43 protein-coding genes and 1 pseudogene (1 of these 44 running past the window's edge) are annotated in these 57,671 nt (G+C 71.7%); 26 read left to right on the top strand and 18 right to left on the bottom strand.

Annotated elements, in window-relative coordinates:
• A protein-coding gene (locus ABTZ17_RS13365) for a hypothetical protein (RefSeq protein ID WP_352195703.1) crosses the window boundary here: on the top strand, nucleotides 1–394 show its 3' portion. It extends 146 nt beyond the left edge of the window; 394 of the gene's 540 nt are visible here — the last part of the coding sequence; its start codon lies beyond the left edge, outside the window; its stop codon occupies nucleotides 392–394.
• Nucleotides 395–550: 156 nt separating this feature from the next.
• Here the strand turns inward: ABTZ17_RS13365 and ABTZ17_RS13360 are convergent, their stop codons facing one another.
• Both ABTZ17_RS13360 and ABTZ17_RS13355 read right to left on the bottom strand, forming a co-directional pair.
• Nucleotides 551–835, bottom strand: coding sequence for a DUF6881 domain-containing protein (locus ABTZ17_RS13360; protein WP_352195702.1), 285 nt, complete (start codon nucleotides 833–835; stop codon nucleotides 551–553).
• Nucleotide 836: 1 nt separating this feature from the next.
• Nucleotides 837–5,219, bottom strand: a complete 4,383-nt coding sequence (locus ABTZ17_RS13355; RefSeq protein ID WP_352195701.1) for an HYD1 signature containing ADP-ribosyltransferase family protein — start codon at nucleotides 5,217–5,219, stop codon at nucleotides 837–839.
• A 1,267-nt stretch (nucleotides 5,220–6,486) separates the two neighbouring features.
• On the opposite strand from ABTZ17_RS13355, the gene ABTZ17_RS13350 reads away from it, so the two are divergent.
• The 3 genes from ABTZ17_RS13350 (at nucleotide 6,487) to ABTZ17_RS13340 (ending at nucleotide 9,447) form a co-directional block, all read left to right on the top strand.
• A complete protein-coding gene (locus ABTZ17_RS13350) occupies nucleotides 6,487–7,272 on the top strand; it encodes an SCO4651 family lipoprotein (protein WP_352195700.1) in 786 nt (261 codons plus the stop codon).
• A gap of 109 nt (nucleotides 7,273–7,381) precedes the next feature.
• Nucleotides 7,382–7,651, top strand: a complete 270-nt coding sequence (locus tag ABTZ17_RS13345; protein WP_352195699.1) for a hypothetical protein — start codon at nucleotides 7,382–7,384, stop codon at nucleotides 7,649–7,651.
• A 71-nt stretch (nucleotides 7,652–7,722) separates the two neighbouring features.
• A complete protein-coding gene (locus ABTZ17_RS13340) occupies nucleotides 7,723–9,447 on the top strand; it encodes an FG-GAP repeat domain-containing protein (RefSeq protein WP_352195698.1) in 1,725 nt (574 codons plus the stop codon).
• A 315-nt stretch (nucleotides 9,448–9,762) separates the two neighbouring features.
• On the opposite strand, the gene ABTZ17_RS13335 is transcribed toward ABTZ17_RS13340, so the two are convergent.
• Nucleotides 9,763–10,989 (bottom strand): alpha/beta hydrolase family protein, encoded by a 1,227-nt coding sequence (locus ABTZ17_RS13335; RefSeq protein WP_352195697.1) that lies wholly within the window; start codon nucleotides 10,987–10,989, stop codon nucleotides 9,763–9,765.
• Between the two features lie 259 nt (nucleotides 10,990–11,248).
• Between ABTZ17_RS13335 and ABTZ17_RS13330 the strand changes: the two genes are divergently transcribed.
• Both ABTZ17_RS13330 and ABTZ17_RS13325 read left to right on the top strand, forming a co-directional pair.
• Nucleotides 11,249–12,424: a sensor histidine kinase gene (locus ABTZ17_RS13330; RefSeq protein ID WP_352195696.1), complete on the top strand. Its 1,176-nt coding sequence runs from the start codon at nucleotides 11,249–11,251 to the stop codon at nucleotides 12,422–12,424.
• A complete protein-coding gene (locus ABTZ17_RS13325) occupies nucleotides 12,421–13,116 on the top strand; it encodes a response regulator transcription factor (protein WP_352195695.1) in 696 nt (231 codons plus the stop codon). The genes ABTZ17_RS13330 and ABTZ17_RS13325 overlap by 4 nt, the downstream gene beginning before the upstream one ends.
• A gap of 152 nt (nucleotides 13,117–13,268) precedes the next feature.
• Here the strand turns inward: ABTZ17_RS13325 and ABTZ17_RS13320 are convergent, their stop codons facing one another.
• Nucleotides 13,269–14,837, bottom strand: coding sequence for a hypothetical protein (locus tag ABTZ17_RS13320; RefSeq protein WP_352195694.1), 1,569 nt, complete (start codon nucleotides 14,835–14,837; stop codon nucleotides 13,269–13,271).
• Between the two features lie 1,433 nt (nucleotides 14,838–16,270).
• On the opposite strand from ABTZ17_RS13320, the gene ABTZ17_RS13315 reads away from it, so the two are divergent.
• A complete protein-coding gene (locus ABTZ17_RS13315) occupies nucleotides 16,271–16,828 on the top strand; it encodes a hypothetical protein (RefSeq protein ID WP_352195693.1) in 558 nt (185 codons plus the stop codon).
• 58 nt (nucleotides 16,829–16,886) lie between these two features.
• Nucleotides 16,887–17,198 (top strand): hypothetical protein, encoded by a 312-nt coding sequence (locus ABTZ17_RS13310; RefSeq protein WP_352195692.1) that lies wholly within the window; start codon nucleotides 16,887–16,889, stop codon nucleotides 17,196–17,198.
• A gap of 385 nt (nucleotides 17,199–17,583) precedes the next feature.
• Here ABTZ17_RS13310 and ABTZ17_RS13305 read toward each other — a convergent pair whose 3' ends face one another.
• From ABTZ17_RS13305 to ABTZ17_RS13275, 7 genes are all read right to left on the bottom strand, one after another.
• Nucleotides 17,584–18,483, bottom strand: a complete 900-nt coding sequence (locus ABTZ17_RS13305; protein WP_352195691.1) for a hypothetical protein — start codon at nucleotides 18,481–18,483, stop codon at nucleotides 17,584–17,586.
• 93 nt (nucleotides 18,484–18,576) lie between these two features.
• Nucleotides 18,577–18,972 carry a hypothetical protein gene (locus tag ABTZ17_RS13300; protein WP_352195690.1) on the bottom strand — a complete coding sequence of 132 codons (396 nt, stop codon included), beginning with the start codon at nucleotides 18,970–18,972 and terminating at the stop codon, nucleotides 18,577–18,579.
• Between the two features lie 158 nt (nucleotides 18,973–19,130).
• A complete protein-coding gene (locus tag ABTZ17_RS13295; protein ID WP_352195689.1) occupies nucleotides 19,131–19,562 on the bottom strand; it encodes a peptidoglycan-binding domain-containing protein in 432 nt (143 codons plus the stop codon).
• Between the two features lie 154 nt (nucleotides 19,563–19,716).
• Complete coding sequence (locus ABTZ17_RS13290) at nucleotides 19,717–20,109, bottom strand: peptidoglycan-binding domain-containing protein (protein WP_352195688.1); 393 nt, start codon at nucleotides 20,107–20,109, stop codon at nucleotides 19,717–19,719.
• 188 nt (nucleotides 20,110–20,297) lie between these two features.
• Complete coding sequence (locus ABTZ17_RS13285) at nucleotides 20,298–20,702, bottom strand: peptidoglycan-binding domain-containing protein (protein WP_352195687.1); 405 nt, start codon at nucleotides 20,700–20,702, stop codon at nucleotides 20,298–20,300.
• A complete protein-coding gene (locus tag ABTZ17_RS13280; RefSeq protein WP_352195686.1) occupies nucleotides 20,699–21,163 on the bottom strand; it encodes a peptidoglycan-binding domain-containing protein in 465 nt (154 codons plus the stop codon). The genes ABTZ17_RS13285 and ABTZ17_RS13280 overlap by 4 nt, the downstream gene beginning before the upstream one ends.
• A gap of 145 nt (nucleotides 21,164–21,308) precedes the next feature.
• Entirely contained in the window at nucleotides 21,309–24,218 is a 2,910-nt protein-coding gene (locus tag ABTZ17_RS13275; protein ID WP_352195685.1) for an AfsR/SARP family transcriptional regulator, read from the bottom strand.
• Nucleotides 24,219–24,569: 351 nt separating this feature from the next.
• On the opposite strand from ABTZ17_RS13275, the gene ABTZ17_RS13270 reads away from it, so the two are divergent.
• The 6 genes and pseudogenes from ABTZ17_RS13270 (at nucleotide 24,570) to ABTZ17_RS13245 (ending at nucleotide 29,395) form a co-directional block, all read left to right on the top strand.
• Complete coding sequence (locus ABTZ17_RS13270) at nucleotides 24,570–25,643, top strand: peptidoglycan recognition protein family protein (protein WP_352195684.1); 1,074 nt, start codon at nucleotides 24,570–24,572, stop codon at nucleotides 25,641–25,643.
• A gap of 34 nt (nucleotides 25,644–25,677) precedes the next feature.
• On the top strand, nucleotides 25,678–26,682 hold the full coding sequence (locus tag ABTZ17_RS13265) for a penicillin-insensitive murein endopeptidase (protein WP_352195683.1): 1,005 nt from the start codon (nucleotides 25,678–25,680) through the stop codon (nucleotides 26,680–26,682).
• Nucleotides 26,683–26,740: 58 nt separating this feature from the next.
• Nucleotides 26,741–27,025: pseudogene (locus ABTZ17_RS36875) on the top strand (peptidoglycan-binding domain-containing protein); the annotation flags it as partial.
• Complete coding sequence (locus tag ABTZ17_RS36870) at nucleotides 27,008–27,655, top strand: peptidoglycan-binding domain-containing protein (RefSeq protein WP_502994663.1); 648 nt, start codon at nucleotides 27,008–27,010, stop codon at nucleotides 27,653–27,655. The pseudogene ABTZ17_RS36875 and the gene ABTZ17_RS36870, both read left to right, overlap by 18 nt.
• A 260-nt stretch (nucleotides 27,656–27,915) precedes the next feature.
• Nucleotides 27,916–28,641 carry a peptidylprolyl isomerase gene (locus ABTZ17_RS13250; protein WP_352195682.1) on the top strand — a complete coding sequence of 242 codons (726 nt, stop codon included), beginning with the start codon at nucleotides 27,916–27,918 and terminating at the stop codon, nucleotides 28,639–28,641.
• A 190-nt stretch (nucleotides 28,642–28,831) separates the two neighbouring features.
• Nucleotides 28,832–29,395 carry a dihydrofolate reductase family protein gene (locus ABTZ17_RS13245; RefSeq protein WP_352195681.1) on the top strand — a complete coding sequence of 188 codons (564 nt, stop codon included), beginning with the start codon at nucleotides 28,832–28,834 and terminating at the stop codon, nucleotides 29,393–29,395.
• Between the two features lie 192 nt (nucleotides 29,396–29,587).
• Here ABTZ17_RS13245 and ABTZ17_RS13240 read toward each other — a convergent pair whose 3' ends face one another.
• The 3 genes from ABTZ17_RS13240 to ABTZ17_RS13230 all read right to left on the bottom strand — a co-directional run bounded on the left by ABTZ17_RS13240 (nucleotide 29,588) and on the right by ABTZ17_RS13230 (nucleotide 31,553).
• Nucleotides 29,588–30,253, bottom strand: a complete 666-nt coding sequence (locus tag ABTZ17_RS13240; RefSeq protein WP_352195680.1) for a DedA family protein — start codon at nucleotides 30,251–30,253, stop codon at nucleotides 29,588–29,590.
• A gap of 252 nt (nucleotides 30,254–30,505) precedes the next feature.
• The gene (locus tag ABTZ17_RS13235; protein WP_352195679.1) at nucleotides 30,506–30,898 is read right to left on the bottom strand and encodes a hypothetical protein; all 393 of its coding nucleotides are present in this window, start codon (nucleotides 30,896–30,898) and stop codon (nucleotides 30,506–30,508) included.
• Nucleotides 30,899–31,190: 292 nt separating this feature from the next.
• Nucleotides 31,191–31,553, bottom strand: a complete 363-nt coding sequence (locus ABTZ17_RS13230) for a hypothetical protein (RefSeq protein ID WP_352195678.1) — start codon at nucleotides 31,551–31,553, stop codon at nucleotides 31,191–31,193.
• 173 nt (nucleotides 31,554–31,726) lie between these two features.
• On the opposite strand from ABTZ17_RS13230, the gene ABTZ17_RS13225 reads away from it, so the two are divergent.
• Nucleotides 31,727–32,455 (top strand): peptidase inhibitor family I36 protein, encoded by a 729-nt coding sequence (locus ABTZ17_RS13225; RefSeq protein WP_352195677.1) that lies wholly within the window; start codon nucleotides 31,727–31,729, stop codon nucleotides 32,453–32,455.
• The gene (locus tag ABTZ17_RS13220) at nucleotides 32,452–34,053 is read left to right on the top strand and encodes a phosphodiester glycosidase family protein (protein WP_352195676.1); all 1,602 of its coding nucleotides are present in this window, start codon (nucleotides 32,452–32,454) and stop codon (nucleotides 34,051–34,053) included. Before ABTZ17_RS13225 ends, ABTZ17_RS13220 begins: the two co-directional genes overlap by 4 nt.
• A 156-nt stretch (nucleotides 34,054–34,209) precedes the next feature.
• Here the strand turns inward: ABTZ17_RS13220 and ABTZ17_RS13215 are convergent, their stop codons facing one another.
• Nucleotides 34,210–36,144: an FHA domain-containing protein gene (locus tag ABTZ17_RS13215; RefSeq protein WP_352195675.1), complete on the bottom strand. Its 1,935-nt coding sequence runs from the start codon at nucleotides 36,142–36,144 to the stop codon at nucleotides 34,210–34,212.
• A 347-nt stretch (nucleotides 36,145–36,491) separates the two neighbouring features.
• On the opposite strand from ABTZ17_RS13215, the gene ABTZ17_RS13210 reads away from it, so the two are divergent.
• From ABTZ17_RS13210 to ABTZ17_RS13175, 8 genes are all read left to right on the top strand, one after another.
• Entirely contained in the window at nucleotides 36,492–37,961 is a 1,470-nt protein-coding gene (locus ABTZ17_RS13210; protein ID WP_502994662.1) for a serine/threonine-protein kinase, read from the top strand.
• A 68-nt stretch (nucleotides 37,962–38,029) separates the two neighbouring features.
• Nucleotides 38,030–39,199, top strand: coding sequence for an FUSC family protein (locus tag ABTZ17_RS13205; RefSeq protein WP_352195673.1), 1,170 nt, complete (start codon nucleotides 38,030–38,032; stop codon nucleotides 39,197–39,199).
• 73 nt (nucleotides 39,200–39,272) lie between these two features.
• Nucleotides 39,273–40,388: an NADAR family protein gene (locus tag ABTZ17_RS13200; RefSeq protein ID WP_352195672.1), complete on the top strand. Its 1,116-nt coding sequence runs from the start codon at nucleotides 39,273–39,275 to the stop codon at nucleotides 40,386–40,388.
• A 371-nt stretch (nucleotides 40,389–40,759) separates the two neighbouring features.
• Nucleotides 40,760–42,025, top strand: coding sequence for a hypothetical protein (locus tag ABTZ17_RS13195; protein WP_352195671.1), 1,266 nt, complete (start codon nucleotides 40,760–40,762; stop codon nucleotides 42,023–42,025).
• Nucleotides 42,026–42,207: 182 nt separating this feature from the next.
• Nucleotides 42,208–42,762 carry a hypothetical protein gene (locus ABTZ17_RS13190; protein ID WP_352195670.1) on the top strand — a complete coding sequence of 185 codons (555 nt, stop codon included), beginning with the start codon at nucleotides 42,208–42,210 and terminating at the stop codon, nucleotides 42,760–42,762.
• Nucleotides 42,763–42,884: 122 nt separating this feature from the next.
• Nucleotides 42,885–43,754 carry an AraC family transcriptional regulator gene (locus ABTZ17_RS13185; protein WP_352195669.1) on the top strand — a complete coding sequence of 290 codons (870 nt, stop codon included), beginning with the start codon at nucleotides 42,885–42,887 and terminating at the stop codon, nucleotides 43,752–43,754.
• Between the two features lie 117 nt (nucleotides 43,755–43,871).
• On the top strand, nucleotides 43,872–44,423 hold the full coding sequence (locus ABTZ17_RS13180) for a DUF4383 domain-containing protein (RefSeq protein ID WP_352195668.1): 552 nt from the start codon (nucleotides 43,872–43,874) through the stop codon (nucleotides 44,421–44,423).
• Between the two features lie 28 nt (nucleotides 44,424–44,451).
• Nucleotides 44,452–44,685, top strand: a complete 234-nt coding sequence (locus ABTZ17_RS13175) for a DUF6480 family protein (protein WP_352195705.1) — start codon at nucleotides 44,452–44,454, stop codon at nucleotides 44,683–44,685.
• Nucleotides 44,686–44,791: 106 nt separating this feature from the next.
• Here the strand turns inward: ABTZ17_RS13175 and ABTZ17_RS13170 are convergent, their stop codons facing one another.
• The 3 genes from ABTZ17_RS13170 to ABTZ17_RS13160 all read right to left on the bottom strand — a co-directional run bounded on the left by ABTZ17_RS13170 (nucleotide 44,792) and on the right by ABTZ17_RS13160 (nucleotide 48,026).
• Complete coding sequence (locus tag ABTZ17_RS13170; RefSeq protein WP_352195667.1) at nucleotides 44,792–45,283, bottom strand: SRPBCC family protein; 492 nt, start codon at nucleotides 45,281–45,283, stop codon at nucleotides 44,792–44,794.
• A gap of 82 nt (nucleotides 45,284–45,365) precedes the next feature.
• Entirely contained in the window at nucleotides 45,366–46,703 is a 1,338-nt protein-coding gene (locus ABTZ17_RS13165; RefSeq protein WP_352195666.1) for a carotenoid oxygenase family protein, read from the bottom strand.
• A 3-nt stretch (nucleotides 46,704–46,706) separates the two neighbouring features.
• Entirely contained in the window at nucleotides 46,707–48,026 is a 1,320-nt protein-coding gene (locus ABTZ17_RS13160) for an MFS transporter (protein ID WP_352195665.1), read from the bottom strand.
• A gap of 160 nt (nucleotides 48,027–48,186) precedes the next feature.
• Between ABTZ17_RS13160 and ABTZ17_RS13155 the strand changes: the two genes are divergently transcribed.
• Complete coding sequence (locus ABTZ17_RS13155) at nucleotides 48,187–50,859, top strand: ATP-binding protein (protein WP_352195664.1); 2,673 nt, start codon at nucleotides 48,187–48,189, stop codon at nucleotides 50,857–50,859.
• A gap of 563 nt (nucleotides 50,860–51,422) precedes the next feature.
• Nucleotides 51,423–57,551, top strand: coding sequence for a DNRLRE domain-containing protein (locus ABTZ17_RS13150; RefSeq protein WP_352195704.1), 6,129 nt, complete (start codon nucleotides 51,423–51,425; stop codon nucleotides 57,549–57,551).
• Nucleotides 57,552–57,671: the final 120 nt, after the last annotated feature.

Genomic DNA, 57,671 nt, shown 5'->3' with positions numbered 1-57,671 from the left:
GGCCAGGTCCAAGTCGTGCGGGACCGTCAGGCCGGTCGTCAACGGCCCCCACAACGCACGGGCATCCGCACTCACCCCTCCCGGCCCCGCGTGGGCCGGGGCGGCGGCCGGGGCCGAGCCCGCCGCCACCGGGGCCGGGGCCGGGGCGGGGGCGGGGGCCGCGTACGGGTTCACCGGCACCGCCGGGGTGACCCCGGCCGGGCCCGCCACCGCCAACACAGAGGCAACCGCGCGATCCACACCCATCACCGCCACCGTCTACGCCCACGTCCGATTCCGCCTCCAACGCGACGCCATCGACACCCTCAGCACCGCGCTCGGCAGTTCGGAGGCCATCGAGACGGTCAACAGCGACCGCAACGAACCGCCACCCTGCTCCACTCTCGTCCGCTGATGTTGCCGTCAACTACTGCCGTCACCCCACGCAGAAGCCCCGCCAGAACGCACCTGGCGGGGCTTCTAATTTGCTCACGCTAGCCAGAGCTGCGATGTGGGATTTGCGCAACGAGGCCACAAGACCGCCCCGTAGCACCCGTCATAGCGCGGCTATTCATTTCACCGAACGAGCCTTTACCCACTCCAGCTCGAATTCCTCTGGAGTTATCTCTGCAGCAGAAAACTCCGGCTGGCCAGAGATTTCTCGAAGATCGAGCGGGAAAGCGACTTCAGAAAGACCGACACTTGCCGTCTCATGCCAATCGTCTGCCCACTCGACCTTGCCGTCGCGGAAGAATTGAATCTTCCGATTCTCGTACCCGTCTTCGCCGAGCTCGCTCAGATAGAGTATCGGCTCATCTTCGAGATCATGGCTCCATGCCACCTTGACGTACCTCACGCTAGTTCCTTCCAGACCCTACGATGCGGCCAGCGAGATCAAGAGGCTCACTATTTAGTATATAGAAGACCCCTTCTCTTCCCTTACGCACATCTAGCCCGCGCACATCGATCGAAACATAGTGAGAGACCTTTCGCCCGAGCCAGGGCACTCGATAGAAGGCGGCGGATAGCTGCCCGGGCCTCTTCGTTCCAGGCTGAATGTCGGTGAGATACTGGCCATCGCCAAACTTGGCGTCATTTGGGTTCGCCGCTTGAGTGGACGGGCGAAGCTCTTGGCTCGCCAATATTCCATCATGTCCAGCTTCATTCGTGTAGTGATGAAGGACGTCAGGAATGTCGTCATTGCAGTTGTGAACCAGGATCGGCGTGGCGCCCGCCAGTACATAGTACGTGTGAAGGTCAGCGACGGCGAGGTTGTAGACTCGGGCCGTTTGGGTCCAGCGTTCGATTGCTGTGATCTGGACCAGGGTGCCTGCGCTGGTGCGGAGGTACTGGCGCGGGTTGAGGTCCTTCGCTTCGACCCATTCGTCGAGTTCGGGGACCCAGAAGGGGTGGCCGTCTGTTGCTACGACCGCGAGAAGCTTATTTCCTACTTGAAGGGTGACACGGGTCAGGGCCTTCTTTCCTTGCCCCACGATCTCGGCTGTGACCTTCTTGGCCACTGTCTTGCCGGTCTTGGGGTCGGTGGCCAGGACGAGGTCTCCGACCTTGACCTGGGATATGGGCTTCGACCGGCCGTTGGCCAAGAGGACTGGGGTGTCACCCGTGAAGCTGTTGTCTTCGCATGTGTCCTTGAGAGCGGATGCGAGTCCTCTCTTGAGGGGGCTGACGGAACGTGTGGGAATCCGCTTGACCCCACTCTTGCCCGAACCGCCCATGTCCGAGTTGTGCGCGAACGTCAGATAGCTCAGGTAGGAGCGCATCTGGCTGGAGCATGCGTCCCCCATCTCGTGGCAGGTGTTGTACGCGTCTCCGATACGGTCGAAGGCCGATACGTCGGCGTCGGGCTTCGCGAAGCGCTTCTTCAGTTCGCCGTAGTAGCGCTTGTTCCACTCTGCGAGGCTGCGCGGATCGATGTACTTTCTGGCTGCCTGGGTGATGACGACTGCGGCGATGGCCCCTTCATTGCTCCGCGCCACCCACTGGGTCTGGGTCAGTGCCCGGTGGCCGCCGCGACGGGTGGTGCCGTCGCCTTCGCCTGATCCCCCGGTGGTGCGTTCCGTGTGGCCGGTGCCGTCGTCGAGGCCCATGCCGGTCGGGTCGCTGAAGGAGATCGGGTTGTTCTGGGCGTAGCTGTAGCCGTTGAGGGTTTGGTGGCGGTCGAGTTCGAGGAGGGGGTCGACGTTGATGAACTGGCCGGTGCCGGGGTCGTACTCGCGGGCGCCGATGTGGGTCAGGCCGGTGGTGGTGTCTTCGGGGTTCCCGAGGAAGCGCTTGTCATCGGGCCAGCTGCCGACGGGGGTGCCGCGGGAGGCGCCGAAGGGGGTGGTGTAGCGCTTGCTGAGGGCCTGGGTGTCGTCTCCTTCGATGGTCAGGGTGGAGGTGCCGTGGTGGTCGCCCGCCAGGAATGAGAGCTTGGAGGTGCCGGACTCGTTGGTGCGCAGGGCGACTCGGCTGCCGGCCAGGGAGTAGTAGCGGACGGCCCACTTCTTGGTGCCCTTGAGGTGGACCTCGGTGCCCCCGGTGTACAGGATCGTTTCGCCGGTTGCGTTGCGGCGGATGAGGAGTTGGCCTTCGGCGTCGTAGACGTAGTCGGTGGCCGTGGTGCCTTCGGTGAGCTTGGCGAGCTTGCCTTCGGGGTTCCAGAGCAGGGTCTGGGCCGTCGAGCTGCCGGGCTTTTCGACCCGGTGGGTGGAGTTGCCGCTCGCGTCGTACTGGTACTGGGCGGCCACCCCGGTGCAGCTCGCGCCGGTGGTGGTGGCGGCGAGGGTGTGGGGGCGGGCCGGGTCGTAGCAGTAGGTGCGGGTGCTGGGGGTTGCGGTGTTGGTCTTTTCCGTCGCGCGCTGGCCGGCCGTGTTGTAGGTGTAGCCGGTCCAGTAGGGGGCGGCTCCGCCGAGGTTGGCGGTGGTGCGGCCGGAGACGGAGCAGTCGGCGGTCTTGGGTGTCCAGGCTTCGGTCAGGCGGCGCTGGGCGTCGTAGCTGAAGCACTGGTTGTCGGCCTGGGTGAAGGCGCTCAGGGGCGCGGCGTCGAAGATCGACGTGATGTTGCCGGCCTGGTCGTAGCGGTAGGAGAGGTCCTGTACTCGCCCGGTATGGGTCTGGTTGTTGACCGTGGACTGGAGGAGTCGGCCGGTTCCCTCTTCGTAGGTGTTGCCGATGAAGGTCTTGCGGACGCCTGCGGCGCTGGAGCGCGCGAGGGTGGTCTGGATGACCTGTCCGAGGGGTGAGTAGGCGACGTTCTGGACGTAGTCGGTGGTGCCGGTGAGGGCGTCGGGGAGTCCGGCGGCGTTGTAGTGGTGGGTGAGGACTTCCTTGGGGAGGCCTCCCGCGGCGGCGTCGGTGGTGGTGCTGACCGTGCCGTCCAGTCGGTAGTCGACCTGGGATTCGGTGGTGGCCGCGATGGCGCCCGAGGTGACGAGGGCGTCGTCGGCCGGGAGGGTGAGCTGGGACTTGATGGCGCGGCCGAGGCTGTCGTAGCCGGTGACCTGCTGGGTGTACGCCTTGCCCGCGGTGCCGCCTTCGTAGCGGATCGACGCGGTGGGGGCGCCCTTGAGGAGGGTGTCGTAGGTCCAGGCGGCGAGCTTGTTCGCGTCGGTCCGGGAGGTCTTCCACAGGCCGGTCTTGCGGCCGAGTTCGTCGTAGGAGTAGGCGAGGACGGTCTTGCGGGCGTCCTTGGTGGTGTCGACCTTGTCGAGGACGTTGTAGGTGGTGGTGGTGAGGCCCTTGTCGGGGTCGTCGGCCGTGATCTGGCGGCCGAAGAGGTCGTAGGTGTAGGACCACTGGGACTTGTCCGGGCCGGTGACGAGGCTGGGCTTGCCGTCTCGCGTGTACTTGTGGGTCACGCTCGTGTACGGGGTGCCCAGGCCGGTGCCGCCGAACTGGGTGTCGTTCGGTGTGGTGCCGCCGTAGGTCCGGGTCTCGGTGGTGCGCCCGAGGGCGTCGATGATGGTGCGGGAGGCGGTGCCGCCTTCGACGGCGGTGACGGCGACCGAGTCACCGGTGTAGCTGGTGGTGGTGGACCACTTCTCGTCGCCGTAGACCAGCAGGCTGGCCGTGACGGGGCGGCCGGCGCCGTCGAAGGTCGTCTTGGTCTGGTTCGGGGCGCCGCCGGACAGGGCCCGCTTGTATCCGCTCTGCGGTGGTGCGTCCTTGTCCCAGATGTTCGCGTACGTGGCGTAGACCAGGCCGCGGGAGTCGTAGCGGGTGTCGGTCAGGATCCTGCCGCCGGTGGGTGACTCCGTCTGGGTCTGGAGGGGGCGCATCAGGGCGTCCGCGATGGAGTACGCCGTGCGGTAGGTGCTGTCGGCCTTCAGGGTGGACACGGAGGTCCACGGCTCGGTGGTCTTGCTCACCGAGTAGGCGTAGGTGGCGTTGGGTGTGTCGCCGGCATCCTTGCTGCGGTTGGGCAGCCAGGTGGCGGTGATCCGCCCGAGGCCGTCGTAGGTGTTGGCGCGCTGCTTGAGGTTGGCGTCGAACGTCGTGGTGGTCGCGCCGCGCAGGTCGGTGTAGGTGTAGGTCTTGTGTTGTTGTCCGTCGGTGCCGATCTTCGGGGAAGTGACGACGGTGACGGTCAGGGGGCCGCCGGTGGCGGGCGTGTAGGCGGTGGTGGTGGTGTTGCCGTCGGCGTCGGTGGCGGAGATCGGGCGGCCGAGCTTGGCGGTGGCGGTGTCGTAGCCGATGGTGGTGAGGGTCTGCCAGCCGCCGTTCTCTGCCGGGTGGCGTTCCTTGTCGACGACCGTTGCCGGGTACGCCTTGGCGCGGCCGGTCCAGGTGCCCAGGCCGAGGGTCGGCTTCTGGTTGGGCTTCCAGCCGGTGACGGTGCTGTCGTCGTAGACGGTCGCGGTGTCGCTGATGACGTCGCCGCGGGTCGAGGAGGAGGCCGGGAGGTTCAGCTTGTCCTCGGTGATCGCGGCTCCGTCGGCGTCGGTGCAGGCCGAGGCGACCGTCCGGACGCGGGAAGCGAGGTTCGTGAGGCCGGTGGTGGCGTTGCGTGCGTACCAGGTGCGGGTGCACGTTTCGTCGCCCGTGACCGCGGTGTCGCCGGAGTCGGCGACTTGTACGGCGTCACCGTAGGTGTCGTCGAACTTCGTGTCGGTCTGGGTGCGGCGCCAGGTGTTGGAGGCGGGCAGGTAGATCCGCTTGGAGACTCTGTTGGTGCGGATGTAGTAGGCCTTGGTGTCGGCGTACGACTTCTGCTGGCTTGCGCGTCGGGCTCGACCCACGCACCGGCCTCGCCCCTCACCCGTACGGGGACGACGGACTGGTCCAGGCGGAAAGTCTTCCCGTCAGGATTCGCGTATGTGGAAGTGAACTCCGTCCGCTCATGGACGAGTTCGACCGGCTCACCGGTCTCGGCGGCCGACTCCAGAGCACGCTGCTCCCTCGTCACACCGGCCGACGCGGCGACGCTCGCCTCGGCCCCGGCCACCTGAACAGGCAGAACACCACCCATGAGGGCCACACCGAGCCCCGGCAACAGCGCATGCCGCAGCCGCCATCGTTTCAACAACACTGGTCTCATCCCCGAAAAAAGGGGCACTACGGCCCCTGGAAGAAGTAACGATATCTATCGCTAAAGCAAAGGTAAAGACCAGTTAACGACAAAACAAGTCCTGGCAAAATTGCGGAACTTGTCACATTTTGAGAGCGAGGGGCAATGCGCGCACACGTAACCGAAGTATGGAATTTTCGCTTTCCTTAGAAAAGTGCCATTAGGTGCGTCTCACTCACATGCTCTACGGGCGGACACCTCATGCCCGCGGGGGCTGCTGACGGAACGGATCAGGTCAGCACCGGACGACAGTGGGACCAAAAGCCGCCGGACCGGGTAGCGGTCCCGTGGCCGGCAGCACATGCGGGCGCCTCGACCGGTTTCGTGACGGATGCGAGCTCCCCGGCCACCACCCCGGCACCTCTCACGAAATGGCTGAACACAGTCGACACCTGCCACCCAGGGACGGGACTCGACAGGAGGAATCTCACGGCGGCAACACAAATATCAGCCAACGGACGCCCGTCACATCCGGCCCGAGCCGCCGGATCCGAGCCGACCGCCGCTTCACCCCGCCCCGGTCGGCCGCGTTCCGCAACGGCCTCGGGCCGCACCGACACCTCGTCAAGGACGTCGCGCCACGCCACGACGTACTGCACCACGCACCCCTCACGCAGGTGCCCCAGGGGTGGCGGACACCGAGTACTCGCTCACCCAGGGACCGATCCCGGGCGCAGCGCCACGGTCCGACCGCGCGCGTGCGGCTGACCGGCCGCGTCCGGAGATCGAGACCTCTCCTGACCACTGGGCCGTTCCGGCGCCGACGTGATCATCGTGAGGCTCACGAGCGTTCGGATGCTCGGCTTCGATGCCCGAATCCGGGCCGCCACCATGGCGGCCCGGTTCGTAGTCCGAGGCCGGTCACAGGGGGGCGAGGAAGGTCCGACCTGCACGGATGTAGGGTGCGGCGAACATGTGAACGACAGGGGTGGGGACGTATGAAGAAAATTGCCGTTTTCGCCACGGCGGCGGTGGTCGTCGGGCTGACCGGCTGCAGCGGCTCGGGTGAGCCCGAGGCAAACGTCGGGCCGGTGAAGGCGACGAAGCCGGCCGATCCGTCGGCCGCAGCCCGGACGGCCCTGGACCGGGCCTCCTCGACGGCACTCACCAGCGGATCCGCCGAGCTGGCGAGCACCTCCGTCCACGGCGGCCGGACACTTTCGGATCCGGCCCAGGCGGTCGTCTGGGAGGGCCACGGCCCCGCGGAGCAGTCCGGCACCATCGACGGCACGGCGAGCTTCGGCAAGGGGATCCACGTCATCGACTCCGACGGCCGGCTCCCCTACCGCCGAGTCGAGGAGATCCTGTACTACCAGGTGGACAAGCCGATCCCCGGACACCCCGGGAAGACCTGGTTCAAGGAGGACCAGGAGAAGAGCCCGCACAACTCCGCGGGCAGCTTCGACATCAGGGACACCCTGCGCGAGCTCACGGAACTCAAGGACGTGAGCGTCGTAAGGAAGGAAACCGTCGCGGGCAAGGCGACCACGCACTACCGCGGTCACCTGGACCACATCCCCGGCCCGGCAGGTGACCCGGCTCTGGCACAGGTCACCAAACGCATCGTCGACGTATGGATCGGCGACGCAGGCACCCCCGTCAAGATCCTCCAGACCGTGGGCCCCGACAGCGAGACCATGCTCTTCAAGGCCTTCGGCAACGTGGCACCGATCCTCGTACCCCCGGCCGCCGAAACCGTCAGCACGAAGGAGTACCGCGGCTGAGGCTTCCGGCGTCTACTCCCTGGGTGCCCCCGCCTCGAACGCCTACGGAACGGCCTGGACGGAGGCGTTCCGCCCCCGGATCACCTCCACGGGCAACGTTCAGGGCACCGTGGTCACCAAGTCCTTCCAGGACGAGGGCCACACGAGGACCTACCGCCAGTTCCAGCCGAAGCAGGGTGACGAAGCGGGCGATCTGTGGGCCACCACGCCTGCCGACCCGGACCTCACCATCGACTACGTCGACGGGACCGGACAGCCGGCGTCGCGCAAGTGCCCCACGGGATGCCTGCTCTTCTACCCCGGCGCCGCCACCACCCACCGCCCGCCGCAGTTGGTGGGCACCGGGGCCTGGAGCACCGCCATCACCGCCATCTTCTGATCCGCACCACCCGTACCGAGAACGACGGTGGCCTCCGGCGCTCTGCCGGAGGCCACCTCCAGGAGGGCAACTTGCTCACGTCCACACCTCGACGCGCCGCGGCGACGGGAATCGCGGCCGCCGTCGTGGCCGGCCTGCTCGCCGGCGGCTCGCCCGCCTTCGCCGAGGAGGGGGTCCGTCTCTCCGCCAGTGACTCCGTGCTCTACCCCGGCGCACCGTGGCTTTCCGGGCCCGTGCTCGAATCCGGCACCCTGAAGGGCACCCTCGTCTACGCCTTCTCGACCCGGCCCCTCGACGGCTCACGGAAGGGGCAGGAAGGCGTATCCGCTCTGCTGAGCCCGTACGCCGAACGCTGTGAGCGGGTCGCCGGGGCGACGACGGTCTTCACGTGCGCGATCCGGGGAGAAAACGTCTCCCCCGCACCCCACTGGCTGATCGACGAGGACGCCCCGGACCTGTCCACCGTCCACTTCGGTTACGCGTACGTGCCACAGGGCGGGAACATCGCCGGCGGTGTCGAGGATGCCCTGAGCGCCTCCACCCTTGCGCCGTCGGCCACCCGCGGGGCGGCCAAGCTCACGGTCAAGACAGCCGCGCACGCCGCCCTGAACTCCGTCGCGTACACCGTGCCGAACGGGGCCGCAGGGCGTTCCGTGACCCAGAAGCTGACCCTCACAGCGAACGACGAAGGCCGCTTGCTGCTCCGGTTCCGCGTGGCAGACGGTCAGCCCGTCTGGCCGTCGGCGGACATCCGGATCAAGAACCTCAAAGCCGAAGGCGGCGCACAGTGTGAGCTGAACTCGCCGTCCTTCAACGCACGGACGTACAACGTCCTCTGCACCGCCACACCCGGAACCCACCACATCTCCTACACCCTCACCGTACCGGCGGGTCTCCCGACCTGGCAGGTGGAGGCCCACACCGCGTACAAGATCTACACGGGAGGAGAGGCGTCCCGGGACGTCGTGTCGCACGCGGGTTTCACCGTGGGATCCGGACCCCGATTCGACCGCCACCGGCTCCTCGCCCGTGACTCCAAAGGGAGCCTGTTCCTGTACGAGGGCACCGGCTACGGCGACAAGCCCTTCAAGCCCGCGCTCACCATCGGCAGCAGCCTGCAGACCATGACCGCCGCGGCCAAGCTGGAGCCCGTGGCGGAAGACCTCGACTCCGGCAGCGGACGATTGCTGCCCGGTCGCGGCGACCTCGTCGCCAGGGACAGCGCCGGTGTCCTGTGGCTCCACCCGCGGAAGGCCGGTGCGAGCACGCCCTTCGCCCCCCGCGCCAGGATCGGGGCGGGGTGGAACATCTACGACGCCCTTGTCGGCACCGGAGACCTCACCGGCGACCGCAGGTCCGAGCTGTTGGCCCGTGACAAGGGCGGTGTCCTCTGGCTCTACCCTCGCAGCACGAAGGCGGCCGCTTCCTTCGGGACTCGCGTCAGGGTCGGGGCCGGGTGGAGCACCTACACCGCCCTCGCCGGCGGCGCGGACCTGACCGGCGACAGGAAGGCCGACCTCCTCGCCCGGGACAAGAGCGGCACCCTCTGGCTCCACCCTGGATCCGGAAAGGCCACGGCGCCCTTCCTCCCCCGGGTGAAGGTCGGCGCGAGATGGAACGCCTACGACCGGCTGACCGTCGTCGGTGACCTCACCAACGACGGCAAGGCCGACGCCGTCGCGCGGAACTCCGCGGGTGTGCTCTGGCTGTACAAGGGCACCGGAAAGGCGACCTCGCCGTTCACCGCCGCGACCAGGATCGGCGCTGGCTGGAACACTTACGACTCCCTCCTCTGAGCACACCGCACCAGGTGTGAACGCACCTGCCCTCTGCATCCCACAGACCGAATCACGCTCACCGTTCGGTGCGACCCACCCAGGGTTGCACCGAACACGGCGTGCGCCCGCCAGAGCAGGGTCCGGTCCGTCGAGATGCCGGGCCCTTCGACCGGCGGGTGGAGTTGCGCGACAACTGCGGACGCATACCTGCGGGCTGGGCCAGGGTGCCGGTAACCGCGCCGACCACGGCCCCGGGAGACCCCGCGCCCCACCCTCGTCCAACTCGAGTCGGTCAGCCGGCCTCAGGCCGCGAGGAGTGCCGAGCGGGCCGGTTCAGTGCAGGACCTCCAGCTCCGGCCACCTGTCACCTGGCCGGTCGAAGAAGTGGGTGGGGCGTCCCCTCAGGTACCGCGTGAAGAAGGCGACGACGGCGGTGCGCTGGGTGGCCAGGGAACGTCGGGGGTCGATGGTGCCGATGAGTCCGGTCGGGTCGGGGATCGGGAGGTGGCGGAGGAGTTGGGGCAGGAGGGTCTGCAGGTCGGTGTAGGAGCCGTGGGCGGAGTTCCGGAGGCGGAGGGCGTGGCGGGGGCCGGTGGACGCTGCCCAGCAGGAGGCCCAGCTCGGTTCGTTGTGCAGGGTCTTCGTACCGGAGGTCATGAGCAGGAAGGGTTTGGTGAGGCCGCTGTGGGCGACGGGGTCGAGGAGGGCTCCGTCGAGGTCGGCCGCCGCGCTCACGCGGGGTTCGTCGTGGGCGAGTTGGGCGGCGACGGAGCCGCCGAGGGACTGTCCGAGTACGCCGACCCTGCCCGCGTCGGCGGCTTCGGCGAGGCCGTCCGGGAGCGGGCCGGTTCCGGTATCGGGGCGCTCGCCGCGGGTCAGTCGGTCGAGGGTTCGGAGGACGAAGCGGGCGTCGGCGAGGCGGGCCCGGGAGTGTGTGGTGAGGAGGGCGGCGATGACCTCCGGGGTGAGGTCGTCGGGGAGCGGGAGGGCGCGTTCGATGCGGCCGCCGGGGAATTCGACCTGTTCGGTCTCGTAGGTGGAGTCGAGGGCGACGACGAGGTGGCCGTGGCTCGCCAGGTCTTCGACCAGGGTGGTGCCGAGGGCGCGTGATCCTCCGTCGCCGGAGGAGAACAGCACTACGGGCAGCCGGCCGGCGCGGCGGGCGACGGGTGCGCCGGTGCGGGCGTGGGTCCTGATCCCCTGCCAATCGGCTGCGCCGGTGGGGACGCCGAGGGACGGTGCGGAGTGTGCGTCCCAGTCGGCCGCTGCGGCCGGGGGCAACCAGGGAGCCGTCGGGTTCCGTGGTGCGGGTTCGGCCGGATACCACAGGCCGGCCATGATCTCCCGATAGGGCTTGGCGGGTCGTAGGGGGTCGGGGCGGCCGGTGTCGACCAGGTGCAGTGGCACGGTGCCGACGGGCCAGGGCCCGGTTGGCGCGGGTAGGCGCAGGGGGACGGGGGTGCCGGGGGCGTGGCGGCTGCTCGGTGTCGGGGCGGCGGCCACGCCGGCGAGCGCGGCCGCCCCGAGTGTGCCGAGCAGGGCGCGGCGGGTGGTGGGCATGGATGCGTGCTCCTGGGGTGGGTTTCCGGGTGGCCACCAGGATCGCGCCGCGGAGGCGGCGGGACGCCCTGCCGGGGGACGATCTCGTGAGTGGGTGCGGGTAGCCCCGGGGCGCGCTTGCTCCTTCGTGCGGATGAGCTCCTGGTGTTCCGGGGTCTCCCCCGGTCTCCGCCCGTGGGCGGATACCCGTGCGGGTCGGGGGCTCTACCGTGGGGCTTCGGCGAGGGGGCCAGGCGACGCGGACGCGAGGACGGACACGATGGGCGAGACCGGCGAGGTACGAGCGGGCCCGTCGGGCCCGGTGACGGCGTTGTGGCGGGTACCGCCCCTGGTGGTGGACATCGGGCTCGCCGCGGTCCTGTTCCTGGTGACGCTCGGGCCGGGGCGGGTGGACGGTGGTACGGGTTTGGCGCTGCAGTGTGCTCTGGTCCTGCCGTTGGTGTGGCGGAGGCGGGCGCCGCGGGCGGTGTTCGCGGTGATCGCCGTCGTAGGGCTCGTGCAGTGGTTGTCGGGGGTTCAGCTGCCGGCCGACGTGGCGTTGTTGGTCGCCCTCGGGACGGTGGCCGCGCGGGCGTCGTACCGGTCGGCGTGGGCGGCGGTTCTGGTGGCGGTGATCGGGGCGGTGCTGGCGGCGGCGCGTTGGGCGCCTGAGGGCAGGTTCCTCGCTTCGGCCGCCACGATGACGGCGGCGGTGGCCGCGAGTGCCCTGGTCGGGGCGAACACCCGATTCCGGCGGGCCGCACGGGCGGACCGGCTGGCTCGGCTGCAACGGGACCGCGATGAGCAGGAGCAGCGGGCGGTCGCGGAGGAACGCGCCCGGATCGCGCGGGAGTTGCATGACAGTGTCACGCACGGCTTGTCGGTGGTCGTGGCGTTGGCGGACGCGCTCGGGCACGCGCGGCCGGCCGACCCCTCGGCTGTGACGGCCCGGATCGCGGAGACCGGGCGGCAGGCGCTGACCGACATGCGGCGCGCACTGGACTTGATCCACGACGCCGGTACCGACTCGATCCCCAGGGACGACCGGCGATCGCCTCCGGGGATCGAGCAGCTCGGGGCGCTGTGCGACCGGACCGAGGCGGCGGGCCTGGTCACCCGACTGCGCGTGGACGGCGAGACGGCCGGGGTGCCGGCCGCGGCGCAGCTGACGGTGCACCGGCTCGTCCAGGAGTCGCTGACCAACGTTCTGCGTCACGCGCCGGCGGGAGCGCACGCCGAGGTGCGGGTGTCCTGTGGGCCGGGGGCGGTCACGGTCGAGGTGACCGACGACGGGCGGGCCGAAGGGGACGGGCGGCCAGGAGGCGCCGGGGCCGGGCGGGGTCTCGTGGGGATGCGGGAGCGCGCCGCGGCTTTCGGCGGCGTCCTGGAGGCGGGCCCGCGGCCGGGCGGCGGCTGGCGGGTCTTCGTACGGCTCCGTCTCGGGGGCACGTCGTGAGCGTCCGCGTGCTGCTGGTGGACGACGAGGAACTGCTGCGGCTGGCGTTCGGCATGATCCTGCACGCGGAGCCGGACATGGAGCCGGTCGGAGAGGCGGCCGACGGGGCAGCTGCGGTGGAGCTGGCGCGGGCGGTGCGGCCGGACGTGGTGCTGATGGACGTGCGGATGCCCGGCACCGACGGCATCGAGGCGACCCGGCGGTTGCTGCGCGAGGTCCCCGGGACGCGGGTGCTGGTGCTCACCACCTTCGATCTGGACGGGTACGCCTTCGCCGCGTTGCGGGCCGGGGCATCCGGCTTCCTGCTGAAGAACAGCCGGCCGGAGGAACTGCTGGCGGCCATCCGTGACGTGGCCCGGGGCGATGCCGTGGTCTCCCCCCGGGTGACCCGGCGGCTGCTCGACCGCTTCGCGCACCGACTCCCCGTCACCGGGGCCGACGGCGGCGCGGACACGGAGCGACTGAGCATGCTGACCTCGCGCGAGCGGGAGGTGCTGCTGGGGGCCGCCCGCGGCCTGACCAACACCGAACTCGCCGCCGCCCTCGATCTCGCCGAACCCACGGTCAAGAAGCACCTCGGCCGCGTCCTGGCCAAGCTGGATCTGAGGGACCGAGTACAGGCGGTGATCCTCGCGTACGAGTGCGGGCTCGTCGGACCTGGAGAGGAGCGGCCGGGTGTCGAGCGGGGTTGAGCGGCTCGGTCGACGCCGTCCGGCGGGCCCCGGCCACGGGGTCGGGGGGCTTCGGTGATCCTGCCGCCGTGGCTCCACCCGTTGGGGCCGGAGGTGTCGTCTCCGTTCCGGGCATGGGCGGAGGATGATGAAGGAGCCTCTCGGGCACTCGTTCAGAAGAGGCCGGCGTACACGTGTTGCCAGTCGGTGATCGCCTGGGCGATCGGCGAGGTGGCGCCGATCGCCGCGCCCGCATGGGCGATCGCGGTGAGCGCAAGCCGGGCTCTGGTGACCAGCCGGCGCTCGGTCGGGTTGGCGGCGGCTTCGGAGACGTCAGCGAGGTTGTCCAGCAGCTCCGCCCGCTGCTGGTCGGAGAGCGCCTGTTCCTGCTGGATCGCCGCGTTGAGGGCGTCGAGCGCGGCCGCCGAGCGCTCGTCGCCACGCTCCATGATCGCTGCGACGTTCGAGCCGATGATCTGGATGGTTTCGGCGATGTTCACCGCGCCGACGTTGCCGTGAATGGTGACCGGTTGACGTGGTTCGCCCATGCCGGATCGGTTGGTGTACTCCTGCATCTGGAACGAAACCTCCGTCAGGTAGTTCAGTGCGATGGCCAGGTGGCCGAGGTTCAGTCGTCGGCGGACCTCGGCGGTGATCGCGTCCGGTTGCCAGGCGGCTATGGCCTCGGTGCCCTTGGTCATCCGGCGAAAGCGGCCGGTGACCTCGGTGGTCAGGAAGCCGTCGAGGAGTTGGCCGCCGAGGTCCCAGTCGGACGGCTTCAACGTGGCCTTGCCTCCGGCAAGCCTGGTGAACCGCTGGGTGCGGTCCACCAGGAAGTCGTTCAGCCGCTCGTCGATCGCGGAGGGGGCGGCGTGCGCCACGAACCTGGCGTCCTGGGGCGGGTGGAGCAGCCGGACCGGTTCGAATGGCGTGCGCGATTCAAGGCCGCCGGCGGCTTGGCGCAAGCTGTCCCGGAGGGCTGTCAGCAGGGCGGGCCATTCTCCCTCCGGGAGCACCGGACGCTGCTGCGGCCCTTCGAAGGCGAGGGAGTGGTCCACCGCGTCGGTGGCCTTCCGTGCCGCCGTCGTGACCGGTCCGAGCTCACCCACCGCCGGGTGCAGCACCTCCAGGAGCGCCTGCCGGGCGGTCGACCAGGCCAGAGCGCCGTCGACCAGGTCCACCGCCGCGCTCGTCAGCCGTGACCCGAACTCGATCCGCTCCCAGTCCAGTTCTCCGCCGCGCCGCCGGAAACGGGCCCGTTTGCATCCGCCACCCGGCAGCGTGTCCAGTTCCCGGCTGAGTCGCCGCGCCTCTTCGGCCACTGCAAGGATCAGGTCAGTGACCGTCCCGGCCAGCAACTGCCGACCCTGTTCCGCGTCCGGCAGGTCCACCGTACGGCCGTTTCGCAGCGTCACCGGCCGGAGAGCAACCTGTACGGAACGGCCGTCGGCGCCGGCGCTCCCGGCGGGACCGGGCAGGTAGGGGTTCTCGTCCCCCCGCGGCAGACGGGCCCGGCCCTCTTCCTGCCAATGGGCCACCTCGGTCGCGATCTCAATGCGCCGGCGGTGCATTTCCTGTTGCGCCTCCGCCCGCGATCTTTCCTCCCGCTCAGGCGCCTTCCTTTGCCAGTACGCGACCGGAAACCCGATCGCGCCGGCGTAGAAGATCAGGGTCGAAAGGCCTTCATTGCTGTCGTGCACCATGAACATCAAAGCGATCCACGCGACGATCCCCCAACCCATGCCCCACCTCGCCCCCCGCGTGTGTCATGACCATCCAGGCTCGCACAGGGAGAGCCGCTTCGAAACCGGGTCTTCCGGCCGAGAGGGCGGCGAACGGACGGGGCCGGAGTCCGGCCTTCGACCGAGGCGCCCTGGATCTCGAACGCGTACCGGCGACCTGGGGATTGTCCCTCCGTCGGTGAATCTGATCGCCTGCCATCGATTTCCCATGGGTTTACGGGGTACGCGTGTGCAGCACAGCTGAATGACGAGCCGCAGTTGGTTGCGTGGGAGTGGGGCGGAAAGCGACGTGTCGTACGTGCAGCAGTTGGCCAAAGGAGCGGGGCAGGGCTCGCCGTCCTTCTGGATCATCGCCATCGGTTTGATCGTGATCGTGGGAGTGGCCCTCCTGGTGAGCAGGGCGCGCAAGAGATAGGACGTGGGGCTCACACGGTCCGCCTTCGACGGCAGCTGATCCGGCTTCGTTGTCATGCGACTCGGGCCCCAAGGAGGCGTGCTGCGCGCCGCGTTTCGCCGATGGACCCGTTCCAGAAGTGAGCCTGGTGAGCCGTGCCCTTGCCGGCTCCGTCGCGTCGGTCGCGACCACCGATGAGGATCTGCTTGGCGGGGCCGGTTTGGGGGCGGAACCCGTGCAGGGAGACGGCGAACGTGTTGTTAGCGCAGACCGCGCGGGCTCGATGGCCCCGCCGTGCGGGGCGATGACGGCGGTGCTGACGACGGGAGCGCTTGAGCTGCTGAGATTGTCGAAGAGCCCGGCATCCGGGGTCGAGCGGAAGTGCCTCATCCAGTCGCGGCCCTCCTGGTACTGGCCGCTGCTGTAGAGCAAGGTGTTCGAGTCGAACGTGTCCTTGGTGGCCGCGGCGGCGGCCACCGTGGTCAGGACCGAGCGTCGGCTGGTGTGCTTCATGGAGTGTTCCTGTTCCACCGCCCGGCGAACCGGGCGTGGAGGGGACGAAGGCCGGACGTTCGACGGAAGTCCGGCGCCAGTCGGCGTTCCGCCGATGACCGACGTGATGGAGGTGGCTCGTGGTCCGACGCAGGCATGCCTCACCGGGATGCGAGCCGCGAGTACGTTGCGGGGCCGGGCGTCCAAGGGGCCCCTGATGGCCGAGTGAACACAGCCGGACAGCAGTGTGTCCACGAGGGCCAGGCCGTGGCCGCCCGGATCACGGGTGGTGAACCCCGCGGGGAACGGCAGTGGTGCGTACTCGTCGTGGAGGCGCGACAGCGTCTCGACCTGTGCTTCCGTCATTCCATGGTTGTGCACGACACGCATGTCTGCGTACGTTGTGCGCGATGTTCGAGGGGTGGCGATCAAGGCATCGGTCAGCTCAAGCTCGGGCGCGAGCCGGCCACGACCCGGGGCGCCTGGTTGTTGTCATGCCTGTCGACGGACGGACAAGGAGTCCGAAGTGCGTGGGGTTCGGAGCGGGGTGGCGGGCATGGTGCTCGCGTTCGTCGGCATGTCCGGTGCGGCAGATGCGACGGGTTCGGAAGCGGCGGCCTTCCCTCTTGCCGGGGTCACTTTCGGCGGCGGGGTGGGGGAAACCGCGGTGACCCGCGTACCTTACCTGGGAGGGGTGTCCGAGTACGGGCCCCGACCGGAACGGGTCACCCTCAGGCTGCCCGAGGGCACCCGGGTGGCCGAGTACGACGGGAAGCAGTACTTCGCCTCCGAGGAGTACACGTGCGGCAACCCCGGGGAGACCACTTTCACCTGCGACCTCACGCGGAACGAAACGTACTTCCTCCTCGCGATCGACCGCGCGGTGCCCGGCGCCACCGGGGAAGCCACCGTGGTGATGGCTCCGGGTGACACGGTTCCCCACAACGACCGCGCGCCCATTCGCCTCCGGCTCACCGGCATACCCGATACATCCTTTTCCGGACATGGGCCCGTCGCAGCGGTCGCGGCAACGGCTGCCCTCGCCCTCGCCGCCACCGCGGCCTTCCTGCGGCGCCGCGCCCGCACGGCGCCCGGTGACGCATGAACTGCTGCGGGCGATCGGGCCGGGCAGCAGGCCGGTACGCACTGGAGCAAGGAGAGCCATGACCACCCGGATCAGCACCCGTGCGCAGGGCGGCACGATCCATCGCTACGAGCTGCTCGGCCGGGTCGAGGAGCTCGGCCTCACCTCCGGCGCCGCGCACGCGGCCATTCACGACCGGCTCGACGAGCTCGTCAGCGTCGACGGCGAGGAGGACGTCATCCTCGCCCGCACTCCGATCCACCCGACCCTGGAGACCTCGAACTCCCCGCATGGCGGACGGTGTCACTGGCTGGTCGTCAGCGACACGACCGCCAAGACCATTCTGGACGCGATCACTGCCCGCCTGGAGCCGGACCGGGGCGACCTGTGACCGACCGCCCCCCCTACGCGCTCTTGGCCGACCGCCCTCTTGCGTCCGGTGGCGGCCTGACCGACGTGGGGAGATCTGTCGCACGGCTCGGGGGGAATGCGGGGTCGGAACACTACGGCCGGTCCACGGTTCCGGGGCACCGTGACGCACAACAGGGTTGGAGGCATTGATGGTTCGGAGCTGACGGCCGCGGCCGTCACGAGTCTGTTGGCGGCTCTGACCGGGGCCTCGGTGACAGCGGTCGTCGGCCAGGGCGGTCCCGCGTTGGTTTCCTTGGTCCGGCGCAGGCTGGAAGGGAGTCCGCGGGGGCGGACGGCGCCGACCGCGCTCGAAACCGACCCGGGCGAAACCGGGGCCGTGACTGGGCGGTGACGTAAGAGGGAAGTCAGGGCTTGGGGAATGAGATGCGGATGCGGTAGCGCTTTTCCAGGTCGGCTATTTTGCCGGGGAGTCGCGCCCGCACTGTGGTGATCTCGGCGCTGTGGGAAGCCCTGAACCGCGAGGCCGCTCGGGCGCGCAGGGGTTGCCGAACGGCCTCCACGGGCTTCATGCACGTCGCGTAGACCTTCCCGAGGCCGCGGGCGGCGGTGTCGTCGGCGGCCTGCAACCGCTGGTCGACGAGGTCGAAGAAGGCGCTCTCGTCGGCCGCGTCCACCCGGTGGGCGGTGAGGCAGTCACCGAGGCCGGCGAAGGCCGCGCGGACTTCGGGGGTTCGGTCGATCGTGGCGACCTCCGTGAACCAGGCCGATTGCAGCGGGCCGTAGACCTCCACGAGTTCCTGTCCGACCGCGCGGCCCCGGGACAGGCACGTGCGGAGTTCCGGGCCCGGCCGGGCCGGTGCGTCCGCGCCGGGCCGGGGCGCGGTCGGTGCGCCCGGCACGAGGTTGTCGGCCGCGAAGCCGTGTGCGGCGAGGTGGGTCAGGTCGGGAAGGGCGCGGTACCGGGTGAACATCGGGGGTGGGGAATCCGGCAGGCTCTGTCCGAGGTCCCGCGCGCAGCCGTCGGCCTCCCAGGCCGCGGCGAGGCTTCCGAGGGCGTCGAGGCCCTGCGTCCACCGGGTGTCCTCCCCCGTCGTCGGCAGCACCAGGGAGGTGATGTCCGCGGGCATGTCGTACGAGACCGCCGCGGTCCGCGCGGCGGAGCGGGTCGCCGGAACGGCCGGGGCCGGTGTGCCCGGGGGGCTCGCGGGGGCTGCGCAGGCGACGGTGAGGGAGCCGAGCGCCGCGAACAGGACGACGGCGCGAAGGCGGCGTGAGGCGTGTGGTCGGCGGATGGGACGGGTCATGCTGTGGCTCTCTTCGCGGGGCTCGGGGCATCGAGTGGAGCGGACGGCAACGTGGGGCCCGCCGCTCGGTGCGGCGGGCCCCACGGCCACGGATCAGTGGGTGATCTCGACCTGGTCCTGGCCGTCGCGCTTGCTGGCCACGCTGAACTCCCGGCCGGTGCTGAGGTTGGACACCAGGACGATCTCGTTCAGGGCGTGTCCACCGTCATAGGCGTGGACGTAGCCGCGCGATCCGATGGTCCAGTAGCCGAAGGCGTCCCGATAGAAGCCCGCGTAGTCGTCGCTGTTGTAGCTGCTGGTGTTGATGGTGTGGGTGAGGTTCAGGTCGCGGCAGCCGCTGTTCGCCTTGCGTGCCGTCTCACCGGGGCCCAGGAGGCCCGTCCGGAGTTGCGAGGTGACGCAGCCGGCAGCCGAGGCGGGCGGGGCGGCGGTCAGGAGGCAGGCGGCGACGGTCGCGGCGGCCGCGAGCCCGGCGAAGGACTTTCTCATGTGATGCTCCCAAGGGGGTGAGGTGGGGTGGAGGGGTCTGTCCGACGGGTACGGACCCGGCCGGCGCCGACGACGAGGTCCTCGCGTCGGCGAAGTCGGCGAAGTCGGCGAAGGAGTGGGAATCGGTGACGGGGCGGGTGGCCCCACTGCCGCGCGGTCTACTCGAAGCCGACGATGGCGATCAGGTGGTGCCAGGTGTAGCGGCCGACCACGCCGTCCGGGCCGCCCTGGGTCGAGTTCAAGCGCTGGAAGTTCACGACCGCGTTGTACGTCTTGGGGCCGAAGCTGCCGTCGACGAATCCGGGCCGGTCCTCGGCCCGGACCGCACCGGCCTCGATCAGCGCGTCCTGGAGACCACGGACGCACACGCCGGACGAGCCCTTGGCGAGGACCACCGTGGGTATCTCCCAGGCCAGGTAGACCTCGGAGCCGTAGGCGCGCTTGCAGGCGTCGAGGTCCTGCACCCAGTGCGCCTGGGCCGGGGCGGACGCGAGGCCGCCGAGGAGGGCCGCGGTGCTCGCGAGGAGCGCGCCGGCCCGGAACGTGCGCCGGCGGGTCGCCGTACCCGTCCTGGCCGAGATGACCGGCACCGAGGCAGCGGGAGAGCGCGTAAAGCGCGAAGACAGCATGGGGATCGTCTCCAGACGACGAGGGCGAGGAAGAGTGAGAGGGAAGGAGGAGCAGCGAGGGACACGCGACCGGAGGGGGCGGCCCGGCGGCCGGGGAAGGGCGCGGCGGCGGGGCTCAGCCCGTCACGAGCTTCTCCCAGGTGCGCGGTCCCACGATGCCGTCGGCGTCGAGGCCGTGGGTGCTCTGGAACCTGCGGACGGCCGAGTCGGTGCGGGCGCCGAAGGCGCCGTCGGCGAAGTTGCCGCCGCTCTGCTCCCACGGGGTCAGGCCGAACCGGGAAACGAGCTCTTGGAGCCCGGTGACACAGATGCCGGAATCGCCGCGCGCGTAGTCGTACCGCGGGATGGTCCGGCCGCCCGGTGACAGACGGGTCCCGTGCGTGTCCTTGCAGATCTTGTACGCGGAGTCGTCGGCCCGGGCGGTCGGCGCGGAGACGAGCAGGGCAGCGGCGGCGGAAGCGGCGAGGAAGAGCGCGGTGGCGCCCTTCACGGGGCTGGTCGTGCGCATGAGGCGGGGACCTTTCGTGGCGGGGGCTTGAGCACCACCGTGTCGGTCCGCGCCAACGGCTCTCCAACGGACGCCCGACGGCGCCCCGACGCCCCCGGCGCGGGTCCGATGTCGGGTCCGATGTCGGGTCCGATGTCGGGTCCGATGTCGGGTCGGTGGGCGGGGCAGTGGTCCGGGCGGCGGTCGGGTCAGCCCGCTGCCGCGGGGATGAGGTACCCCCAGGTCTTGAGGCCGACGATGCCGTCCGGCCCGCCGGTCTCCCGGGGGTAGGTCGATTGGAACCTCCGCACGGCCGCCTCCGTCTTGGGACCGAAGTCGCCGTCGATGAAGGTCGGGGCGTCCGCGGAGTCGACGAACGCGGTCCCCACCAGCGCCCACTGCAGGGCCCGTACGCAGTCGCCGCGGGAGCCCCTGGCGAGGTCCACGGCGGGCACGGGCCAGCCGTTGGCCGCCACCCGCGTGCCGACCTGGCGCTCGCACGCCGCCAGGTGGCCGGCCTGGGCCGCTGCCCGCGGAGCGGCGAGCCCCGCGGCCATGAGGAGCGTGACGCCCAGGACGGCCACCCCGGTCGCCCTACGCCCGGGGGTGCTCATTCGGGCCAGTAGACGTCGGCGACGAGGGCCTGCCAGGTATTGCGGCCGACGACACCGTCGGCGCCGCCCCGGACTCCGTCGCTGTGCTGGTAGGCGACGACCGCCCGGTGGGTCTTGGAGCCGAAGGAACCGTCGATGAAGCCGGGCCGGTCCTCGGCGCGGACCGCATTGACGGCCAGCAGCAGTTCCTGGACCTCCCGGACGCACACACCGGAGGACCCCTTGGCGAGGACCACCGTGGGAATGTCCATGTCCAGGTACACCTCCGATCCGTAGGCGTTCTTGCACGCCCGCATCTCGTTGGACCAGCTCGCCTGGGCGGGGGCGGCGGCGAGGCCGCCCAGGAGGGCCGCCGTGGTGGCCACGACGGCGCCCGCCCGGAAGGTTCGGGGCCGCGTACGGGTGCGGCTCCTGGTGTGCGGGTGGGGTGACCCGCCGGTCATGCGCTTCCTGTCGGGCATGTTCGCAGTCCTCTTCCTCGACCTTGTCTTCGTCGTGGAAGCAGACTCTGCCGAGCCCCGTCAACGGCTCACCAACGGCTCCGCAACGGCCATGGCCCGACTCCCCGCCGCCCCGTCGTCCGGGGGTTCGTCGGCCGCGGCGCGCTCAGGGATCCAGCAGGTGGCGCAGTGCCGGCAGCACGTCGGCGTCGGTGCCCTCCAGGGCGGACAGCGCGCCGTGCCACAGGGCGCGGGCTCCCGCCGGATCCCCCAGGGCCGTGCGGACGTGGCCGTGCTCGTACGCGACGAGCGCGAGGCCGTAGGTGTCGCCGCGCCCCGCAGCGTCGGCGGCCAGCTCTCGGCACGCCTCGTCCGCCCGGGCGGGGAGCTCCAGGAGGCGGAGGGCCTTCACCCTGCCCAGTCGCGCCTCGCGCTCGGCGTTCCAGTGCTCGGCTCCGGGCTCCATGCCGGCCACGGCCTCGTCGAACCTGCTCAGGGCGGCGGACGGGTCGCCGAGCACCAGGTGGACGAGTCCCACGTTGCACAGCGCCATCTGGCGCAGGACCGGGATGCCGGACTCCTTGGCGAGGTCCGCGGCCCGCAGGTGGTGGTCCAGCGCCTGGCGGGGGTCGGTGAGTTCGGCGATGTGCCCCTGGTGTCCCAGCATGAGGGTCCGGTGGTGGGGCGACAGGGTGGCGGGACGCAGTTCGAGGGCTACGGCGAGGGTGGCGCGGGCTTCGTCCGCCCGCCCGAGCAGCTTGAGAAGGGTGGCTTGGTTGCCGAGGTGCAGCATGCGGTTGAGGTCGTCGCCGAGGCGCCGGCTCAGCTGGGCGGCCTCGCCGAGCAGGCGCACGGCTTCGCGGAGCCGGCCCGCGGAGTAGTGGGCGGTGGCGAGTTGGAAGAGCGCGTGGCCTTCGGCGGTGGGATCGCCGGAGGCGCGGGTGAGGTCGACGGCGTGGCGGGTGAGGCGCGTCAGGTCGTGGAACATGCCGCGGTCCTGGAGGTACGGGAAGAGTCCGTTGACGAGTTCCAGGGTGGTGCCGGCGTCGAGGCACCGGCCCTCGGTCCCTTGGGAGGCGAGGAACAGCAGGTTCGCCGCTTCGCTGTCCACCCAGGCCGTGACGGAGGCGGCGTCGGTCAGGCCCGGGTGGGTGTGGCGGGCGAGGGGCGGCGCGGACGCGAACCGGGGGCGAAGGGTCTCGGCGCACAGGGCGGCGCCGTCGACGTACCAGCGCAGGGCGCGTTCGGCGGCGGCCGCGCTCTTCGCCCGGAGGTCCGGTCGTCGGGCGGCCTCCCGCGCGAAGTCGCGGACCAGGTCGTGTGGGGTGTGGTGACCGTTCGCCCCCTCGTGGAGCAGCGCGACCTCCGCCAGTCGTTCGAGGGCGCGCTCGGCCTGCTGTTCGCAGACGTCCATGGTCCACGCCATCATCGGGGCGGAGTACTCGGGGAGGTCGAGCGCTCCGATCAGGGTGAGGGCGGTGGCGGCGGCGTTGTCCCCGTCGTCTCCGGAGGCCAGTCCGTCGTGGGCGGCCCGGAGCAGCCTGCGGACGCTGAGGTCTTCGAGTTCCAGGTGGTCGAGCCGGTCCTCGGGCCGGGCCAGACGGTCCGCCAGGCGTGCCACGGTGAGGTTCCGGCGGGTTCGCAGCCGGGCGGCGGCCACGCGGAGCGCGAGGGGCAGGTGGCCGCAGAGGGAGACGAGGCGGGCGACTTCGGCCCGGTCGGCCCCCGTCCAGGTCCGGCCGGAGACGTGTTCCACCAGGAGGGCGCCGTCGGAGGGGGGCAGCGGTTCGAGTGCGAGGTGGACGGCGGGGTCGAGGGTGGCCAGGGTGGTGCGGCTGGTGAGCAGGACCAGGCAGCCGCCGCCCGCGGGCAGCAGCGGCAGTACCTGGGACACCGATGCGGCGTCGTCGAGGACGAGCAGGGTGCGGGTGGCTGCCAGGGTGGACCGGAGGAGGGCGGTGGCGGCGGACGTCCCGCACGGGATGCGGCGCGGGTCCACGCCGAGTCCGATCAGGAGTCGGGTGACGGCTTCGTCGGGGTCCACCGGGGGTACGCCCGGGGTCGCGCCGTGCAGGTCGAGGTAGAGCTGGTTGTCGGGGAACGACGCGCGGAGCCGGTCGGCGAGGTGGAGGGCCAGGCCCGACTTGCCGACGCCCGCCATGCCGCTGATCACCACCAGGGCGGCCTGGGTGCGGGGAGCGTCGAGGGCCGCGCGCACCCGGTCGATCTGTTCGGTCCTGCCGACGAAGGTGGCGGGCGGTGCCGGGAGTTGCGCCACGGATTTCCGGGGGGTCGTCGGGCGGGCCTCCGGCGGGCCGGGGTGCGGCTGTACGGCCGGCACCTCGCCGAGCCGGAGCACCTCCTGGTGGGCCTCCTGCACGGCCGGGGACGGCTCGACGCCGAGTTCGTCCACCAGGGTCCGGCGCAGGGCGCGGAACACGCCGAGGGCTTCGGCCTGACGGCCCGTCCGCGCCAGGACCAGCATGAGGCGGCGGTGCAGCGACTCGCGGAAGGGGTGCTCCGCGACCAGGGCGCGGAGCTCGGCCGCCGCTCCGTCGAGGCGGCCGAGTCGCAGCAGTGCCTCGTGGCGGAGGTCGAGCGCGTCCAGGCGTTGCTCGTGGAGGCGGGCGACGGAGGGGTGACCGGCCAGGCCGGGTACGTCCGCGAGCACCGCACCGCGCCACAGGGCCAGGGCGGCGGAGGTCTCGTGGTCGACCGCCTCCCAGTCTCCTTCGGCCAGGGCGGTCCGGGCGAGGCGCATCAGGCGGTCGAAGTCCTCGTAGTCCAGTTCGCCGGCCTCGACGCGCAGTTCGACGCCGACCTGGCGTGAGCGCACGCGGTCGGTGTGGGGCCCCAGGGCCCGGCGGGCGCGCGCGATGTGGTTGTACAGGGAGGCGGTCGCCGTCGCCGGCGGGTCGTCACCCCAGAGGGCGGACACGAGGGTGTCGTGGTGCACGGACCGGTTCGGTTCGAGCAGCAGGGCGGCGAGCAGCGCCCGGGACTTCGGTGCGTTGACGCACAGGAGGGCGCCGCTGTCGTCGTGGATCGACAGCGTGCCCAGTACTCCGAACCTCATGCGTACCCCCCGATCGCATGGCCAATGCCCCGTCGACGGCTCGGTCGAAAGCCCGGTCGACGGTCCATCGTCGGCTGCCACGGGCGGTCAGATCAAGATCGGTTATGGGAATGGTCGGTGGGTTCCGGACATTTCCGCCCCGTTCGGATCCCGCCGTCCCTCCGCTGCTCGCCGACCGCCGACCGTTGTCCGGTGTCCGTTGTCCGTCGTCAGCTGCTCGTCGTCAGCTGCCCGTCGTCGGTTCGTCCGGCCGGTTGGCGCCGTGTTGGTGGCCCGTTGGTGCCGGTCGTGAGAGTGAGCGGCGAGCGGACGCGCCGGCGCCTGCTGAATCCACCTGAGGACGACCCCACCATGACCCCGGTCAACGAACCGAACCCCGACCGTCGCTCCCTGCTCACCGCGGGCCTCGCCCTCGGTGCCGCCGCCGTGCTCCCCCTGTGGGGAAGCGGCAGCGCCCTGGCCGCGTCGGGACCCACCATCGCGGACACCGCCGCCTGGGGAGCCCGACCGCCGAGCACTCCCGTGCGGATCCTGCCGACCCCGCCGCAGAAGATCATCGTGCATCACACGGCCACGGCCAACGTCACGGACTATTCGCAGGCACAGGCCTTCCGGCTGGCCCGATCCATGCAGAACTGGGCGATGGACGAGCGGCACTGGATCGACACCGGCCAGCACTTCACCGTCTCCCGGGGCGCGCACGTCCTGGAGGGCCGGCACGGCAGCCTCGCCGCGCTCCAGAGTGGCACCCGGACCGTCGAGTCCGCGCACTGTGGCGGGCAGAACACCGTCGCCATCGGCATCGAGAACGAGGGCACGTACAGCACGGTGGACCCGCGGAGCGAGCAGTACGCCGCGCTGGTCGAGCTCTGCGCGCACCTCTGCCGCCAGTACGGGCTGCGCGCCTACCAGGTCTACGGTCACCGGGACTTCAACGCCACCCAGTGCCCCGGCGACCGCCTGTACGCCCTGCTTCCGCAGCTGCGGAGGGACATCGCGGCCCGTGTCGGCGGGAACCCGACGGCGCCCGTCTGGCCGCTGCTGCGCACCGGCGACACCGGCGACCGGGTGCGCGCGCTCCAGCACCACCTCGTCCGGCGCGGCGCCGCGATCAACATCGACGGGAGTTTCGGACCGGCCACCGAACAGGCCGTCCGGGACTTCCAGGCCCTCGTGACCGCGACCTCCGACGGAGTCGCCGGCAACCAGACGTGGCACCAGCTGGTCGCGCCCGTCCGGCAGGGCGACTCCGGCGAGGCCGTCAAGGCCGTCCAGCTGCTGCTCACCGCCAAGGGGATCCCGACCGGCGTCGACGGCGCCTACGGCCCCGGCACCCAGACGTCGGTCACCAGCTTCCAGAACACGGCGGGGCTGCCCGCCGACGGACTGGTCGACGCCCGCACCTTCAGCCGCCTGCTCGGCTGAACCCGCCTTCCCCACCGAGGAGAGACACACCACCATGTCAACGACCACCCGGGTCGGCCACGTCGTGCGCGGCGCCGTACCCCTCACGGCCCTCGCCGCCTTCGCCGCCCTGCTCCTGCTCATCGGCCTGGGCGCCCCCGCGCAGGCGTTCTCCGGCGCGTTCGTCCCGTCACAGAGCAAGGGCAACCGGGGCTCCGACACCACCGCCCTCCAGTACCTGCTCAACGCGCAGGGCGCCCAGCTCACCGCGGACGGCGTCTTCGGCTCCGGCACCGACAGCGCCGTCCGGTCCTTCCAGTCCTCCCACGGCCTCGGAGCCGACGGCATCGTCGGCCCCCAGACCTGGCGGGCGCTGACCCCCACCGTGCGCGAGGGCAGCCGGGGCGAGGCCGTCAAGGCCGTCCAGCACCTGCTCAACGCCAAGCGCGGCGCGGGGCTCGCCGTCGACGGCGCCTTCGGCTCCGGCACCGCCTCGGCCGTCCGTACCTTCCAGAGCCACGCGGGCCTGGGCGCGGACGGCGTCGTCGGACCCGACACCTGGACGAACCTGCTGTGGCACTACGAGTACGTCGACTACAACGCCGGCACCCTCTGCAACCAGAGCCCGGACGGGAACGGCTCCGCCGACTGGGGCACCGCGGCCGCGGTCGCGCAGCTGGAGGCCGGCGCCCGCAGCTTCTCGGGGCTGGGACGGGGGAAGGTCCCGGTCGGTGACGTGTCCTTCGAGCACGGCGGTCCCATCTCCGGCCACGCCAGCCACCAGGTCGGACTCGACGCCGACCTCTGGCCGGTCCGCACGGACTCGGCCCAATGCGGTGGGTCCAGGATCACCTGGCAGTCGTCCGCGTACGACCGCGGCGCGACGCGCGAGCTGGTCAAGGCGCTGCGCGCCGCGGCCCCCGGGCACGTGAAGTTCATCTACTTCAACGACCCCCAGCTGATCTCGGAGGGGCTGACCGTCCAGTACCCCAACCACGACAACCACCTGCACATCCGGTACTGCGAGCCGGTCCACCCCAACGCCTCCTACCAGTGCTGACCGCCATCGCACCCGGCACCACCACCGACACCGACACCGCGACCCCGAGGACGAAGACATGACGAGACGACGCACCGGCGGGGTGGTGGCCCTGCTGGCCACGCTGCTCGCCGCGCTGACGGCGGGCCTGCTCTCCGCGGGCCCGGCGCTCGCCGCCGACTGGCCGCTCGTCCGCAAGGGCGATTCGGGCGTCCAGGTGACGACCGTGCAGCACCTGCTGACCGCCCGCGGCCACGCGACGGGAGCCGACGGGGCCTTCGGCGACGGCACCGAGGCCAAGGTCAAGAGCTTCCAGAGCGCGAACGGCCTGAGTCCGGTCGACGGCATCGTCGGTACGAACACCTGGTCCAAGCTGATCGTCACGGTCCGCAAGGGCGACAACGGCTCTGCGGTCAAGGGCGTTCAGACACAGCTCAACCGCTACGGCGCGGGCCTCGCGGTCGACGGTGCCTTCGGGGACGGCACCGAAGGCAAGGTCAAGGAGTTCCAGTCCTCCAAGAACCTGGCCGCGGACGGCATCGTCGGCCCCGACACCTGGCGCGCCCTGGTGACCGGATCCGGCGGCGGTGGCGGTGGCGGCGTGTTGACCCACGCGCAGGCGGCCTCGATCTTCACCTCCGCCGGCGTCTCGTGGACGTCGTCCGGCAACTGCTCCAACCGCAACAGCAGCAACTGCACCTCCTTCGACGGCCTGCGCCGGACCTCCGCCGACGGGGCCGTCGCCCTGCGCGGGTCGAGCTCCTGCGCCCTCACCATCACGGGCGGTACGGAGACCGGGCACGCCGGCGGCACCTACAGCCACTGGAACGGCTACAAGCTGGACTTCGCCAGGACTTCCTGCCTCACGGGCTACGTCACCGGGACCTTCCCGTACACGGGGACCCGCGGGGACGGCGCGAAGCTCTACACCTCTCCCTCGGGCAACATCTACGCCGACGAGGGCAACCACTGGGACGTGACCTTCCTGAACTGACCCCGGAAGGCGAGTCCCGGAACCGGCGGGCCGACGGCGGCGAGGTGCGCTGCCGTCGGCCCGTTCGACATGCGGTGGGCGGAATGCCTGTGTCCGCGGGCGGCAGCGCCACGCCTTCGGAAGGAACGGCGGAAGGTCCGGGACGAGGGCCCCGACAGGCGGTGACCGGCCACTTCCGCCGCCGCCCGTTCCGACGGGCCGGGCCCGCGTCCTAGACTGCGACCGCTTCAGACCTGGTGGTCGACGAGAGGGCGCACACGATGAACCGATTACTGATCAGCGCATTCACGGCCGTGGCACTGGTGGTGTCCGGCGGGAGCGTCGCCACCGCCTCCGGCAGCGCGCCACCGCGCACCACGCACGGCCCCTGCCAGTACACCCAGACTCCCGACGAGCCGCCGGCGCGCTCGGTTCCGCTGCCGCCCGACCCGCGGCGCACCCCCAGCCGCGGCACCGTGGCCCTGGACGTACCGACCAGCCAGGGCGCGCTCCCGCTGCGTCTCGAACGGGCCAAGGCTCCCTGCACCGTCCAGAGTTTCCTGCACCTGGCACGGCACCGGTTCTACGACCGCACGGTGTGCCACCGCCTCACGGCTTATCCCACCCTGAAGGTCCTGCAGTGCGGCGACCCGACCGGTACCGGTGAGGGCGGGCCCGGCTACAAGTACCTCGACGAACTGCCGGTGGACCTGCCGCCGGCGCCGACCGATCCGACCGGCGCCCGCCGCCTGTACGGGCGCGGCCTGCTGGCGATGGCGAACGCCGGGCCGCACACCAACGGCTCGCAGTTCTTCGTCGTCTACGGCGATTCCGCGCTACGGCCGAACTACACGGTCTTCGGGACGGTCGGCCCCGAGGGCCTCAGGACCCTCGACAAGATCGCCGCCGGAGGCATCGCGCCCACCCCCGAGGACCCGACGTCCGTCGACGGCACCCCGGTCCTCCGGACCGAACTGCTGCGCGTCCGACCGGCCTGCCGGCACTGAAGCACGGCCGGCAGCGGGACTTCGAAGAGCGGGTCCGGCACTCCCCCGGGCCCGCGAAGCCCGCCTCCGCGGGACGTGCCGGAGGTGCTTCCCTGGTCGCCGGGCCTTCTCGGGAGCCTCGCGGGGCATGTGGGTGACGCGGGGTCGTGGCGGTGCGTACGGGGAGCGGGGTTCGCGGGAGGGTGGCGGGATGCGGAAACTGAGCTACGGCATGCACGTGTCCCTGGACGGCTACATCGCGGCGCCCGGTGACGACATCGGCTGGAGCGAGCCCAGCGACGAGCTGTTCCGGTACTGGTCCGACCAGTTGCAGGCGACCGAGCTGACGCTGTACGGGCGCAAGCTGTGGCAGACGATGGCGCCCTACTGGCCCACCTACGACCAGCAGCCGGACGCCACCCCGGCGGAAGCCGAGTACGCGCGCCGGTGGCGGGAGATGCCGAAGGTGGTGTTCTCCTCGACGATCGACGAGGTCGACTGGAACACCCGTCTGGTCACCGGGGACGCGGTCACCGAGATCGCCCGGTTGAAGGCCGAAGGCGGTGGCCCGATGGACATCGGCGGCGCGACGCTCGCCGGGGCGGCCATGCGGGCCGGGCTGATCGACGAGTACGTGCTGGTCACGGTGCCCGTCCTGGTGGGCGGCGGCACCCGGTTCTTCAGCGCGGTGGACGACTGGGTGAACCTGGACCTCGTGGAGACGCGGTCGTTCCCCGGCGGGGTGCTGTTGACCAGGTACGAGACGAGGCGCTGACCGGGCGGGCACCCACTGGAGCGCCGTGTCATGGGTCGGGTGCCCCCGGAGGTGCCGTCGTCGCCCCTGCCGGGAATGCCGGACTTCGGGTCGGGACGGCGGCCACCGCTACGGCTACGGCCCCGAACGCCGCCGCGGCCCGAGGGTCGGGCGGGGCGTTCGGGGCCGGCCGTCGGTTCCGGGCGGGGCGCCTCAGTAGTGGTCGACCGGGGTGCGGGAGGGGGCGGCGGGGCGGCGGCGGGCTCTGATCTTGCGGATGACGAAGACGGCCACGCTCAGTACGGCGAGGGCGAGCACCACCTTCGAGAGGATGCCGACGTACTGCTCGACGATGCCCCACTGGGCACCCAGCAGGTTGCCGGCCATGATGAGGCAGAAGTTCCAGACGAAGCTGCCCAGGGCGGTCAGGGTCAGGAACATCGGCAGCGGCATGCGTTCGAGGCCGGCCGGGACGCTGATGAGGCTCCGGAACAGGGGGATCATGCGACCGAAGAAGACGGCTTTGGTGCCGTGCTTGGCGAACCAAACCTCCGTCTTCTCCAGGTCGGCGGTCTTCACGAGCGGCAGTCGGCCCCAGAGGGCGTACATGCGCTCCCGGCCGAAGAGGCGCCCGATCTGGTAGAGCGCGAGGGCTCCCGTCACGGAGCCGGCCGTCGTCCAGAGCAGCGCGGACGCCAGGCTCAGGACGCCCTGGCCCACGGCGAAGCCCGTGAGGGGGAGGATGACCTCGCTGGGAAGCGGCGGGAAGAGGTTCTCCAACGCGATCAGGAGACCCGCGCCGGGGCCGCCCATCGTCTCCACGAGGTTCGTGGCCCAGCCCGCGATGCCGCTCGCCGTTGCGGTCGGATCCGCTGTCATGTGTGTCCCATCCATGGGTGCTCGGGTGGCCGTGCTCACGGTCCCCCGCCTGCGTCGGGGGCCTCGGGCACGGTGCGGAATCGGGCGGACGAGCTGCTGCGCGCGCACGTCCTGCGCACCGTCGGTGGACGGTGCCGGGTGACACCACCGGCCGCGGGGCAACGCGGGCCGACGGCTCCTCCCTCACCCGGGGGTGGCCCGGGCTCTCGTCGTACGGGAGCCCGGGCGGTCATCGGGGCCGGTCAGGCGTGGTCAGGGGGAGCAGACCTTCGTCAGTTCACCGGCCGCGGTGCTGACGGGGGTGATGTCCGGGTTCGGATTGCCGTCCTTCAGGGCCGCGCCCACGTCGGCCACGGCCTTCTTCAGGTCGGCGGTCGCACTCGACAGGTCGGCGTTCTCCGTCGTGTCACCGATCTCGGAGAGGCTCTTGTCGATGTCCGCGAGCGCCTTCTCCGCTTCGGCGGGGCTGTTGGCGGCTCCGCTGATCGCCTGCTGGAGGTCGTTGACGCTGCCCGACACCGCGTTGGCCACGCGTACGCAGTCCATCGCCGTGCCGACCGAGGAGCAGCCCGTGGTGGCACCGATCCCGAGGACCACCGCGAGGGTGACGGCACCCGTTGCCGCCTGACGCTTGAGACGTGACATTACAACTCCTTTACCTGGGGCGAAAATGAAGAAAACGCATGCACGAGAGTGAAGAGAAAGTGCCGGAATGGGCACCGAAACGTTTCAGAGCACGCGAAAAGGGGCCACCGTGCTCGTTCGATCGGGAAAGCGGAGCCCGCCCCGCTGTTGCCCGTGGGGCACGAGTGGAAGGGGGGCAGGTGTTCCGAGGAGGCGGCACGCGGACGGGAGACGCAGGCTCGTGCGGGCGTCCGTCACGTCGCGGCGACAGGGGTTCCGGTGAAGCGGGACCGTGCGGGCGGATGCCCGGAGATCAGCAGCGACGGACCTGGTCGACGGCCGGTTCGGTCACGGACACGGCCCGGAAGCAGGCCGGGGCCAGGGCCGGTCGCTCGGCGACGGGCAACGCGATCACGCTGGTGGGTGGGGGCGGCGGGACCTCGGAGTCATCGGCGCCGGAGCCCCGGTGTCGGGGGGTGCGGGCGCCGTCTTCGGCGTCCGCGTGGGCCTGCGGAGCGAGGTCGTGCCACCCCGTGCCGGTCGAAGCCGCCGACACCGGAGCGGTGGAGACCTCGACGGACCGGAGGGTGGGGGTCAGGAGCCCCAGGGTGAAGACGGAGACGACGAGGAAGACGGCCAGGACAGCGCGGAGCGCAAAGGCGTTCCTGTCGCGCATTTCCCACTCCCCCACGCAATTGGTCCCGCACGACGAAAGAAGATCTGTGTGCGTCAAAGTCGTTTCCGGAGGACTGCACTATAACAGTCCGGAATGAACCGCCCTCGCCGGTCGCCGCGACCATGGGGGACCCGACGTAAGAGCCAAATAAAGGTGCCGGCACACTGCGCGTCATGAAGATCAACACACGGGGCGGGGGCGCCTTGATCGCGGGCGCCGTCGTGCTCTTCGCGACACTGTTCGGGGCGCTGCCCGCGAACGCGGCCGGATACGACTGCGGTACCCACACGCTCTGCCTGTACAGCACCGAGGACGGCACGGGGACCGGCGCTCAGGTCCAGAGCTACGCCCGGGACGGGAACCCGTCCACCGGCGTCCTCGGCAACGAGGACGCGCAGTCCTACGAGGAATGGAACGACCAGGCCAGGTCCTTCCACAACCGCACGCTCTACTGGGCGTGCTTCTATGTGGAGACCTCGTACGGCGGCGCCGTCGTGCCGGTCAAGCCGCGTGCGAAGGGCACGCTGGCGGCGCTCGCCCCCGGACTCGGCGGCAAGCTCAGCTCCCACAAGCTGGTCCCCTCGCAGGGACAGTGCTTCACGGGCTTCGAGCGCTGCCAGGACGACAAGCTGTGCCTGTTCTACGAGCCGAACGGCCGGGGCCGGATCACGCAGCTCGACAAGGACTACACGACCTACCACCCGGACCACTGGGCGAACCGGGTCCAGGCGGTCTACAACCGCACCGCGACCTCGGCCTGCTTCTACGCGAAGCCGGCGGCCGAGCGCCTGCCCACGGACAAGCCCTTCCGGGTCCTGCCGGGTGACGCCACGACCGTCGCGGCCCCCTACGCCAAGACCTTCAACTCCCACACCCTCAAGGACAACGGGGAATGCAAGTGAGCATCCGTAGCCGCCGCGCGGCGGCCCTCGCCTGCGCCACCGCCACCGTGACGGCCCTGCTCGTGGCGGTGCCCGGCACGGCCGGGTCCGTCGGCGTCCAGGCGGACGGGCCGGTGATCCCGGGCTGGCAGGAGGCCGCGCCCGACGCCGTGGACGTCGGGAAGGTCCTGGCCCCCGGCATCGAGCACTTCCGCTACCAGGAGAACCCGGTCACGGACCCCGCCCACCCCCGGTACGGGATGCCGCGCCGCGAGTTCAGCGTGCTGCGGATCGACCCCGCCAAGGGCTCCCTCCGGATCGAGAGCAGCACGGGCAAGGCGGCCGGTTCCGCGGAGATCGTCCGCGACCAGCTGAACGCCAACACCAAGAACCTGCCGATCGCCGGGATCAACGGCAGCTATTTCATGCCGGAGGGGCTCCGGAAGTCCGACCCCGCCGGCACCGAGGAGTCCGTCCAGAGCTTCGGGGCGACCGTGCGGGACGGCGTCCTGCTCGGCGCGGCCTGTCACGGGGCGAGCCGCAGCTCGCTGGTGCTCCAGCACGGCATCCCCTACATCACCACCGTGCGCACGAAGCTGGCGCTCAAGGAGAAGCTGCCCGAGGGGGCCACGGCGACGCCCGAGGAGATGGTCCTCGACGACGTGAACCGCAATCCCGGCGTGCCTCTGGCGTGCAAGCGCGAGGAGGGGGACGGGGAGAAGGTCGACTTCGTGCACTCCGCCGGGAAGAAGGAGCTCGCCGCCTTCCAGGACCCGACGGAACTGGTCCTCTTCAACGACCAGTACGGTCTGAAGACGCCCGCGCGGAACCTGATCGAGGACCCGAAGATCACCGCGGACGACGACGAGGGGTTCGAGGTGCTCATCGCCGCGGACGGCACCCTCAGCCGCCCGCAGGGCTGGACCGCGCAGCGCGGGGGCAAGGTGGTCCCCAAGGGGCAGTACGTCCTCCAGGCCGTGGGCAAGGAGCGCGTGGACTGGCTGAAGGCGAGGCTCGCGAGCGGCGTGAAGTTCGACGTCGAGCAGACGATGACCGACACCTTCGGCAACCGCCCGCTCCCCCTGGACGAGTCGGTGGACGTCGTCTCCGGCGGTGCCGACCTGTTCGACGACGGGGTGGCCCAGGTGCCGAGCGTGTACGTGACGACCACCAACACCGACCCCGAGAAGAGCGTGGAGCTGACCGACCCGCTGACCGGGGCGAAGGTCCGGGCCGCGCTCGACGAGGCCAAGCAGCCGGTGTTCAGCTCCTGCGCCCGCGCGGTGAAGACGGTCGGGAAGATCTCCTGCCAGGACTCGCGCACCGTCGTGGGTGTGGACGATCAGGGCCGTACGCTCTTCGCCACCCTCACCGGGCCCCGCGACGAGGCCGACGAGGCCGTCTTCGCGGGCGGGTTCCTGGTCGAACTCAACGCTCCGCTGACGGCGTTCGGCGTGATGGACGCGGTCAACCTGGACGGCGGCGGATCGACCATGATGCTGCTCCGCGACAGCGACCACCCGCAGAACTACCAGCGTCACACCGGGCTGACCGACGCGACCCACCGCGAGGTGTTCGACACGGTGTACGTCGGCTTCGGTGGGCAGCTCCTGGGTTGAGGTGAGGGGTGACGGGGCGTCCGCGACCGGCGGACGCCCCGTTTTCCGTTTTCCCGCTCCACGGGGCCCGGTGATCGTCCCGGCGGCGCACCGACCCTCGTCCTCGCGGCGAGCGAGGACGCGGTGCGGGCGGGGCCGCGGGTGGAGGGCGGGTTCTCAGTTCTGGGCCAGGGCGCGGGGGTCCGAGGGGCGGGGGACGTAGACCGGGGCTTCGGACTGGTAGAAGAGGTCGATGTCGGCCTCCTCGCCGCCGACGAGGAGGGTGTCCCAGGCGCCGCTCTCGCGGAGGGTGCGGAGGGTGGCGGGGGCGATCCGCGTCAGGTGGTCGCGGAGTTCCTCGTCGGAGGGCAGCCCGGGGAGGCGCGGGGCGAGGCGGGCACGGATGCCGGACATCCGGTCGAGCAGCGCGTCGAGGTCGCTCGCGGTCGCACCGGCGGTCCCGGCGGGGCCGTCCTCGGCCGGGGCGGCGGGCGGTGCGGGCTGTTCCGCGCTGCGGGCGATGATGTCCTTGATCGCGCGGGTGACGCCCTGCTCGTCGGTGGTCACCATGGCGTTCCACGCCCGGCTCTTGTGCCGGTACTGGAGCATGGACATGGCGGCCTCGTGGCGGATGAAGTCGGCGTCCCGCAGCGGCCTGCCCCGCCAGGACCGGCTGAGGGAGCGGGCCAGCGAAGTGGCGGAGGCGAGGCCGCTGTTGAGGCCGCGGCCGGGCCAGAAGTGGATGGCGTTGGCGGCGTCGCCGAGCAGGAATCCGTACGTGCCCGGGGTGCCGGCGGTGGGTCGGTGGAGCTGGGCCGTGAAGCGGGGGCGCTGGACCATGTCCAGGCGGAACGAGGTGACCGCGGTCAGGTCCTCCTCGGCCACCCCGAAGAGGGCGAGGCCCTGCCGGATCTCCTTCCAGAGGGGGGAACCGCGCAGCAGCGCGGGCAGGAACAGGGTGCCGTGGGTGGGGCAGCGGAACTCGGTGTCCTCCTCCTGGCGGGTCATCAGACAGGGTCGGGAGGCGATGCACTCCTCGAAGACCTGGCGGACCGGGTCGATGCCGATGACGTTGCGGGTCTCCTCGCGGGTGAGCCGCATGTTCAGGAAGCCCTCGCCGCGCAGCGAGTTGAGGAGGAAGCGGTTCTGGGCGACGGTGAGCAGCACGCTCATCGGGTCCGGCAGCCGGGACTTCACGCGCAGGCCGAGGACCACGTCCTGGAGGTGCTCGCCGTCGAGGGAGTAGATGGAGGCGTCGGCGGTGCCGAACCGGTCGGCGTAGTGGTCACGGGTGCGGGAGCGGCCGCCCTCGCAGACCACGAGGACGTGCTCGCGGGTGATCCGGTCCTGCTGCTCCGCGGCGTCGAAGCGGCGCGGGACGAGTCGGATCGCGGACCGTCGGTTCGCCAGCGCGAGCAGCTGGTCCTCGATGCGGGCGATGCGGATGTTGCGGGGCGGGCGGCCGTCGACCGAGTCCGGGCCCACCGGCCACATCTCGGAATAGCCGCCGTCCTCGCCGAACAGCGCGCCCTGGACCTCCTCGGAGAGGGCGAGGTACTGGCGGCTCTGGACGGTCACCACCTGCTGGCGGCGGACGTTGCCCTGGGACTCGTCCTTCCAGACCACTTCGGTGCCCTTGCGGGTCCACCGTCCGTCGTACACGGTGACGGCGGTCCGGCCGGGCAGCATCTCGTCGAGGGCGAGCGCGAAGGCCAGCCCCACGGGGCCGCCGCCGGTGACGGTGACGCGGAGCGCGCCCGGGTCGACGGCGGCGGCGCGCGGTACGTCGAGGAGGGAGAGGTCCATGACCGTCTCCATGGCGTCCTGGGCCTCGTACAGGAAGGTCTCGTCGCCGATGCGGATGCGGTCGTTCGGGCGGAGGACGTGTCGGCTGACGCGCTGTTCGTTGACGAAGGTCCCGTTGCGGCTGTCCCGGTCGTACAGGACGAACCCCGCGTCCTCCGCGAGGATCTCGGCGTGCAGGCGGGAGGCGCTGGGGCTGACGATGACGACCCCGTTGTCGCCCTTGCGTCCGAAGGTGAGGGGCTGGTCGCCCAGGATCACGCTCTGCCCGGTGAAAGGACCGGTGCGGCCCACGATGACCGACGACACTCGACACTCCTTGATGACGGCGCGGTGGGAAATCCGTACGAAGGCAACACGTCTCTACCCGGCGTGCGGTTCGGCCATCTCGACAAATTTCCGGACGCGTTGAACCGGGGTTCCGCGGGGGACGTGTGTGGGGCATGGCCCCCGTCCAGAAGGAGATCCGCCCCATGACCGAAGAGAAGCCGACGACGTCCTCGGAGCCGTTGTCCGAGACGGTTCCGGTGGCGGAGGGCGCGGTCGTGGACGGCGGGACGGCCGTGACGAGGGGGGTGCCGGGGGCGGCGACGGAGGGCGGTGTGCGGAAGGTCGCGGGTCGGTACCGGCTGCTGTCGGAGCTCGGGGCGGGCGGAATGGGCACCGTGTGGCGGGCCCTCGACGAGTCGCTGGGCCGGGAGGTCGCGGTCAAGGAGGTGCGGGCCCCCGCCGGTCTGCGGGCCGAGGACGTGGCGCGGATGTACGGGCGGCTGGAGCGCGAGGCGTGGGCCGCGGCCCGGATTCCGGACCGGAACGTGGTCACCGTGCACGACGTGGTGATGGAGGACGGCCGTCCGTGGATCGTGATGGAGCTGGTCCGCGGGGAGTCCCTCGCCGATCTGCTGCGGGCCTCGGGTCCGCTCGCGCCGCGGCGGGCCGCGCACATCGGGGCCGAGGTGCTGTGCGCCCTGCGTTCCGCCCATGCCGCGGGTGTGGAGCACCGGGACGTGAAGCCGGGGAACGTGCTGCTCGCCGAGGACGGGCGGGTGGTGCTCGGCGACTTCGGCATCGCGACGGTGGAGGGGAGCACCGCCCTGACCATGACCGGTGAGGTGGTCGGCTCCCCGGAGTACCTGCCGCCGGAGCGGGCGTTGGGGCGGCCCTCGGGTCCCGAGTCGGATCTGTGGTCCCTCGGCGTGATGCTGTACGCGGCCGTGGAAGGGGTCTCTCCGTTCCGTCGGGACACCGCCCTCGGCACGTTGCGGGCCGTCGTGGACGAGGAACCGCCGGTCCCGGTGCGGGCCGGCCCGCTCGCCCCGGTCATCGCCGGTCTGCTGCGCAAGGAGCCCGGCGGGCGGACCCGGGCCGGTGACGTGCTGTCGGCCCTGCGCGAGATCGCCCACGAGCCGGACGCGACCACGGCGGCGGCGTCCGTGCTCCCGGCGCGGGGCGCGGGCGAAGGCACGCAAGAAGGTGAGGGCGAGGCTGCCGTGACGGAGCCGGGCCCCGTGGCCACGGGCCCGGGCGACGCGACCACCCGCGCGAGCGTCGGACCCGCGGCCGAAGTCGAGGCCGCCCGTTCCGCGACCGCGGCCACGACCACGGCTGCGACCGCCGTCGGGGCTGTGGCCGAGCCCGGGACCGGGGCGGTCGTGGCGGGCGGCCAGGGCTCCCGGCGGCGGCGGTACGCCGTGCTCGCGGCCGTCGTGGCGGCCGGCCTCCTCGTGGCGGGGTACGTGCTCGTCCGTACCACCGGGGACGGAACGGGCGGAGACGAGCTCTCCGGCTCGGGGGTCCGGGTGTCGGTGGTCGGGGCGAACACGAGGTACACGGGGCCGTGTCCGATCCCGGAGGGTCAGGCGCCTTCCTTCACGGCCACGTTCACCGCGCCCGAGCCGACCCTGATCTCCTACCGCTGGGTGTCCGGGGACGGCTCGATCGTGGACCCGCGGTGGCGGACACTGGCCATCGGGGACGAGGACTCGCCCTCCCGACAGGACACGGTGCGCCTGACGACCTGGGCCAAGGCGGGCACCCTCACCACCGGGATGGCCGTGGAACTCCAGAGTCCGGTCCGTGCGCTCTCCGATCCGGTGCCGTTCTCCCTCACGTGCACGGGCGGCTGACGGACGGCGGCCGCGCCACTGCCCGGTGGAGGGGCCCACTCGGAGGGCCGCCACCTAGGATGTCCGGCATGTCCGGTTCGCTCGCCGTTCGGCACGGGCCCTCCCTCGGCGGGAAGCTACGTTGCGCCGCGCGGTTGGCGCTCTGCGCGGCCGTGTCCTGGTACCTCTGCCTGTGGTGGGGGACGAGCACGGCTCCGGTCCCCGCCGCGCTGCCCGCGGTGCTGATCCTGCGCGAGGACGTCTACGTCTGGCCCCGGCTCGGCCGGGAACGCCTGGCCGGGGTGCTCGTCGGGGTGCTGTTGAGCACCGGGCTGCTGCACTGGGTGACGGATCCCGGCTGGGCCTTTCCCCTCGTCCTCGTCTGCGGGTGTGCCGGAACGTACCTGCTGGGGCGGCCCGGCTCGCCCAACCAACAGGTGTTGATCAGTGCGCTGATGGTGTACGCGACGGCCGTCCCCGGGTACCCGCTGGCACGGTTCGAGGAAAGCCTCGTCGGTATCGCCGTGGTCGTCGTCCTGGCGCCGCTGCTGTGGCCCCCGGCCCCCTTCCGTACCGCTGCCGAACAGGTGGACGGCTACCGGACCGGCGTGACCGGTCTCCTGAGCGGGATCGCGGGCGCCCTGGAGCGGGGCACGACGGGGGGCGGCGCGGGGGCGCCGACAGCGGCCCTCTCCGGGCCGCTCCCCGAACGGGCCCGGCTGTGGCTCGGGCCGCAGGCCGGCCGGGATGCCTTCGATCGGGCATCGGGCCGAAGGTACCGGCTCCTCCGCCGGGCGGGCCGGCCGCCGGAGGGGTTGGACGGGCGCCTGGTACTGGCGGTCCGTTCGGCCTCGGCGCTCCAGCATTTCACCGACGAGCTGCGCGAGCGGGCCCGACGGGACACCGCCGGTGGGGTGACCGCGCCCTCGGCGGACGCTTCCGCGGGGCGTTCCGGGGATCGGTCGCACGACCCGGCGTCGCGGGCCCTCGCCCCGCTGGTCCGGGCCACGGCGGACGCCTTGGACCGTGCGCTGCTCGGCGAGGACTTCGCCGCTCCCCTCGACCGGGCCCGTGCCCTCGACCGCGCCCACCGCAGGGCGTACCCCGGCCGGCGCGACGCCGTCCTGCGCGCGGGGCTCCATTTGACGCACGAGGCCCTGACTCGGCATCGGCGGCTCCTGGCCGGGGCCGGTACGGGGGCCGATGCCGGTGGGCCCGTCGGGGGTGAGCCGCCGGGGCGGGGGGCACCGCACGCTTGATCGGAACGGGGTTCGGACGGAGGCCGGCGGGGGCGGTCCATCCCCGGGCAGAAGGGTCCGGCATCATCGTCCGATGATCGGAAAGAAGCTCATCCATCGCACGTCGGACGGCGTCCGCATCCCCGGTACCTGGCGGCACGCCTTCATCTGCAACGGTGGCAGGTACTTCCTCACCGATCTGTTCATCTACGCCGACGGACTCGTCGACTGCTGGGAGCTGGTCACCCTCGACGCGTTCGAGGAGAAGCTGCGCCGCGGCTGGGTGGCCACCTCGTACGAGGACGGAGCCTCCGCTTCCGTGCACCGGCTCGCGTCCTGGGAGTTCGCCGGGGCTCGGTCCTGGACCACGCCCGAGCTCGTGCTCGCCGAGGTCCGTGACACGATCGACCAGCTCAACGGGCGCCCCGACTCGACCGACCGGTGCCTGACGGCCGTGGACGCGTTCCTCGCCGACCGTACCGAGGAGCACCGGGAGGCCGCCCGCCGGGCCTATCTGGCGATCCCGGAGACCAGTCGCACCTTCGCTCTCGGGGACATGGACCGCGGGGACGGACCACTGCGGGCCCTCGTCGCCGGGCCGGGAGGCCTCTTCGAGGACCGTCCGGACGAGCCCGTCGATCAGGCGGAGTACGACGAGGCGCTCGCGTACTTCGAGGAGCGGGCGCGGTGGGCCGCCGCGCCGCCGCGCGTCCCCGCGGACGGCCCCGCGGAGGGCTTCGCCCCGACGGTACGGCTCGCCCTGAGCTTCCCTCAGCGTCGCGCGGAGGATCCGGGCACCCGGGCCCTGCGCTGTGACTACCCGGCACCGATCGTAGTCGGCGGCGACACCTACCTGTCGGTCGAGCACGCCTACTGGGCGTCGTCCGTCGCCGACCCCGCCGGGCGGGCCGAGGTCACGGGTGCCGAGAGCGGAGCCCTGGCTCGTCGCCGTGCCGCCGAGCTGCCGCGCCGGGAAGGCTGGGAGCAGGCCCGTACCGCGGTGATGGCGGGGCTGATGCGCGCGAAGTTCGACCAGCACCCCGACCTCGCGGCGATCCTGCTGGGCACCGGGGACGCGACCGTCCTCTGCGACGACGACTCCTTCTACTGGGGCGACAACGCCGGCCGCGGGCGGAACTGGGCCGGTCGGCTCCTGGAACTGGTGCGTTCCGAGCTCCGGGCCAGGGAGAGTGGCATCCCGGTGGGGTGAGCGGATGGGGTGAGCGGATCGGCTCGGATGATGGTCGTAGGCGGTGTCGTGCCGTACGGCGTAGGTGTGGGGGCCTCGATCACGGATGAGGGCTCACCCGGCCGAAGGCGTCCTACCCTCGCGAAGGACGTGTCCGGGGAGGGACTTTGAGCAACGGTGGCGTAGCGGGCGGTGCGGCGGGTGGAGGCGGGGGCGGCGGCCCGGCACCGGGTGGGAACGCGCCGGGGGCGGCGGCCGCGGGGGCGAACGCCGCGGCAGGGCCCGGCGCCGGTGGGGCCGCCGCTGCTCCGGGACCGTCCACCGGGTGGGTACGGCGCGGGGCGAGCGCCGTTCGCACATTCGGGCGGATCTACCTGATCCTCTACGTCGGGGTGCTCCTGGGTCTGCTCGGCGGCATCGACCTCTTCTTCAGCGAAGACCTCGAGGTGCGGGTGAACGGCCTCTTCCTCCTGATCGCCGCCGTCGTCACCGTCCTCGGCAGCTCGCTCGCCCGACGGCCCGGTGGCAGCGCGACGCCGGTTCAGTGGGGGACGGTCATCGGGGCCGACGTCGCCGCCCTTCTGGTCTCCGGAGCGATCGCCTACAGCGTGCTGTCGGACTTCGCGTCCCAGTGGCTCCTGTGGATCTCGCTCCTGCTCGCCCTCGCCGCGATTCCACTCGCTGCGATCCTGCTGTACGAAGACTTCGCTTCGCGCCCCGCGGCGACAGCGCCCTCCGTCTCCCCTGCACCGGATCACTCGGCCGAGGCCACGTGGAAATCGGGCAAGTTGACCGCGCTGGCGGCGGTGCTCGCAGCCGCCGTGGCCGTCCCCCCGTTCTGGTACACGGCCGTCTACGAACCGGGGACGGCCACGCCCGTGGTCGCGGTCGAGAACGGCATCGAGGACGTCCAGGACACCGGCGAACACATCGAGTTCACCATGTGGGTGTCGGTGCAGAACAAGGGGAAGACCGCCGTACGCATGCTGACCTCGTTGTACGAGGTCAGCGGAACCCGCATCACCGTGAACGATCAGCCCACCACGCCCACGGAGGACTCCTACGACGGGATCCTCGGCGGGAACCACGGTTCCGCGGCACGGCGCAATCCGTTCGTCGACTACGAAAGGCCCGAGCAGGTACAAGCGGGGCCGGTCGGAGAGGACTACGCCTGGATCGGCCCGACCGAGACGTTCAAGATGAAGCTCCGCGGCCAGGCGCCCCGCGGCCGCTTCGACCTGCTGCGCCTCACCGCCGATGTCGCCGTGGCGCGGGCCGACCGCGTCGAGGTCGACGGTTTGCGGCCCGGTGGCGCTCGGCACCTCCGGACCTGCGCCGGCACCCGGATCGCCGAGGTCCGACGGCCCCTCGCCCGCCTCGGCGCCCTCGAGTCGATCACCGAGAGCAACCGGGAACTGGTCACGTACTGGGCCGTATCGGGCGCGTTCGAAGACGAATCGCCCTGGTGGCCCCCCTTCCCTTGGATCGGCGTGGCCATCCAGCACGCCGGAGGAAGCTGCGCCGCCGCCCTGGCCCCCGACCCCGACGGCCTGGAAGACCGCGCCATGGTCGGATGGGCCAGCACCGTCGCCGAGGCCACGGTGCCCACGAAGCCCACGAAGCCCACAAGGCTCAAGAAGCCCGAGGGTCGGCCTTAGGAGCCGAGAACGGTGGCGTGCCGGCGCCTCCGAGTCCGCGGGACGACCCCTGCGACCTGCCCTGGTGGAGAACCGGGCCGACGGACGGTGGCGTCCAGGGAGTTGGGGCCCTGGTGAAGGAGGGGCCGTGAGCAGCGACCGCGACACGTGTGGGCGGAGTCCACGAGAGTGAGGAACCTGCGATGTCCCGTCTGTCCCAGGCCGTGAACGTCATCGCACTGTGCGCGGTTCTGGTGGCGTGTGGTGGTCCTGCCGGGTCCGGGCCGGTCGGCGGCGGTCCCGGCAGCGGTGCCCCCGCTTCCGCGACGCGGACCCACCCGGGGGAGGTTCCTTCCGGGCCGGGTCGTCCCAGCGGCTCGCCCGCCCTGACGCCGGAGGCGGCGACGATCGCGTACGTCGTGGCCGCCCGTACCGTCACTGCAGCCGATGCCGGCGCACCGCACCACCGGGCCGACAGGTACCTGAGCCCGGAGAGCCCCGATCTCGGCAAGGGGCTGCAGGTCCGGGACGCGCCGCCCGTGGGCGCCACCAGGCGGCCCGTCGACGTCCGGCTCGAAGACGCGGGGTCGGCGGAGGACAAGGTGATGTTCCGGGTCACGTACACCCCCGTCTCGACAGCCGCTGACGGCACCCTCACGCGCGGACCACGTGAGCACCTGTACGTGACCGCCGCCTACCAGCCGAGTGGCGCGTGGCTCGTGCACAGCGAGAGCTCCACGCCCCCGCCCACCCCGTGACCGGGTCACCGTGCCGGGGCCGAGCGTGCGGGCGATGCCGGGGGAAATGATCGGATCGGATCGTTGTGGTCGGGTGGGCGGCGGGTCGGGTGCGGCAGGGTGGAATCTGAAAGGAGGCCCCCGTGATCTCGGCTCTCAACCGGCTCGTCGACCTCGTCGAGGAGCGACTAGACCAGGAAGTGGACGTCGGCGGACTGGCGGGGCGGCTCGGTACGACCGAGTACCACCTGCGCCGGATGTTCTCCTCCCTGGCGGGCATGCCGCTCTCGGAGTACGTGCGGCGACGGCGCATGACGGTCGCCGCCGCCGAGGTGGTGCGCGGCGACGGCGATCTGCTGGGCATCGCGGTCCGGTACGGCTACGGGTCGACCGAGGCGTTCGGGCGGGCGTTCCGTGCGGTGCACGGCGCCGGTCCGCGTGACGTCCGGCGCGACGGGGGTCCTCTCCGCGCACAACCACGGCTCAGGATCCGCCTGACCGTCGAAGGGAGCACCCCCATGGACACCCGCCTCGTCGACCGTCCCGCCTTCCGGCTGGTCGGGCACGCCGCCCGCGTGCCGCTCGTCCACCAGGGCGTCAATCCGGACATCCAGCGGCACGTCCTGTCGCTGCCGCCCGAGGCGCACCAGCGGCTCAAGGCGCTCGGCGACACCGAGCCCGGCGGGCTGTTGCAGGTCACCGACGACCTCGACCCCGATGCGGCCGAGGGCACCGAGCTGACCTACCTGCACGGGGTCGCGGTCGGGGCCGCGACGGCCACGCCCGACGACCTCGACGCCATCGAGGTGCCGGCCGGCCAATGGGCCGTCTTCAGGACGGCCGGACCGCACCCGCAGGCGCTCCAGACGGCGTGGGCGGCGACGGCCACCGACTGGTTCCCCTCCAACCCGTGGCGGCTGCGGCCCGGCCCCTCGATCGTCGCGGTCCTCGACCGCGCGGCCGACTTCTCCACCGCGACCTGCGAGCTGTGGCTGCCCGTGGAACCGGAGTGACCAAGGCGGACATATCGCTATTTCGATGCACAAACGCCGCAAGTTTCCCCAGTGCATCGTTTCAGGGCATGATCGGGTCCTCGGGAGAACGGACACCGCATCCCCCTGGAGGGTCTCGTGCGACTGCGTGACGAACTTCCCGTCGATCACCCGCTGGCGCGGGTGTACCGGATCGGTGCGGCCCTGTGCGGGCTGCTGCTGCTCGTCTTCGGCTGCCTCGGTTTCGCGGGGAGCCTGGACTCCTTCGACACCGACGGGCAGCAGATCGCCGGGCTCTCCACGAACGGACTGCTCAGCACGATCTCGGTGATCGTCGGACTGCTGCTGCTGGGCGCGGCGGTCGTCGGCGGCAACCTGGCCTCCAGCGTGAACATCGTGGTGGGCGTCCTCTTCGTGCTCAGCGGGTTCGTCCACCTGTTCCTCGTGGGGCGGTCCGGCAACATCCTGGACTTCGGCATGTCGAACGTGATCTTCAGCTTCCTGATGGGATTGCTGATCATGACCTTCGGCATGTACGGCCGGGTGAGCGGTGGCCTGCCGCACGACAACCCGTACTGGCGTCGTCGCCACCCGGACCAAGCGGCCCGGGAAAACGACGCACGATCGCGCATCGCGGTCGGCGGGGCGGCGCGCGTCTCCGCCCTCACTGCGCGGCCCCCGGAGCGGTGAGCCGTACGCCGCCGCCCCCACCCTGTCGATCGCGGGTACGGCGCACCCACAAGGTCGTACCCCTCTCCCCCGAGGAGGAGCCGTGAACACGCCTCGCATCCCTCCGGAAGAGACCCCTCCCGCCGAGGGCTCCATCGGATCGGCCCACCCGGAACGGCCGGACGGCGGCCTCTGGGAGCATCCCCGGGCCTTCCTGGCGCTCATCGCGCTCGGTGCCCTGCTCGTGGCGGCGTTCTTCGCCGTGCGGATCGCGGGGCTCTGAGCGCGCCGGACGGGGACGGCGGGCACGAGGGACGGCGGTCGCGCCGGGGAGCGGTTCCCCCGGCGCGACCGCCGTTCCTCGTGCGCGTGCGGGCCCGGCATCCGGTTCAGCCCGCCCGGTGCTCCTGTTCCGCGGTCCGCTTCAGGGCCGTCAGCCAGGAGGCCAAGGACTGGTCCAGGGCGGCCGCGAGGTGCACGCGGTCGGCGGTCACGGGGGCGCCCGCCCAGGACTCGCGGGTGTGGACCAGGACGGTTCCGTCCCCGTCGCCGTCCCCGTCACCGTCCGGGTCCTGGGTGAACGTCCACTCGTGGATGCCGGTGATGCCGTGGGCCGGGCCGCCCCACAGGATGCGGTGCCGGGTGGCGTCGACCGCGTAGACCGTGGAGTCGATGGAGAGGCCGGCCGTCTCCCAGTGGAAGGTGGTGCCGGGGGCCACGGGCCCGTCCACGCGGGCCTCGGTGATGTCGGGCTGCCAGTCGGGCCACCCGGCGATCCGGGTGTGGAGCTCCCAGACCCGCTCCAGGGGCGCGGCGATCCGGATGCTGTGGTCGGCGATCACCGGGGCGGTCTCGTCGATGGTGGTGGGGTGGTCCGTCATGGCTGCTCCGTAGGTGGTGAGCGGCCCGGGAGGGCCGGGTGTGGTCGATCGGGTGGGTGCGGTGGGGCGTCGGGGCCGGCCGTCAGGCGGGCTGTTCGGTGTCGGGGATCCAGTGGCCGTGGATGCCGGCGGGTACCCGTCGGGGCAGTTCGACGGCGGCCACCGTGCTGAGGTCGCCCGCGTCCAGCACCAGCAGTTCCGAGGAGTCGGCGACCAGGTCGCTGACGATCGTGAGCAGGTAGCCCTCGTCCTCCCCGGTGCCGCTGGCGGCGGGGGCGAAGACCGCCTCGCCCGGCATCCGGCCCTCGCCGTGGGCGAGCAGCGTTTCCCGGCCGGTGCGGGAGTCGAATTTGACGGTGTGGTACCCGGACAGGCCGCCGCCGGGGAAGGCGATGGCGTAGCTGTAGCGGTAGTCGCCGCCCGTGTGGGCGTCGTTGATCGACGGGAACTCGGTGACGAGTCCGTTGAGGGGTTCCGAGGTGACCTTGTCGCGCAGCGGATCGATGATCCAGCGGTGGAAGGTGGAGCCGGTGGCGGGGCTGGTGCCGAATCCGGGGGCGCCCACCCACCACTTCCACGAGCTCTCCCAGGCGGAACGGTCGAAGGCCGGGGCTTCGAGGACGATCCGGCCCTGCCCGTCGGTGTACGCGTTGGCCACGTGCAGCAGGGCCGCCTGGTCGGGGACCTCGAACCAGCGGACCGCTCCCCCGGCCCGCGGGAGGACGCCCAGCCGGAGCGGTACCTCGTCGTGCCAGCGGTAGGGGATGCCGGAGTGTTCGGCGTGGTCGAAGACGACCGGTGACGCGATGAAGACGACGTGGTCGCGGGTGAGGGCGAAGTCGTGCATGAGGGAGGGGCCGGCGCCGTCCACGACCTCGGTCCGGACGACGGCTCCGGAGGCGTCGGCCACGTAGTAGGTGAGGTACGGCGGGAAGGGGCCGTAGCCGAAGAAGTGGAGCTCGCCGGTGACCGGGTCCTCCTTGGGGTGGGCGGTCATCGCTCCGGTGAGCTTCCCCCCGAAGTCGTGGACGCCGATGGTGTCGAGTTCGGCGCTGACCTCGTAGGGCAGGTTGGCCTCCTGCAGGGCCAGGTAGCGGCCCCCGTGGAAGATGATGTTGGTGGCGGCGGCGCTGACCTCGAGTTCGGTACCGGTGAACGGGACGCCGTCCAGGAACGGGGTGCGCACCCAGCGGTTGCGGTACCACTCGGCACGGCCGTCCCTCAGGCGGATGCCGTGGAGCATGCCCTCCCCGCGGAACCAGTGACCGGGCGTGACGCCCGGCTTGGGGTTGTGGCCGTTGCGGAAGTAGCGCCCGTTCAGCTCGGGCGGGAGGGTGCCGCGCACGGTGAGGTCGTGGCCGATGGTCTCGTCGGTGACGGGGGCGAAGTGGCCGCTGAGGTAGGGCTTGTCGAGGTTCACGGGTCAGACCTTTCGGGTGGACGCCGGGAGGGCGGCGAGGAAGGCGATCAGGAGGGTCAGGGCGGCGCAGGCCAGGAAGGCCGTGCCGAAGGTGGGGAGCAGGGTGAGGGCGGACAGTCCGAGGGCTCCCCCGATCTGCCGGGTGGCGTTGGTCAGTCCGCCGGCCAGTCCGCTGTCGGCGGGGGCCACGCCCGCCGAGGACAGCGCGGTGAGGCGGACGAAGGCGGCCCCCAGCCCGGCGCCGATGAGGAGGGTCGGTCCGAGCAGGTCCGGGACGAAGCTCCCGTCGGCCGGGGTCCGGGCGAGCCAGGCCAGTCCGGCGGCCAGGAGGAGCAGCCCGGCCGGGAGGACGCGGGGGCCGGCCCGCCTGCCGGTGGCCCAGGAGGACAGGGCGATCATCAGGGCGAGGGGCAGTTGGGTCAGTCCCGCCTCCAGGGGCGAGTACCCCAGGACGCGTTGCTGGTACAGGGGCAGGAAGTAGAACAGGCCGAGCCAGACCGCGCCGAGGAGGGCCATGAGCAGGCCGGGCCGGGCCACCGCCCTCATGCGGGCCGGGACCAACGGGGCGGCGGCCCGGCGCTGGAGGACGAGGAACGCCGCGAGCAGGGGCGGCCCGGCCAGGGCGATCGCCCAAGGTCCCGTCAGGCCGTAGGTGAGGGCGGTGAGTCCGGCCGTCAGGGTGAGTGCGCCCGGAAGGTCCAGGCTGCCGCCGCGGGGCCGGTCGGCGGCGGGGAGGAGCCGGCCGGCGGCGAGGACCGCCAGGGCGAGGGGCACCATCGGGACGAACACCGCGCGCCAGCCGTACAGTCCCGTCAGGACCCCGCCGAGGAGGACGCCCGCCGCTCCGCCGGCTCCGGAGACGGCGCCCCAGACGCCGAGGGCCGTGCCGCGCGCCCTGCCCGTGGGGTGGAGCGTCAGGACGAGGGCCAGGGCGGCGGGGGCCAGCAGTGCGGCGCCGGTGCCCTGGGCGGCCCGGCAGACGATCATGACGGTGGCGGAGGGGGCCAGGGCCGCGCCCAGGGACGCGGCGGCGAAGAGGCCGGTGCCGGTCAGGAAGGTGCGGCGCAGGCCGTACACGTCCCCGGCGCGGCCTCCGACGGGCAGGAGGGCCCCGAAGGCGAGCACGTAGGCGTTGACCGTCCATGCCTGGCCCGCGTCCGACAGGGCGAGCCCGGTCCGGATCTGCGGCAGGGCGACGTTGACGATGGAGGCGCTCAGGACGACCAGGAACTGTGCCGTGGCCAGGACCGCCAGCGGGCTCGGGCCGCGGGCGGTCCGCGGTGCCGGGCCGGTGCGGGCCGGGCGGGTTGCGGTGTCGTTCATGGCTCCACCTTCGCGGCGGGCGGACGTGGTTCGCGTCGGTGGTCATCACCTAGATGGTGGGGCGGAGTACGTAGGGCCGGGGGCGGCGGAGACGGCGGCCGCGGTGGAACGGCTCGTTCGTCGATTCCTCCGCGGGGCGGGACCGCATAGGTTGTGGATCATGCCCGGAACGCACACGGACGGCGCCCCTCTGATCGGCCGTCAGCACGAGACACGTCGGCTCGAAGCCCTGCTCGACGGGGCCCGCCACGGCAAGGGGGGTGCGCTGGTCCTGCGCGGCGAGCCGGGCATCGGCAAGAGCGCGCTGTTGGAGCAACTCGAGCGCCGGTCGGGCGGGTTCCTCGTCCTGGGGGCTTCCGGGGCCGAGTTCGAGATGGAGTTGCCGTTCGCGGCGCTGCACCAACTGCTGGCTCCGGTCGCGGCCCGCTCGGCGGCGCTGCCCGGCCCGCACCGGGCGGCACTGGAGGTGGCCTTCGGCCTGGCCGCGGGCACCCCGGATCCGTTCCTGGTCGGCGTGGGTGCCCTGGGGCTGCTCGCCGAGATCGCGGGCGAACGGCCGCTGCTGTGCGTGGTCGACGACGCGCAGTGGCTGGACCGCGCGTCCGCGCAGGCCCTGGCCTTCCTGGCCCGCCGCGTCACCGCGGAGCCGGTGGTGCTGGTCTTCGCCGCGCGCGAGACGGGCGGCGGCCCGGAACTGGCCGGGCTGCCCACCCACCACCTCCAGGGGCTCGGCGAGACGGAGGCGCGGACCCTGTTGGGGGCGGCCGTCGGGGCGCCGCTGGACGAGCGGGTGCGGGAGCGGATCCTGGCCGAGGCCCGCGGCAACCCCCTCGCGCTGGTGGAGCTGCCGCGGACGGCGGGACCCGCCGGGATGGCCGGCGGGTTCGTCCAGCCCGGTCCGGTGCCCGCCGTGATCGAGCAGAGCTTCCGCTCCCGGCTCGAACTCCTCGCACCGACGGCCCGGTTGCTGGTGACCGTGGCGGCCGCGGACCCGCTCGGGGATCCGGGTCTGCTGTGGGCGGCGGCCGACCGGCTCGGCATCGACGCGACGGCCGTCGAGGGGTCCGCCCCGCTGGTGGAGTTCGGGACCCGGATCCGCTTCAGCCATCCGCTGGCCCGTTCCGCGGCCTACCGGGCGGCCACCCCCGAGGACCGGCGGCGGGCGCACGGGGCCCTGGCCGCCGCCACCGATCCGGTGGCGGACCCCGACCGTCGGGCCTGGCACCGGGCGCAGGCGAGCTCGGGACCCGACGAGGAGGTGGCCGCGGCGCTCGAAGCCTCGGCGGCCCGTGCCCACGAGCGGGGCGGGGCCGCCGCCGCGGCGGCCTTCCTGGAGCGCTCGGCGGAGTTGACCGCGCAGCCGGATCGGCGGGCCGAACGCTCCCTGGCGGCGGCCCGGGCCAAGCTGTCGGCGGGCGAGTTCGAGGCGGCGGCGTCCCTGCTGTCCACGGTGACGGGGGACGATCCGGTGCGTGCCGCGCGGGCGGACCTGTTGCGCGGCAAGTTGTCCTTCGTGCGCCGTCGCGGCGACGAGGGTCCGACGGCCCCGCTGCTGCGGGCGGCGGAGCGGCTGACGGCCGTCGATCCCGAGCGGGCCCGCGCGTGCGCCCTGGACGCCGTGGAGATGGGCGTCCTGCTCGGCGGACTCGACGCGGTGGTGGCGGCCGTCCGGGTGCTGCCGCTGCCGGCGGGATCGGATTCCGCCGAGGCCCGCGTCATCGAGGGGGTCACGGCGCTGGTCGATGCGGGCCACCGGGCCGCCGGAGCCGTTCTCGGACCGCTGGTCGGGACGCCGGAGGACCCGGTGTGGGCCTCCCGGCCGTCGCTGGGCTACCTGCTGGCCGCCGAGTTCTGGAACTTCTCCGGCATGTGCGGCATCGCCGCCGGGGCCGTCGAGGCCGGTCGCCGGGCGGGGTCCTTCCACGCCCTGCCCGTCGGGCTGGCGATGCTCGCGACGACGACCGTGCACCGGGGCGAGTTCGGCGCGGCGGCGGAACTGATCTCCGAGGAGGAGGCGATCGCCGACGGCACCGGCGCGGCTCCCCTGGTGTATCCGCGCCTGCACCTGGCGGCGCTGCGCGGGCGGCGCCGGGAGGCGCTGGAGCTGTTCGGCTCGGTGGACCGGCGGATGAGCCTGAGCGTGCAGTGGGCGTCGGCCGTGCTCGGCAACGGCCTGGCCGACTGGTCCGCCGCGCTCGCCGCTGCCCGGCGGGCCGTCGGGGCAGGGAGCGTCGGCACCGCCGGGCTCGCCCTGCCGGAGCTGGTGGAGGCGGCCGTACGCCTCGGGGAGACCGACACGGCCGCCGAGGCGCTGGCGGCCCTCCGGGAGCGGACCCGGGCGGGCGGGCACCCCTGGGGCCTGGGGGTCGAGGCGTACTCCCGGGCCCTGGTCACCGGGGACGAGGACGCCTACCGGGAGGCCGTCGACCTGCTCGGGGACGAGTCCCTGGCCGTGTACCGGGGCAGGGCACGACTGTTGTACGGGGAGTGGCTGCGTCGGCAGGGGCGGCGGCGCGACGCGCGCGCGGAGCTGCGACGGGCGCACGAGGCCCTGTCGGAGCTGGGGGTCGAGGCGTTCGCGGAACGGGCCGCCGGGGAGCTGCGCGCCACCGGTGAGCAGGCGCGGAAGCGCACCGCGAAGCCCTCCGACGAGCTGACCCTGCAGGAGGTGCACATCGCGCGTCTGGTGGCCGAGGGGGCGACCTCCAAGGAGGTGGCGGCGAAGCTGTTCCTGAGCCCGCGGACGGTCGACGCGCACCTGCGCGCCATCTTCCGCAAGCTCGGGCTGACCTCGCGCCGGCAGCTCCGCGACCTGCCCGAGTTCCGTCCGTAGGAGGAGGTTCGTACGGGGTGCCGCAGAACGGACGCGGTGTCCGTCGCGTGTGCAACGGCCGTCCGTGCCGCCCCGTGGAACCGGAACCGGTTCCGGCGCAACCGCCACCGGCGCGCCGGCGTCCTCACGGGAGGAAGGCCGCTCTTCGAACCGCGCGCCCCACGGCGGTTTTGAGGAAGGTTTGAGCTTTCCCCCACCTTTGGTAACGATCACATGTCGGTCGCGCCTCCGCCCTTCGGCGTGTCGAGGCGGAAGCAAAGATTCCATGATCACTTTGGGTGAGAGTCAAGAGGACGTAAAACCCCCAAATGGTTGTTGATGATTGATCAACTTGCTGCGCAGCGTGCTCTTCCCCGCCTCTGACCTGCTCTTTTCACTCCCCTCCCGTTTCCCCCGCCGTGATGTGAGGATGCGCGGGCCGCGAGACAAACGCTCTCGTGTGCCAGGAAGGCATTCACATGAACCGTCGTACGGGGGAAGGGGCAGGGCACTCCGCCCCGCTCATATCCCTTGCACAGGGCAGAGGCGCGTCCCGCCGGGGCCGGACCCTGCCGCGTGTGGCCATGGCGATGGCCACGCTGATGGCGCTGGAGACCGCGGTGGTCGTCGCGACCACCGGTCAGGCCGTGGCGCTGAACCGGGGCAAGGCCCCGGCCGCGCCCCAGAAGCCCGTCACCTACGCGAAGTCGGCGAAGGACCTGGCCTCCGCCCAGGTCGCCGCCCGGCTGTCGGGTCACCGCGTCGAGGCGCTCTCCGAGCGCACCGAGAACGCGTCGACCTTCGCCAACCCCGACGGCAGCACGACCGTCGAGGCCGCCAGCGGCCCGATCCGCTACCAGGACGCCTCGGGCGCCTGGCAGAACATCGACGTGGAGCTCGTGCCGGCCACCGGGGGCGGGCTGCGCGCCAAGGCGCACCCCCTCGGTCTGAAGCTGGCCGGTCGTACGCCCGCCGCGAAGGCCGCCAAGATGAGGGCGGCCGGTGCGCCCGGTGCCGACGAGACCCCCTCCACCCCGCTGATCTCGCTCGGCGAGGACGGCAAGCGCCTCGACATCGGCTGGCGCGGTGCGCTGCCCGAGCCGAAGATCGAGGGCACGACGGCGCGGTACGTGGACGCGCTGACCCGTACCGACCTGATCGTCGAGTCGACCCGGACCGGCTTCGAGCAGTTCCTGGAGCTGAAGGACCGCAGCGCCATCGCGGCCAACGGCTCAGTGACGCTCACGCTCGCCGCGAAGGGCATCAAGGCCCGCGCGAACAAGGACCGTTCGGTCACGTTCCTGGACGCGAAGACGGGCGAGCAGGTCGGCGTGCTGCCGGCGCCCGTCATGTGGGACGCCGCCGTGGACCCGAAGTCCGGCGACCACAAGAACATCGTCGACGTGGGCCTGAAGGTCACGCAGAAGGGCGACGCGATCGACCTGACGCTGACCCCGGACGCGAAGTTCCTGGCGGACCCGGAGACGAAGTTCCCGGTCACCATCGACCCGGCCGTCAGCATCGGCGTCGGCTTCGACACCTTCGTCCAGCAGGGCTACGCCACGGACGTGTCGGCGCAGACCGAGCTGAAGCTCGGCAACAACGGCTCCGGCCAGGTCGCCCGCTCCTTCCTGACCTTCCCCATGTCGAAGATCAGCGGCAAGCAGATCATCGACGCCAAGCTCAACCTGTGGAACCACCACTCGTGGTCCTGCACGGCCAAGGGCTGGGAGGTCTGGGACACCGGCGTGCCCTCGACCGCCACCCGTTGGACGGCGCAGCCCGGCTGGAACAAGAAGTGGGCGTCGACCACCTCCACCAAGGGCTTCTCCTCGGCCTGCAACGACGGTTGGGTGAGTCAGAACGTCACCGCCCTCGCCGCCGCCTGGGCCGCGAACGGCAACGGCAACAACACGCTCGGCATCCGCGCCACCGACGAAGCCGACGCCTACGGCTGGAAGCGCTTCAACTCCGGCAACGCGGCCACGAACACGCCGTACATGTCGGTCACGTACAACACCAAGCCCGGCGTGGCGAGCCCGGTCTCCCCGCTGACCGGCGTGTCGACGAACGACACCACGCCGACCCTCACGGGCAAGGCCACCGACGCCGACGGCAACACCGTCCGGCTCTCGTACGAGATCTGGACGCCGACCGGCACCGCGGCCCTGCAGACCGGCACCTCCGCGTTCGTCGCCTCGGGCACCAACGCCCCGTGGACGCCGACCACGGCACTGGCCCCCGGCCAGTACAAGTGGCGCGCAGCCGTCTACGACGGCCAGGCGTGGAACGGCGGCTGGTCGGCCTGGCAGACCTTCACGGTGGACACCACCGCCCCGGCCGCCTCGACGGTCTCCTCGACGCAGTTCCCGGCGGGCCAGTGGTCCGGCACCCCGGACGGCAACGGCAACTTCACCGGTGACTTCACCTTCACCCCGCCGGCCGGCGACGTGAAGGACGTCCAGTACTCGCTGGACGGTGCCGCCTGGACCACGGTCGCCACCACGGCCGCCGTGACCCGTTCGCTGACCTTCGGCGCCGGCGAGCACACCCTCAAGGCGCGCACCCGCGACGCCGCGGGCAACACCTCGGCCGAGACCTCCTACACCTTCTCCGCGGGTGGCGGCTCCGCGCTGCTCACCCCGGGCGAGGGCGAGCGCCCGGCCCGCCGGGTGGGCCTGTCCGCCGAGGGCAAGGACAACCACACCGGCGTCGTGTACCAGTACCGCCGCGGTGAGACGGACACCTGGAAGGACGTGCCCGTCGCCGACGTCCGCAAGGCGTCCGACGGGTCGACGATCTCCGGCTGGCCGGCCTCCGCTCCCGCGGGCAAGCCCATCGGTCTGACCTGGAACATCACCGACACCCTCGCCACCGACGGTGCGATCGACGTGCGGGCCGGCTTCACCAGCGGCACCGGGTACACCTACTCCCCGCACCACACGATCACCGTGGACCGGATCGCCGGTGACGCCCCGCTGACCTCCGTCGGCCCGGGCACCCTCAACCAGCTGACCGGTGACTTCTCCCTCACCGAGACGGACGCCTCCGCCTTCGACATGTCGGTGACGCGTTCCGCGTCCTCCCGGCGTCCCGGCGCGAGCGGCATCCAGGACGGCCAGGCGCCGATCTTCGGCAAGGAGTGGACCTCCGGCACCGTCGCCGAGCTGACCGACACCCGGTGGTCGTACGTCAAGAAGACCTCCGCCACCTCGGTCGCCGTCGTCGACAACACGGGTGAGGAGGTCGGCTTCACCGCCACCTCCGGCAACGGCTGGAAGGCCGAGCCCGGCTCGGAGGAGCTGGTCCTCACCGGCTCCCTGACCGGCTCGTTCACCCTCAAGGAGAACGACGGCGCCACCGTCACCTTCGCCAAGGCCGACGCGGCGGGCCTGAACTGGCCGATGACCAGCGCCACCAAGGGCGGCCTGGACCACGCCACCACCACGGTGGTCTCCGAGGCCGTGACGGTCGACGGCAAGCAGCTGGCCCGCCCCAAGCGGATCATCGCGCCGACCTCCGCCGTCTCCGCGCAGACCTGCACCACGGCCCCGGCCACCAAGGGCTGCCGCTCCCTGGAGTTCGTGTACGCGAACACCACCACCGCCACCGGGCACTCCACGGGCGCCGACTTCGGCGACTTCGCCGGACAGGTGAAGGAGATCCGCCTCTGGTCCACCTGGGGCGGCGCGGCGAACGCCACCTCGCAGGCCATCGCGACCTACCGCTACGACGCGAGCGGCCGGCTGCGCCAGGCGTGGAACCCGCACCTGAACCAGGGCATGCAGACCCAGTACTCCTACGACTCCGCGGGCCGCGTCACCTGGTACCACCCGCAGTCGGAGATCCCCTGGGACTTCACCTACGGCAAGGCCGGCAACGCCGCCACCGCCGGTGAGGGCATGCTGCTGAAGGCCACCCGCAAGGGCCTCAAGCAGGGCACGGCCGACGTGGAGGAGGGCACCGCCGCCACCAGCGTCGTCTACGACGTGCCGCTGACCGGCGCCGCCGCCCCGTACAAGCTGGGTCCGACGGACGTGAAGGCCTGGGGTCAGACCGACGCCCCGACCGACGCCACCGCCGTCTTCCCGGCGGACTCCGTCCCCTCCGGCCACGCCGGTTCGGCGCTCACCGCGACGGACTACAAGCGCGCCCGGATCACCTACACCAACGCCTCGGGCCGCGAGGTGAACTCCGCCGAGCCCGGCGGTCACGTCTCCTCCACCGAGTACGACCACCACGGCAACATCGTCCGCGAACTGACCGCGGGCAACCGCTCGCTGGCCCTGGGCGTCACCGACGCCGACAAGGCCCTGCTGGCCGACCTCGGCATCAACGGGATGGCCGGCGCCGAGCGGGCGGAACTGCTCGCCAGCCGTTCCGTGTTCGACGCCAAGGGCACCCGTGAGCTCCACGAGCTCGGCCCGCTGCACCGCATCGAGCTGGCCGAGGACCTCAAGTCGGGCAGCAGCACCGTGGCGACCGCCGGTTCCTCCGTCGTCGCCCGCGGCTGGACCGTCAACGAGTACGACGCGGGCCGTCCCACCGACGGCAGCGCGACCGTCCAGGACCAGGTCACCAAGGTCACCAAGGGCGCCCAGCTCCTGCTGCACCCGACGCTGCACGCCGACGCGCGCGCCACCCAGACGGTGTACGACTGGGTCAAGGGCCTGACCACGAAGACGATCCAGGACCCCGCGGGTCTGGCGATCACCACGGCCACCGAGACCGACGCGCAGGGCCGGGTCACCAAGTCGATCCGCCCCGGTTCCAACGGTTCGGACGCGGCCACCTTCGTGACGAACTACTGGTCCGCCACCGGCACCGGCGCCTGCGCCGGCCGCCCGGAGTGGGCCGACCTGCCCTGCTACAGCGGCCCCGCGGCCGCGACCACCGGCGGCGGCACCAACCCGGCCGAGCTGCCGGGCCGCACCGTCGAGTACAACTGGTGGGGCGAGGTCTCCAAGGTCTCCGAGAGCGCCAACGGCGTCACCCGCACCACCGTCACCGAGTTCGACAACGCCGGTCGCCCCAGCTCGGTGAAGACCACCGGCGGCGTGGGCACCGCGGTGCCGGACCGCACCTTCGAGTACGACCCGCACAGCGGCAACGTCGTGAAGACGATCTCGCCCACCGGCGGCACCATCACCCAGCAGTACGACAAGCTCGACCGGCTCATCTCGTACACGGACGCCGACGGCGGCACCACCACCTTCGAGTACGACCTGCTGAACCGGCCGGTCAAGTCCTCGGACTCCGCTCCGTCGACCGTCACCTACGCGTACGACCACAACGCCGAGCCGCGCGGTCTGGTCACCGGCACCACCGACTCGATCGCCGGTACGTTCTCCACCGTCTACGACGCCGACGGCGGCGTGGCCACGGAGAAGCTGCCCGGCGGCTACACCCTGAACGTCCGTGAGGACTCCACCGGCGCCGGCCTGCAGCGGGTCTACACCCGCGACAGCGACGGTCTGATGGTCTACTCGGACAGCATCGGCCGCTCGGCCCACGGTCAGGCGCTCAGCCACTCCGGCTGGTCCGCCCAGGACTACTCCTACGACCGCGCCGGACGCCTCACCAAGGTGAACGACAGCGTCGGCGACGTGTGCACCACCCGGTCGTACGCCTTCGACAAGCGCAGCAACCGCACCGGGCTGACCACGGCGGAGGGCGCCGCCGGCGCCGCCTGCCCGACCACCGGTGGCACCGCCAAGACGTACGGGTACGACACGGGCGACCGTCTGGTCGACTCCGGTTACACCTACGACGCCTTCGGCCGCACCACCGCGCTGCCCGGCAGCACGCTCGACTACTTCGCCAACGACCTGGTCCAGCGTCAGACCTCCGGCGCCAACCGCCAGACGTGGACCCTCGACGCCTCCCTCCGCTTCCGCGGCTGGACGGTCGAGAACCAGATCGACGGCACGTGGACGCAGGAGCAGCAGAAGCTCAACCACTACGACGGCCAGAGCGACAACCCGCGCTGGATCGTCGAGGACGTGGCCACCGGCGCGCTGACCCGCAACGTCGAGAACGCGAGCGGTCTGCTCACGGCCACCACCGGCGCCCAGGGCGGCGTCGTCCTCCAGCTGACCAACATCCACGGCGACGTCGCCCTCCAGCTCCCGCTGGACCCGGCCGACGCCCCGCAGGTGCTGGACAACGACGAGTACGGCAACGCCCGGGACGGCCAGCCCTCCACCCGCTACGGGTGGCTCGGCGGCAACCAGCGCTCCAGCGAGACCCTCACCGGTCTGACGCTCATGGGCCAGCGCGTGTACAACGCGTCCACGGGCCGCTTCCTGTCCGTCGACCCGGTCCCGGCCGGCTCGCCGAACTACTACGGCTACCCCGTCGACCCCATTACGATGGCGGACCTCGACGGCCGTGGCTGGAGCAAGGTCTGGTCGTACTACCTGCGCGACTCCCAGGCGAAGAAGCTCGCCAAGGCCCTCAAGGCCGGCGGTGCCGTCGCCAAGATCCTCAGCCGGTTCGTCGGGTACATCCCGCACCCGGTGGGCAAGGCCCTCTCCGTCGCCCTCCAGGCGCTGGGCTGGGGCGCCAAGACGCTCGGCAAGATCATCGACGCCGCGCGCAAGGCACCGGGCTGGGGCGTCGCCATCCGGTTCGGCATCTGGAAGGGCAAGAAGTGGGGCATCCCGTACTGGGTCCCGCTGATCACCGTCCACCCGTCGCACGGCAACCGCTGACGCCGCACGGCACCGACCGACGCGGATCCCGCGCCGGACTCGTTCCCGCCCCGCTCCGGCCCACCGCCGGGCCGGGGCGGGAACCCCCGACCCGGGCCGACCGGCTTCCCGCCGGACGGC

This window comes from Streptomyces sp. NPDC097619, from assembly GCF_040302735.1.
Taxonomy (GTDB): domain Bacteria; phylum Actinomycetota; class Actinomycetes; order Streptomycetales; family Streptomycetaceae; genus Streptomyces.
This window is presented reverse-complemented; position numbering and strand designations above follow the sequence as displayed.

Excerpts from the sequence above, each read along its gene's own strand:
- ABTZ17_RS13305 (WP_352195691.1), bottom strand. The coding sequence starts at position 18,483 with ATGACCCGTCCCATCCGCCGACCACACGCCTCACGCCGCCTTCGCGCC.
- ABTZ17_RS13225 (WP_352195677.1), top strand. The coding sequence starts at position 31,727 with ATGAAGATCAACACACGGGGCGGGGGCGCCTTGATCGCGGGCGCCGTC.
- ABTZ17_RS13330 (WP_352195696.1), top strand. The coding sequence starts at position 11,249 with ATGGGCGAGACCGGCGAGGTACGAGCGGGCCCGTCGGGCCCGGTGACG.
- ABTZ17_RS13235 (WP_352195679.1), bottom strand. The coding sequence starts at position 30,898 with ATGTCACGTCTCAAGCGTCAGGCGGCAACGGGTGCCGTCACCCTCGCG.
- ABTZ17_RS13210 (WP_502994662.1), top strand. The coding sequence starts at position 36,492 with ATGGGCACCGTGTGGCGGGCCCTCGACGAGTCGCTGGGCCGGGAGGTC.
- ABTZ17_RS13250 (WP_352195682.1), top strand. The coding sequence starts at position 27,916 with ATGAACCGATTACTGATCAGCGCATTCACGGCCGTGGCACTGGTGGTG.
- ABTZ17_RS13350 (WP_352195700.1), top strand. The coding sequence starts at position 6,487 with ATGAAGAAAATTGCCGTTTTCGCCACGGCGGCGGTGGTCGTCGGGCTG.
- ABTZ17_RS13245 (WP_352195681.1), top strand. The coding sequence starts at position 28,832 with ATGCGGAAACTGAGCTACGGCATGCACGTGTCCCTGGACGGCTACATC.
- ABTZ17_RS13205 (WP_352195673.1), top strand. The coding sequence starts at position 38,030 with ATGTCCGGTTCGCTCGCCGTTCGGCACGGGCCCTCCCTCGGCGGGAAG.
- ABTZ17_RS13310 (WP_352195692.1), top strand. The coding sequence starts at position 16,887 with ATGACCACCCGGATCAGCACCCGTGCGCAGGGCGGCACGATCCATCGC.
- ABTZ17_RS13270 (WP_352195684.1), top strand. The coding sequence starts at position 24,570 with ATGACCCCGGTCAACGAACCGAACCCCGACCGTCGCTCCCTGCTCACC.
- ABTZ17_RS13265 (WP_352195683.1), top strand. The coding sequence starts at position 25,678 with ATGTCAACGACCACCCGGGTCGGCCACGTCGTGCGCGGCGCCGTACCC.
- ABTZ17_RS13200 (WP_352195672.1), top strand. The coding sequence starts at position 39,273 with ATGATCGGAAAGAAGCTCATCCATCGCACGTCGGACGGCGTCCGCATC.
- ABTZ17_RS13155 (WP_352195664.1), top strand. The coding sequence starts at position 48,187 with ATGCCCGGAACGCACACGGACGGCGCCCCTCTGATCGGCCGTCAGCAC.
- ABTZ17_RS13240 (WP_352195680.1), bottom strand. The coding sequence starts at position 30,253 with ATGACAGCGGATCCGACCGCAACGGCGAGCGGCATCGCGGGCTGGGCC.
- ABTZ17_RS13280 (WP_352195686.1), bottom strand. The coding sequence starts at position 21,163 with ATGCCCGACAGGAAGCGCATGACCGGCGGGTCACCCCACCCGCACACC.
- ABTZ17_RS13290 (WP_352195688.1), bottom strand. The coding sequence starts at position 20,109 with ATGCGCACGACCAGCCCCGTGAAGGGCGCCACCGCGCTCTTCCTCGCC.
- ABTZ17_RS13150 (WP_352195704.1), top strand. The coding sequence starts at position 51,423 with ATGGCGATGGCCACGCTGATGGCGCTGGAGACCGCGGTGGTCGTCGCG.
- ABTZ17_RS13320 (WP_352195694.1), bottom strand. The coding sequence starts at position 14,837 with ATGGGTTGGGGGATCGTCGCGTGGATCGCTTTGATGTTCATGGTGCAC.
- ABTZ17_RS13275 (WP_352195685.1), bottom strand. The coding sequence starts at position 24,218 with ATGAGGTTCGGAGTACTGGGCACGCTGTCGATCCACGACGACAGCGGC.
- ABTZ17_RS13300 (WP_352195690.1), bottom strand. The coding sequence starts at position 18,972 with ATGAGAAAGTCCTTCGCCGGGCTCGCGGCCGCCGCGACCGTCGCCGCC.
- ABTZ17_RS13170 (WP_352195667.1), bottom strand. The coding sequence starts at position 45,283 with ATGACGGACCACCCCACCACCATCGACGAGACCGCCCCGGTGATCGCC.
- ABTZ17_RS13335 (WP_352195697.1), bottom strand. The coding sequence starts at position 10,989 with ATGCCCACCACCCGCCGCGCCCTGCTCGGCACACTCGGGGCGGCCGCG.
- ABTZ17_RS13160 (WP_352195665.1), bottom strand. The coding sequence starts at position 48,026 with ATGAACGACACCGCAACCCGCCCGGCCCGCACCGGCCCGGCACCGCGG.
- ABTZ17_RS13285 (WP_352195687.1), bottom strand. The coding sequence starts at position 20,702 with ATGAGCACCCCCGGGCGTAGGGCGACCGGGGTGGCCGTCCTGGGCGTC.
- ABTZ17_RS13190 (WP_352195670.1), top strand. The coding sequence starts at position 42,208 with ATGTCCCGTCTGTCCCAGGCCGTGAACGTCATCGCACTGTGCGCGGTT.
- ABTZ17_RS13230 (WP_352195678.1), bottom strand. The coding sequence starts at position 31,553 with ATGCGCGACAGGAACGCCTTTGCGCTCCGCGCTGTCCTGGCCGTCTTC.